At 61.8% G+C, this 57,347-nt stretch carries 53 protein-coding genes; 17 read left to right on the forward strand and 36 right to left on the reverse strand.

The window, feature by feature from the left end:
- From T281_RS01245 to modA, 7 genes are all read right to left on the reverse strand, one after another.
- Window positions 1-664, reverse strand: a 664-nt coding sequence (locus T281_RS01245; protein WP_037232901.1) for a UDP-N-acetylglucosamine 2-epimerase, incomplete at its 3' end; no start/stop codon positions are given.
- 21 nt (window positions 665-685) lie between these two features.
- Window positions 686-2,041 carry a glycosyl transferase family protein gene (locus T281_RS01250; RefSeq protein WP_037232905.1) on the reverse strand — a complete coding sequence of 452 codons (1,356 nt, stop codon included), beginning with the start codon at window positions 2,039-2,041 and terminating at the stop codon, window positions 686-688.
- Window positions 2,042-2,269: 228 nt separating this feature from the next.
- Window positions 2,270-2,785, reverse strand: a complete 516-nt coding sequence (locus T281_RS01255; RefSeq protein ID WP_037232907.1) for a hypothetical protein — start codon at window positions 2,783-2,785, stop codon at window positions 2,270-2,272.
- Window positions 2,786-3,195: 410 nt separating this feature from the next.
- Complete coding sequence (locus tag T281_RS01260; RefSeq protein ID WP_037232912.1) at window positions 3,196-4,707, reverse strand: phosphomannomutase/phosphoglucomutase; 1,512 nt, start codon at window positions 4,705-4,707, stop codon at window positions 3,196-3,198.
- A gap of 129 nt (window positions 4,708-4,836) precedes the next feature.
- Window positions 4,837-5,973 carry a molybdenum ABC transporter ATP-binding protein gene (gene modC, locus T281_RS01265; RefSeq protein WP_037232915.1) on the reverse strand — a complete coding sequence of 379 codons (1,137 nt, stop codon included), beginning with the start codon at window positions 5,971-5,973 and terminating at the stop codon, window positions 4,837-4,839.
- Window positions 5,970-6,677, reverse strand: a complete 708-nt coding sequence (modB, locus tag T281_RS01270; RefSeq protein ID WP_037232918.1) for a molybdate ABC transporter permease subunit — start codon at window positions 6,675-6,677, stop codon at window positions 5,970-5,972. The genes modC and modB overlap by 4 nt, the downstream gene beginning before the upstream one ends.
- Window positions 6,674-7,468 carry a molybdate ABC transporter substrate-binding protein gene (gene modA / locus T281_RS01275; protein ID WP_037232926.1) on the reverse strand — a complete coding sequence of 265 codons (795 nt, stop codon included), beginning with the start codon at window positions 7,466-7,468 and terminating at the stop codon, window positions 6,674-6,676. Before modA ends, modB begins: the two co-directional genes overlap by 4 nt.
- Before the next feature lie 417 nt (window positions 7,469-7,885).
- Between modA and ppc the strand changes: the two genes are divergently transcribed.
- Both ppc and T281_RS01285 read left to right on the forward strand, forming a co-directional pair.
- A complete protein-coding gene (gene ppc, locus T281_RS01280; protein ID WP_037232928.1) occupies window positions 7,886-10,645 on the forward strand; it encodes a phosphoenolpyruvate carboxylase in 2,760 nt (919 codons plus the stop codon).
- A 192-nt stretch (window positions 10,646-10,837) separates the two neighbouring features.
- Window positions 10,838-11,044 (forward strand): TOBE domain-containing protein, encoded by a 207-nt coding sequence (locus tag T281_RS01285; protein ID WP_013417816.1) that lies wholly within the window; start codon window positions 10,838-10,840, stop codon window positions 11,042-11,044.
- A 114-nt stretch (window positions 11,045-11,158) separates the two neighbouring features.
- On the opposite strand, the gene T281_RS01290 is transcribed toward T281_RS01285, so the two are convergent.
- Window positions 11,159-11,740: a tyrosine phosphatase family protein gene (locus T281_RS01290; RefSeq protein ID WP_037232930.1), complete on the reverse strand. Its 582-nt coding sequence runs from the start codon at window positions 11,738-11,740 to the stop codon at window positions 11,159-11,161.
- Between the two features lie 255 nt (window positions 11,741-11,995).
- Between T281_RS01290 and T281_RS01295 the strand changes: the two genes are divergently transcribed.
- Window positions 11,996-13,936, forward strand: a complete 1,941-nt coding sequence (locus tag T281_RS01295) for a propionyl-CoA synthetase (RefSeq protein WP_037232932.1) — start codon at window positions 11,996-11,998, stop codon at window positions 13,934-13,936.
- 172 nt (window positions 13,937-14,108) lie between these two features.
- Here T281_RS01295 and T281_RS18070 read toward each other — a convergent pair whose 3' ends face one another.
- The 4 genes from T281_RS18070 to T281_RS01305 all read right to left on the reverse strand — a co-directional run bounded on the left by T281_RS18070 (window position 14,109) and on the right by T281_RS01305 (window position 16,938).
- Window positions 14,109-14,348: a light-harvesting protein gene (locus T281_RS18070; protein ID WP_081796516.1), complete on the reverse strand. Its 240-nt coding sequence runs from the start codon at window positions 14,346-14,348 to the stop codon at window positions 14,109-14,111.
- Between the two features lie 22 nt (window positions 14,349-14,370).
- Window positions 14,371-14,523, reverse strand: coding sequence for a light-harvesting protein (locus T281_RS18075; RefSeq protein WP_081796517.1), 153 nt, complete (start codon window positions 14,521-14,523; stop codon window positions 14,371-14,373).
- Window positions 14,524-14,902: 379 nt separating this feature from the next.
- The gene (locus T281_RS01300) at window positions 14,903-15,667 is read right to left on the reverse strand and encodes an ABC transporter ATP-binding protein (RefSeq protein WP_052036896.1); all 765 of its coding nucleotides are present in this window, start codon (window positions 15,665-15,667) and stop codon (window positions 14,903-14,905) included.
- Window positions 15,664-16,938: a lipoprotein-releasing ABC transporter permease subunit gene (locus T281_RS01305; RefSeq protein ID WP_037232934.1), complete on the reverse strand. Its 1,275-nt coding sequence runs from the start codon at window positions 16,936-16,938 to the stop codon at window positions 15,664-15,666. The genes T281_RS01300 and T281_RS01305 overlap by 4 nt, the downstream gene beginning before the upstream one ends.
- A 269-nt stretch (window positions 16,939-17,207) precedes the next feature.
- Here T281_RS01305 and T281_RS01310 point away from each other — a divergent pair, with 269 nt between their 5' ends.
- Complete coding sequence (locus T281_RS01310; RefSeq protein ID WP_037232936.1) at window positions 17,208-17,681, forward strand: low molecular weight protein-tyrosine-phosphatase; 474 nt, start codon at window positions 17,208-17,210, stop codon at window positions 17,679-17,681.
- Window positions 17,682-17,757: 76 nt separating this feature from the next.
- The gene (locus T281_RS01315; protein ID WP_037232938.1) at window positions 17,758-18,573 is read left to right on the forward strand and encodes a fructosamine kinase family protein; all 816 of its coding nucleotides are present in this window, start codon (window positions 17,758-17,760) and stop codon (window positions 18,571-18,573) included.
- 26 nt (window positions 18,574-18,599) lie between these two features.
- On the opposite strand, the gene proS is transcribed toward T281_RS01315, so the two are convergent.
- From proS to T281_RS01330, 3 genes are all read right to left on the reverse strand, one after another.
- Entirely contained in the window at window positions 18,600-20,144 is a 1,545-nt protein-coding gene (gene proS, locus T281_RS01320; RefSeq protein WP_037232941.1) for a proline--tRNA ligase, read from the reverse strand.
- A gap of 78 nt (window positions 20,145-20,222) precedes the next feature.
- Complete coding sequence (locus T281_RS01325) at window positions 20,223-20,654, reverse strand: CBS domain-containing protein (protein ID WP_013421078.1); 432 nt, start codon at window positions 20,652-20,654, stop codon at window positions 20,223-20,225.
- A 102-nt stretch (window positions 20,655-20,756) separates the two neighbouring features.
- Window positions 20,757-21,920 carry an NAD(P)/FAD-dependent oxidoreductase gene (locus T281_RS01330; RefSeq protein ID WP_037232944.1) on the reverse strand — a complete coding sequence of 388 codons (1,164 nt, stop codon included), beginning with the start codon at window positions 21,918-21,920 and terminating at the stop codon, window positions 20,757-20,759.
- A gap of 189 nt (window positions 21,921-22,109) precedes the next feature.
- On the opposite strand from T281_RS01330, the gene ubiE reads away from it, so the two are divergent.
- Complete coding sequence (ubiE, locus tag T281_RS01335; RefSeq protein WP_037232947.1) at window positions 22,110-22,841, forward strand: bifunctional demethylmenaquinone methyltransferase/2-methoxy-6-polyprenyl-1,4-benzoquinol methylase UbiE; 732 nt, start codon at window positions 22,110-22,112, stop codon at window positions 22,839-22,841.
- Window positions 22,842-23,100: 259 nt separating this feature from the next.
- Here the strand turns inward: ubiE and T281_RS01340 are convergent, their stop codons facing one another.
- The gene (locus tag T281_RS01340) at window positions 23,101-23,484 is read right to left on the reverse strand and encodes an arsenate reductase ArsC (protein WP_245269120.1); all 384 of its coding nucleotides are present in this window, start codon (window positions 23,482-23,484) and stop codon (window positions 23,101-23,103) included.
- Window positions 23,485-23,814: 330 nt separating this feature from the next.
- Between T281_RS01340 and T281_RS01345 the strand changes: the two genes are divergently transcribed.
- The gene (locus tag T281_RS01345; protein ID WP_155954976.1) at window positions 23,815-24,153 is read left to right on the forward strand and encodes a hypothetical protein; all 339 of its coding nucleotides are present in this window, start codon (window positions 23,815-23,817) and stop codon (window positions 24,151-24,153) included.
- A gap of 91 nt (window positions 24,154-24,244) precedes the next feature.
- On the opposite strand, the gene T281_RS01350 is transcribed toward T281_RS01345, so the two are convergent.
- On the reverse strand, window positions 24,245-25,153 hold the full coding sequence (locus T281_RS01350) for a lysophospholipid acyltransferase family protein (protein ID WP_037232953.1): 909 nt from the start codon (window positions 25,151-25,153) through the stop codon (window positions 24,245-24,247).
- A 200-nt stretch (window positions 25,154-25,353) separates the two neighbouring features.
- On the reverse strand, window positions 25,354-26,550 hold the full coding sequence (locus T281_RS01355; protein WP_037232954.1) for an FAD-dependent monooxygenase: 1,197 nt from the start codon (window positions 26,548-26,550) through the stop codon (window positions 25,354-25,356).
- A gap of 663 nt (window positions 26,551-27,213) precedes the next feature.
- Between T281_RS01355 and T281_RS01360 the strand changes: the two genes are divergently transcribed.
- Window positions 27,214-28,821: a porin family protein gene (locus tag T281_RS01360; protein WP_037232955.1), complete on the forward strand. Its 1,608-nt coding sequence runs from the start codon at window positions 27,214-27,216 to the stop codon at window positions 28,819-28,821.
- A 354-nt stretch (window positions 28,822-29,175) separates the two neighbouring features.
- Here the strand turns inward: T281_RS01360 and T281_RS01365 are convergent, their stop codons facing one another.
- On the reverse strand, window positions 29,176-29,814 hold the full coding sequence (locus T281_RS01365; RefSeq protein ID WP_155954978.1) for a hypothetical protein: 639 nt from the start codon (window positions 29,812-29,814) through the stop codon (window positions 29,176-29,178).
- A 246-nt stretch (window positions 29,815-30,060) separates the two neighbouring features.
- On the opposite strand from T281_RS01365, the gene ispH reads away from it, so the two are divergent.
- From ispH to rnhA, 3 genes are read left to right on the forward strand one after another with little or no spacing between them, the layout of a single operon-like run.
- Window positions 30,061-31,032 (forward strand): 4-hydroxy-3-methylbut-2-enyl diphosphate reductase, encoded by a 972-nt coding sequence (gene ispH, locus T281_RS01370; protein WP_199502390.1) that lies wholly within the window; start codon window positions 30,061-30,063, stop codon window positions 31,030-31,032.
- A gap of 21 nt (window positions 31,033-31,053) precedes the next feature.
- A complete protein-coding gene (locus T281_RS01375) occupies window positions 31,054-32,013 on the forward strand; it encodes a homoserine kinase (RefSeq protein WP_037232956.1) in 960 nt (319 codons plus the stop codon).
- A complete protein-coding gene (gene rnhA / locus T281_RS01380) occupies window positions 32,003-32,545 on the forward strand; it encodes a ribonuclease HI (RefSeq protein ID WP_037232958.1) in 543 nt (180 codons plus the stop codon). The genes T281_RS01375 and rnhA overlap by 11 nt, the downstream gene beginning before the upstream one ends.
- A 516-nt stretch (window positions 32,546-33,061) precedes the next feature.
- On the opposite strand, the gene T281_RS01385 is transcribed toward rnhA, so the two are convergent.
- The 9 genes from T281_RS01385 to T281_RS01425 form a co-directional block, all read right to left on the reverse strand.
- Window positions 33,062-33,463: a F0F1 ATP synthase subunit epsilon gene (locus T281_RS01385; protein ID WP_037232960.1), complete on the reverse strand. Its 402-nt coding sequence runs from the start codon at window positions 33,461-33,463 to the stop codon at window positions 33,062-33,064.
- A gap of 98 nt (window positions 33,464-33,561) precedes the next feature.
- A complete protein-coding gene (gene atpD / locus T281_RS01390; protein WP_013420820.1) occupies window positions 33,562-34,995 on the reverse strand; it encodes a F0F1 ATP synthase subunit beta in 1,434 nt (477 codons plus the stop codon).
- A gap of 319 nt (window positions 34,996-35,314) precedes the next feature.
- Window positions 35,315-36,175 (reverse strand): F0F1 ATP synthase subunit gamma, encoded by an 861-nt coding sequence (locus T281_RS01395; protein ID WP_013420819.1) that lies wholly within the window; start codon window positions 36,173-36,175, stop codon window positions 35,315-35,317.
- Window positions 36,176-36,196: 21 nt separating this feature from the next.
- Window positions 36,197-37,738, reverse strand: a complete 1,542-nt coding sequence (gene atpA, locus T281_RS01400) for a F0F1 ATP synthase subunit alpha (protein WP_013420818.1) — start codon at window positions 37,736-37,738, stop codon at window positions 36,197-36,199.
- On the reverse strand, window positions 37,738-38,295 hold the full coding sequence (locus tag T281_RS01405) for a F0F1 ATP synthase subunit delta (protein WP_037232965.1): 558 nt from the start codon (window positions 38,293-38,295) through the stop codon (window positions 37,738-37,740). Before T281_RS01405 ends, atpA begins: the two co-directional genes overlap by 1 nt.
- Window positions 38,296-38,485: 190 nt before the next feature.
- Complete coding sequence (locus T281_RS01410) at window positions 38,486-38,986, reverse strand: RNA pyrophosphohydrolase (RefSeq protein WP_013420816.1); 501 nt, start codon at window positions 38,984-38,986, stop codon at window positions 38,486-38,488.
- Between the two features lie 212 nt (window positions 38,987-39,198).
- Window positions 39,199-39,498, reverse strand: coding sequence for a hypothetical protein (locus T281_RS01415; protein ID WP_037232970.1), 300 nt, complete (start codon window positions 39,496-39,498; stop codon window positions 39,199-39,201).
- Between the two features lie 91 nt (window positions 39,499-39,589).
- Window positions 39,590-40,948 (reverse strand): S41 family peptidase, encoded by a 1,359-nt coding sequence (locus tag T281_RS01420; protein WP_037232972.1) that lies wholly within the window; start codon window positions 40,946-40,948, stop codon window positions 39,590-39,592.
- A gap of 6 nt (window positions 40,949-40,954) precedes the next feature.
- Window positions 40,955-42,376: a murein hydrolase activator EnvC family protein gene (locus tag T281_RS01425; RefSeq protein WP_162173088.1), complete on the reverse strand. Its 1,422-nt coding sequence runs from the start codon at window positions 42,374-42,376 to the stop codon at window positions 40,955-40,957.
- A 369-nt stretch (window positions 42,377-42,745) separates the two neighbouring features.
- Here T281_RS01425 and T281_RS01430 point away from each other — a divergent pair, with 369 nt between their 5' ends.
- Complete coding sequence (locus T281_RS01430) at window positions 42,746-43,231, forward strand: peroxiredoxin (protein WP_037232978.1); 486 nt, start codon at window positions 42,746-42,748, stop codon at window positions 43,229-43,231.
- A 62-nt stretch (window positions 43,232-43,293) separates the two neighbouring features.
- On the opposite strand, the gene T281_RS01435 is transcribed toward T281_RS01430, so the two are convergent.
- Together T281_RS01435 and T281_RS17280 are read right to left on the reverse strand one after the other, a co-directional pair.
- Window positions 43,294-44,184 carry a response regulator gene (locus T281_RS01435; RefSeq protein WP_037232980.1) on the reverse strand — a complete coding sequence of 297 codons (891 nt, stop codon included), beginning with the start codon at window positions 44,182-44,184 and terminating at the stop codon, window positions 43,294-43,296.
- Between the two features lie 217 nt (window positions 44,185-44,401).
- Window positions 44,402-46,285: a sensor histidine kinase gene (locus T281_RS17280; protein ID WP_052036898.1), complete on the reverse strand. Its 1,884-nt coding sequence runs from the start codon at window positions 46,283-46,285 to the stop codon at window positions 44,402-44,404.
- A 373-nt stretch (window positions 46,286-46,658) separates the two neighbouring features.
- On the opposite strand from T281_RS17280, the gene T281_RS01445 reads away from it, so the two are divergent.
- Window positions 46,659-47,714 carry a 2'-deoxycytidine 5'-triphosphate deaminase gene (locus tag T281_RS01445; RefSeq protein ID WP_037233037.1) on the forward strand — a complete coding sequence of 352 codons (1,056 nt, stop codon included), beginning with the start codon at window positions 46,659-46,661 and terminating at the stop codon, window positions 47,712-47,714.
- 24 nt (window positions 47,715-47,738) lie between these two features.
- On the opposite strand, the gene T281_RS01450 is transcribed toward T281_RS01445, so the two are convergent.
- Window positions 47,739-48,884: a carbohydrate porin gene (locus T281_RS01450; RefSeq protein WP_338053289.1), complete on the reverse strand. Its 1,146-nt coding sequence runs from the start codon at window positions 48,882-48,884 to the stop codon at window positions 47,739-47,741.
- A 748-nt stretch (window positions 48,885-49,632) separates the two neighbouring features.
- Between T281_RS01450 and T281_RS01455 the strand changes: the two genes are divergently transcribed.
- The gene (locus T281_RS01455) at window positions 49,633-50,154 is read left to right on the forward strand and encodes a tetratricopeptide repeat protein (protein ID WP_081796520.1); all 522 of its coding nucleotides are present in this window, start codon (window positions 49,633-49,635) and stop codon (window positions 50,152-50,154) included.
- 28 nt (window positions 50,155-50,182) lie between these two features.
- Here T281_RS01455 and T281_RS01460 read toward each other — a convergent pair whose 3' ends face one another.
- Entirely contained in the window at window positions 50,183-50,692 is a 510-nt protein-coding gene (locus T281_RS01460) for a DedA family protein (RefSeq protein ID WP_245269121.1), read from the reverse strand.
- 6 nt (window positions 50,693-50,698) lie between these two features.
- Here T281_RS01460 and T281_RS19445 point away from each other — a divergent pair, with 6 nt between their 5' ends.
- The gene (locus T281_RS19445; RefSeq protein ID WP_210336156.1) at window positions 50,699-51,145 is read left to right on the forward strand and encodes a hypothetical protein; all 447 of its coding nucleotides are present in this window, start codon (window positions 50,699-50,701) and stop codon (window positions 51,143-51,145) included.
- Between the two features lie 32 nt (window positions 51,146-51,177).
- On the opposite strand, the gene recO is transcribed toward T281_RS19445, so the two are convergent.
- From recO to lepB, 4 genes are all read right to left on the reverse strand, one after another.
- A complete protein-coding gene (recO, locus tag T281_RS01465) occupies window positions 51,178-51,903 on the reverse strand; it encodes a DNA repair protein RecO (RefSeq protein WP_037232986.1) in 726 nt (241 codons plus the stop codon).
- Between the two features lie 111 nt (window positions 51,904-52,014).
- Entirely contained in the window at window positions 52,015-53,109 is a 1,095-nt protein-coding gene (gene era / locus T281_RS01470; RefSeq protein WP_037232990.1) for a GTPase Era, read from the reverse strand.
- Window positions 53,102-53,812, reverse strand: coding sequence for a ribonuclease III (rnc, locus tag T281_RS01475; protein ID WP_081796521.1), 711 nt, complete (start codon window positions 53,810-53,812; stop codon window positions 53,102-53,104). The genes era and rnc overlap by 8 nt, the downstream gene beginning before the upstream one ends.
- A gap of 1 nt (window position 53,813) precedes the next feature.
- Complete coding sequence (gene lepB / locus T281_RS01480; RefSeq protein ID WP_037232993.1) at window positions 53,814-54,608, reverse strand: signal peptidase I; 795 nt, start codon at window positions 54,606-54,608, stop codon at window positions 53,814-53,816.
- 470 nt (window positions 54,609-55,078) lie between these two features.
- Here lepB and T281_RS01485 point away from each other — a divergent pair, with 470 nt between their 5' ends.
- Entirely contained in the window at window positions 55,079-55,957 is an 879-nt protein-coding gene (locus T281_RS01485; protein WP_037232995.1) for an outer membrane protein, read from the forward strand.
- Between the two features lie 298 nt (window positions 55,958-56,255).
- A complete protein-coding gene (locus T281_RS01490; protein ID WP_081796522.1) occupies window positions 56,256-57,131 on the forward strand; it encodes an outer membrane protein in 876 nt (291 codons plus the stop codon).
- Window positions 57,132-57,347 lie beyond the last annotated feature (216 nt).

Here is a 57,347-nt window from a genome sequence, read left to right on the forward strand (position 1 = left end):
GCACCTCATCCATATGATCGCCGATGTTCTCGCGGCGATGGAGCGTGGCGAGCACGATCTTTCTGTTATCGGGCAGCGAGGCGAGCGCGGGATTGATCGGGGTATAGCCGTTCGCCACTCTGGCCCGTGCGAATTGAAGGGCGTCGACCACGGTATTTCCCACCATGCGCACGGCTTCTGCGCGGATGTCCTCGGCGAGCAGGTTCGCCCGCGCGCCCGGCGTCGGCGCAAAGTGGAGCGTGGTGCAGAGGCTGATGACGCGCCGGTTGAACTCCTCCGGCCATGGGGATTGCATGTCGCCCGTGCGAAGTCCGGCCTCGACATGCGCGACCGGCACGGCATTGAGGAAGCCCGCTGTCGCCGCCGCGAGCGCGGTGCCGGTGTCGCCTTGCACAACGATCCAGTCGTAATGACTGGCGCGGATCACGCTCTCGATGCGCTTCGTCATGATGCCGACCTTCGCCGCGAGACCTGCCTCGGCGACGATCCCGCTGTGATTGAAGGCGATGTCGATGCCGAAGAAATCGATGAGGCCAGCGGCGAGATCGGTGTGCTGACCCGTCCACAGAACGTCGACGTCGATCTGGCGGCTCCGCAAGGCGCGGTAAACGGGCGCGAGTTTGATAATTTCGGGACGTGTCCCGAAAGCCAGGAGGATACGCATATTGAAATTTTTCCTTGAGTGTTATCGTCGCGCCGACATGAGATCGTCGGGAAGTTCGTGCTCGGTCTTCGACCAGACGATGGGTTTGGTGGCGTATTCGCTTTCGCCGACGTAGGTTTTCCAGGCGCGCCAGACCGCCAGCATGTTGACGGTGAGCGACACCGGCCATCGCACTGCCACGCCGATGAAATCGTTGATGCCGTAGACGTCGCGGCAGCAGATGACGCGCATCAGGTAGCGAAGTCCCAGCGCGAGCATGTTGAGGAAGATCGACACCTGGAATATCGGCACGAGGTCCAGCGGCATCTGCTCGATATCGACGACTTCGAACGCGAGTAAAATCCAGAAGACGAGCGAAATCGGCGGCAGGAAGTTCGTGATCGCGCCTTTGCGATCGCGCATGAAGAAGTATTTGTCCCAGAAATCGCCGCCCCAGCCGAGCTTGTGTGTCGCCTCGAAATTGATGCCGTAGACCCAGCGCGTCTTCTGCTTCACCGACGCGGAGAACGACTTCGGGAAATATTCGCGCGTGGCGACGAAATCGAGTCCGCGCAATTCATCCGCCGATATGGCCGCAAAGGCCGAGCGGAAGCCCGCGCGTTTCGCTTCCACGCCGAGGATATAATCTTCGGTGACGCAGCCATTCGCGAGCACGAAGCCGCGTTCCTTTACGAAATGCTCAAGGAGCCGCCGCGTCATGCAGGTGCCAACGCCCGCCGACGGGATCATCGCGCCGACCGCATGCCGCACGACCATCTCGCGCGTGTGGCGCTCGGCGAACTCGTCCATGTAGGTGGCGGCGACCTTCGAGCGCTTGATGGAGTTCAGCGAGAACACCGGCACCTGAATGAAGTCGTAGCCATCCCGCGCATAGGCCGCATAAACGCCGAAGGTGCGGGGATCGATGATGTCCTCGCTATCGTGCAGGACGGCCATCTCCGGCGCTCCGGGGCGCGCGTAGACCTGACGGAACATCTCGTTCAGCATCTGGCCCTTGGAGGTCGGCCCCTCCATGGAGTTCACGATGACCCGCACGCGGTCCGGATATTGGGCCGCCATGGCCTCGGCAACGGCGAGCGTGCCGGTATCGTTCGGGTAGACGCCGAGATAAAGCTTTACGGACGAAATCGGGATGCGCGCGAGGTTTCCCTCCACCATCCGACCGAGCACGTCTTCCTCCTGCCAGTTGGCGACGAAGACGCCAATATCGGGGATTTCGGACGAGGTCGGCTTTTCCGTGGACGGCTCTTCTTGGGCGTGGCCAAAATTTCGCCGACTTATTCCAATGGAAAGAAGGTCTATGAACGCGTCGTCAAAAGAAGAGATGTTGATTAAAATGCTGATAAATAGCATCAGCGATAGAATAAGAGCGTCCATTTCCCGGTCCACATCGTCTTGACTTAGATCAAGGAGCGGATCATAGAGTTAAGACTGAAGTAACCATATTCGTTTGTGAGGAAATGGTAAATATATCTAATTGTATTTATTAAGGTGGCTGAATTTTAGGCCGGAACAACGTGCAAGGGATGGAATGGCCTTATGGCATCCCGGAAATGTGATCGCCGGAAGCGCCATAAGGCTGTGTGGACGCGGTCAATAGACCGCTCAGCTATCCGAATCGTCGTCGCGGGCATAGCGCACATAGTAGCGCTTTTGCCCTCGCGACTTCACGCTTCGCACGCCCGGGTTGCGGTGTTTTCTGGCCGCGTAGCGGACCGAGCCGCCATCATCCACATGTCCGCAGTCGTTGAAACTGCACCCGTCGCGGAAGCCGTGTTTCGCGATGATCGCGCGGGCGCGGTACATGAAGGAGGTCGTCAGCCCCCAGCCGCGTTGGTCGAAATCGCAGGCCGCGCCCGAATAGTGGCGCGAGTTGGGGACGTGCCCGCCGTGAGCATGGCAATGCACGGAGCGCGGCTTGTAGCCGTGCGAGATGAAGTCGGCGATCAGGGCCTGAAAACGCCCCGCGAGATGGGCGGCGACGCGGATCGGACCCGCTGCCGTGGTGATTGTAACGAGGCCGTTGCTGCTGCCCCTGCCGAGACTAGCCTCGCTTGTGCCGAATTGCTTGGCGTGATGGCGGTGCCGATGTGCGGCGTTGGCCGGGATTGCGAAAAGCATAACAATGGCTGCTGTGAGAAGCAGTCGCATACTCACCTACCTGTTGGAGGTCACTAACGGAGGTGCTCGCAAAGGCCGATGCGCGTTTTCCGCGCGGAGGTGGCGACGAGACCCTCGCCGGCTTATCTGGCTCAGCTTTGGCTGGCACCGGCGGCCTTTTCGCTAAAGTTTAATTAAGGCCGCTCTGCGGCTTGAAGTTGCGGCCCATGAGGGGAGGGCGGCCAACGCGAGCGCTATGGATTAAAATTCGTTAATAGCTCAGATGCTTATCGCGTGAAATGCCTGCGACAATATGTTGTATGCCAGCACTCGGCTTTGGCGCTTCTGCGAGTGCGGCGAGAGCGCGAAAATCGCCGCGACGGACGCGCGGATGTCGGACCGCACCGGCGGTCGTCGCTTGGATCAGGTCGTCAGATCTTCTGGTTGTATTCGCCGATCTCGGGATAGGTGGCGAGATGCTGGTCGATCTCGGCGAAGATCGCGCGCATGTTGGCCTCCGAAGTCGGGCTTTCCACGACGACGACGAGTTCCGGCTTGTTCGATGACGCGCGCACGAGGCCCCACGTGCCATCTTCGAGCACGAGGCGGATGCCGTTCACCGTGATGACATCGCGGATCTTCTGGCCCGCGATCTCGCCGCCCTGGTCGGCAATCGCCTTGAAATGCGCGATCACGCGATCGACCGCCTCATATTTCTTCTCGTCGTCGCAATGGGGCGACATGGTGGGCGATTGCCACGTCTTCGGCAGTTCGCGGTGCAGCTCGGCCATGGTCTTGCCGGGGTTGCGGGAAAGCATGTCGCAAATTGCGATGCCCGACACGATGCCGTCGTCATAGCCGCGCCCAAGCGGCGGGTTGAAGAAGTAGTGGCCCGACTTCTCGAAGCCGACGAGCGCGCCCGTCTGGTGGCTGTAGCGCTTGATGTAGGAATGGCCCGTCTTCCAATAGGCGGTGTGAGCGCCATTCTTGACGAGCACCGGGTCCGTGGTGAACAGGCCGGTGGACTTCACGTCCACCACGAATTTCGCGTCCTTGTACAGGCCCGAAATATCGCGCGCGAGCATGACACCAACCTTGTCGGCGAAAATCTCCGTGCCTTCGTTGTCGACCACGCCGCAGCGGTCGCCGTCGCCGTCGAAGGCGAGGCCGACATCCGCGCCCGACAGCCGCACCGCGTTCGACACCGCGTGCAGCATCTTCAGCGATTCCGGATTGGGGTTGTGGTTCGGGAAATTGTAGTCGAGATCGGTGTTCAGCGGGATCACATCGACGCCGAGCTTCGCCAGCACTTCAGGCGCGAAAACGCCGGCCGTGCCGTTGCCGCACGCGACGACGGCCTTGATCTTGCGCGCGAACGGTTCGCGGTCGGTGAGGTCCGCGATATAGCGGTCGGCGATGTCGCCGTGGAAACGATACGTGCCGCCTTCATGCGGGGCGAAGCGGCCTTCGAGCACGATCGCCTTGAGTTCGCTCATGTCTTCCGGGCCGAAGGTAAGCGGCCGCGCCATGCCGAGCTTGATGCCCGTCCAGCCATTGTCATTGTGGCTCGCCGTGACCATCGCCACGCCTTCAACCTCAAGCGCGAACTGCCCGAAATAGGCCATCGGCGAGAGCGCAAGCCCGATGTCGTGCACCTCCGCGCCGCCCGCGAGCATGCCGGAAATGAGCGCGCATTTGATGCTCGACGAATAGGAGCGGTAATCGTGGCCGGTCACGATGCGCACCGGCACGCCCCGCTCGCGCATCAACGTCGCAAGCCCGATGCCGAGCGCCTGCATCCCCATCAGGTTGATCTCCTGCGGGAACAGCCAGCGCGCGTCGTATTCGCGAAAACCCGTCGGCTTCACATAGGGAAGACGCTCGAATTCCGCCGTGTTCGGCTTGAGGTCCGTGCGCGGCTTGGGAAATGCGGCGGCTGTCATGACGACTCCGGGTCTTTCTTTGGTTTGACACTGGCATAACGGCGTTGCCAGAGTCTGCCAAGCGTTCGGTGCAACGCGTGGTCGCGTCCCCTGTTTCGGCACGTTTGCAGCCGACGCTACTCCGCCCGGCTATTCCGCGCCCGCGCTCGCATCCGACGCGCGAAGATCCTGCCAGCCGGAGCCAAGCGTGCGCCGATCGAACGAGACCGACTTCACGATGGCAAACACGGGTTCGCCGACCGCTAGCTGAAGTCGCTCCACCGAGAAGCGTGTGAGCCTGGCGATGAGTGTCTCGCCCTTGCAGTCGACGCGAAGCTCTACGCTCGCCCCATCCAACGCGCCGATCTCTTCCACCACCCCGCGAAACACGTTCAGCGCGCTCATGTTGTCCGGCTTTTCGCGCGAGATCATGACATCGCGCGCCTTGATCTGCATGCGCACGTCCTTGCCTTCGGCGACGTCGAGGCGCGGCATCCGCCATTCCCCCGCCCGCGAAACAAGCGTGGTGAGATCGTAATCGGGATCGTGCTTCTCCACCCTGGCGAGGATGACCGCGCCCGCATCGTCGCCGCCCTCCGCCGCCGGAAACAGGTCCACGCGCCGCATCAGGTCGAGCGTTGGGCCGCACGCGCGCATCTTGCCTGCCGAGAGCACGACGAGCGTATCCGACAGCCGCGCCACCTCCCCAACCGAGTGGCTGACATAGATGATGGGAATGCCAGCCTCGTCGCGTAGCCGCTCCAGATACGGCATGATTTCGAGCTTGCGCGCATCGTCGAGCGAGGCAAGCGGCTCGTCCATCAGGAGAAGCTTCGGCGAGGCGAGCAGCGCCCGACCGATGGCGACGCGCTGCTTTTCGCCGCCGGACAGGCGGTTCGGGTAGCGCTTGAGAAGGTGATCGATGCCGAGAAGTTCGGCGACGCGCGCGAGTTCGGCGCCGCTCTTGTCCACCGTGCCTGCGAACCACGCGCCGTAAAGCAGGTTCTGCTTCACCGACAGATGAGGGAACAGGCGACCTTCCTGAAACACCATGCCGAGCCTGCGCTTGCAGGCGGGCACGAAAATGCCGCGCGCCGTATCGACGAGCGTCTCGCCGTCGATAACGATGCGGCCGCGAGCAGGCCGCGTCAGCCCGGCGATCAGGTTGATGAGCGTGGTCTTGCCCGACCCCGAATGGCCGAACAGCGCGACGAAACGACCGTCGGTCTTGAAATCCACATCGAGCGCGAACGCGCCGAGACTTTGCGCAACAGCGACCTCGATCATGAGGCAATGCTCCCCGCGCCGCCCGCGCGCCGGGCCAGCCACTCGGATGCGATCAGCGCCGCCATCGAAATCACGAGCGAAACGAGCGTCAGCCGAAGCGCGCCCTCGTCGCCGCCCGGCACCTGCGTAAAGGTGTAGATCGCCGAAGGCAGGGTTTGCGTCTCGCCGGGGATGTTGGACACGAAGGTGATCGTCGCGCCGAATTCGCCCATGGCGCGCGCGAAGCAAAGGATCATGCCGGCGATGACGCCGGAAGCGATGAGCGGCAGCGTGACGGTGAGGAACACCCAGGGAGGGCTCGCGCCGAGCGTACCCGCCGCGTCTTCGAGCCGACGGTCTACGGATTCGAGCGAAAGGCGGATGGCGCGCACCATGAGCGGAAAGCCCATGACCGCGCAGGCGAGCGCAGCGCCCGTCCATCGGAACGAGAAGACGAGTCCGCAGCACTGCTCGAAGAATTGCCCGGCGGGGCCTTTTCTGCCGAAGGAGATAAGAAGCAGATAGCCGGTGACGACGGGAGGCAGCACGAGCGGAAGATGAACGATACCGTTGACGAGGGACTTACCCCAGAATTCGCGTCTCGCCAGCACCCAGGCTATGGCGAGCCCGAAAGGCAGGCTCGCCACCACTGCGACGGTCGCGACCAGGAGGCTCAGCCGGATGGCGGTCCACTCATCCGGGCTGAGCGTCCAGAAGTCGTTCAGGACTTCTTGTCCGCGAGAACGGTGAAGCCCTGCTTCTCGAAGTGAGGCGCGGCCTTCGGCGACTTTACGTAGGTGTAGAAGGACTTCGCGTCTTCGCCCGCCTTCGTGGTCAGCGCGATTGGATAGATGATCGGGGGATGCGAAGCGGCCGGGAAGGTGGCGATGACCTTCACGTTGGCGTCGGAAACCGCGTCGCTCGCATAGACGATGCCGAGCGGTGCTTCGCCGCGGCTGACGAGCAAGAGCGCGGCGCGCACGCTCTCGGCCTGCGCAAGCTTGTTCTCGACCTGCGACCAGAGGCCAAGCTTTTCGAGCGCGGCCTTGCCGTATTTGCCGGCGGGCACGGACGTGACCTGGCCGACCGCGAGGCGGCCGTCGCCGACGAGCTTGCCGAGATCGGCGCCTTCCTTCAGCTCGATCGTCGCCGTGCTGTCCTTCGGCGCGACGAGCACGATGGCGTTGCCGAGCAGGTTCTCGCGGCTCGCCGTATCGATTACCGCCTTCTTCTCGACGTAGTTCATCCAGTCAAGGTCGGCGGAAATGAAGATGTCGGCGGGTGCATCCTGCTCGAGCTGCTTCGCGAGGGCGGAGCTTGCGGCGTAGCTGGTCTTCACGGATTTGCCGGTCTCCTTTTGCCAGTCGGCGGAGATGGCATCGAGCGCGTTCTTCAGGCTCGCGGCGGCGAAGACGATGACAGGTTTCGTTTCCTGGGCGATGGCCTGCGGCACAAGGAGCGCCGCGGAGAGAAGCGCGGCGGAGACCGTCGCCACGAAGCGTGATCTGAAGCTCATTCGTTTCCTCGTTCGATCGGAGTCGGATCGGTGGTGAGATGTATCTGCGTCTATATATGCGTTGTATCGGTGTCTATATAGTTGGGGGGAAAAACTGTCGACATCAAACGAGCGCCCGTCCGTTCACGGAAACGCCAGTGGAGCGAAATTGGCCCGTGATTTACGGACGCCGCGCGCTCTCGCCCGAATGTCAAATGCAAAAGCTCCGCGAGGCTCATTTGGGGCAACGGATGCCCATGTCGGAATCGGACCACTAGGCAATCCGCCCGCCTTCGCGCAAAATGACGCAGCGCGGTTCAGAAATGCTTTGCTCCTCGGGCGCAATCGAGGAAAGGCGTTGTGCGAAGCTGGCGCCGTCAGGGTTTCTCCTGCTGAAACTGGCGTTCAAGAAACGAGTTCGGCTCATTAGAGAGTGCCATGATCGACACGCTTAGCCCCACCCTCGGCGGTCTTCCCGATCTCGAGTCCCGCCTTCAGGACGACATTCGCCTTCTCGGCGCGCTCCTCGGCGACACGATCCGCGAGCAGGAGGGCGACGAAGCCTTCCGCATCATCGAAACGATCCGGCGGCTGAGCGTCGCCTTCGAGCGCGAGGCCGATAACGACGCCGCCCGCGCCATGGATGACATCATGGCCCGCGTCACGCCGGAACAGGCCGTGATCATCGCGCGCGCCTTCAGCTACTTCTCACACCTCGCCAATATCGCCGAAGACCGGCACCGCATCCGCGCTGCGCGCGTCGCGCTGGAGCGGCGCCCCGACGAGCAGGAAGGCAGCCTCGACCTCACCTTCGACCGGCTGGCGAAAGCGGGGATTGCGACCGAAACCGTGTTCGACATGCTGGGGACGAGCCTTGTCTCGCCGGTGCTGACCGCGCATCCGACCGAAGTCCAGCGGCGCAGCATCCTCGACGCGACAAGCTCCATCGAGCGGCTTCTCGAAGAACGCGACCGCCTCACCGGCCTCGAACTGAAGCGCAACGAGGCGCTGCTGCGCGGGCGCGTGCTTCAATTGTGGCAGACGCGGCTTCTGCGCTCCAGCCATCTCACGGTCGCCGACGAGATCGAGAACGCGCTGCGGTTCTACAAGTCGAGTTTTCTCTCGGAGATCCCGCGTCTTTACGAAACGCTGGAGCAGCGCATCGGCAAGCCGCATGCGGGCTCCTTCTTCCAGATGGGATCGTGGATCGGCGGCGACCGGGACGGCAACCCGAACGTAAACGCCGACACGCTCAGGCTCGCGCTACGTCGGCAAAGCGAAATCGCGCTGCGCAATTATCTGACCGAGGTCAACGAACTCGGCATCGAGATGCCGCTGTCCACGCGCCTCACTCAATGTACGCCCGAGCTTCAGACGCTGGCCGAACGCTCGAACGACAACGATCCTCACCGGGCCGACGAGCCTTATCGCCGCGCGCTGACGGGCATCTATGCGCGGCTCGCCATGACCCTGCGGAAGCTCGCCGACAAGTCCGCGCTCAGGCCGCCGCTCACCTCCGCCGAACCTTATGCGAAGGCCGAGGATTTTCTCGCCGACCTCGTTGTGATCGAGGAGTCGCTGCTGGCGAACAAGGGCGGCGCGCTGATCGAGACGCGGCTCGGCCCCTTGCGACGCGCGGTCGAGGTGTTCGGCTTCCATCTCGCCACCGTCGATCTGCGCCAGAACTCCGACAAGCATGAGGAGGTCGTGGCCGAGCTTCTGGCCACGGCGCGCGTCTCGCCCGACTACAAGAGCTTGAGCGAGGAAGAGAAGCAGGCCGTGCTGCTTTCGGTGCTGGGCGATCCGCGTCAGCTTCGCATTCCGACCGCCGCGTATTCCGATCTCGCCGCCTCGGAACTCGGCATCCTCGACGCCGCGCGGGCCATGCGAGCCACCTATGGCGAACGCGCCATCCGCCAGTACATCATCAGCCATACGGAGACCGTGAGCGATCTCCTCGAAGTGATCGTGCTCCAGAAGGAGGCGGGGCTGATGAAGGGCGCGCTCGGCGACCCCGAGGCGCGCGTGGCGCTGATCGTGGTGCCGCTGTTCGAGACGATCCCCGACCTTCGCCGCGCCGAGCACATTATGCGCGACTTCTTCGCGCTGCCCGGCATCCATCGACTCGCGGCGGCGGGCGACGGCATTCAGGAAGTGATGCTCGGCTATTCCGACAGCAACAAGGATGGCGGCTTCTTCACCAGCAACTGGGAAGTCTGCCGCGCGTCGGTCGCGCTCGAAGGGCTATGCTCGGAGGAGGGACTTCGCTTGCGCCTCTTCCACGGGCGTGGCGGCACGGTGGGGCGCGGCGGCGGCCCAACCTATCAGGCTGTGCTGGCCCAGCCTGCGGGCACGGTGAACGGCCAGATCCGCATCACGGAACAGGGCGAAGTGATCGCGTCGAAATATGCGCATGCGGAAATCGCGCGCCGCAATCTCGAATCGCTCGCCGCCGCCTCCATCGAGGCGACTTTGCTGTCGCCCCGCCAGCCGGTCCCGCCCGAGTTCCTCGAAGCGGCCGAGCAGCTTTCGGCGCTGAGCATGAAATCCTATCGCGCGCTCGTCTACGACATGGAAGGCTTCGACGCCTTCTTCTTCGCGGCTACGCCCATCGCCGAAATCGCGGAACTCAACATCGGCTCGCGCCCCGCCTCCAGAAAGGCGAACCAGCGTATCGAAGATCTGCGCGCGATCCCGTGGAGCTTCTCCTGGGGGCAGGCCCGCGCCGCGCTTCCCGGCTGGTACGGCTTCGGCACGGCGGTGCGCGCCTACGCAAAGGAAGCCCCGTTCGAGCGAACCGCCCTCCTGCGGCGCATGCGACGGGAATGGCCATTCTTCCGCACGCTGCTTTCCAACATGGACATGGTGCTCGCCAAGGCGGATATGCGGATCGCGCGGCGCTATGCCGATCTCGTGCCGGACAGACAGCTTGCTCGACGCGTCACGGGCGCGCTGCTTGTGGAGTGGAACGCGACCGTCGAGGCGCTGAACATCATCACCGGCTCGCCGCATCGCCTCGCCGACAATCCGCCGCTTGCGCGCGTGATCTCGCGGCGCATTCCCTATATCGCGCCGCTGAACCATCTTCAGATCGAGTTGCTGAGACGCTGGCGGCGCGGCGATCACGCGGAGAAAATCCGGCTCGCGATCCAGATTTCCATCAACGGCGTGGCTGCCGGGATCAGAAATACGGGATAGGCCATCTATTCGTAGCTGTAACCTTCTGGATATATGTTCTGGAGCTATAGCTTGACGTATATAGCTCCGCCGACTTCTTGTGATATGTGTAATCGATTATACAACATTGCCTCGAATCCGCACTTGCGGTTTCGTGAAAACGCCATATTTTATGCACCACTTTAGGCTTATATACGAAAAAGGAGTCACCCGATGAAAGTCAGCGCCCGGAATGTATTCACCGGAAAAATAACGAAGGTTATCAAGGGGACGACAACGGCTCACGTGCTTCTCGATGTCGGCGGTACGACGATCACTGCGTCGATCACGAACGAATCCGTCGAAGATCTGGGCTTGAAGGACGGCATGGAAGCGTCGGCGATCATCAAGTCTTCGGACGTCATCATCGCCGTGAAATAAGTTTGGTGACTCGCCAAGCCAAGCAACGCAGTCGTCATTATTCGCGTTCTACATGGATGGCGTCAGCCCTGAATATGATGCAGCGCGGCATTGCACGCGCTGCTTTTTTTCTGTCTAGGCGCGATCCGCCGCTTCGATTTCCCGGCCACGCCCCACGTTGACGAAAAACTCGCGGATCTCCGGCCGTCGTTCGAGCTGTATCCGGTAGATCGCCCCCGCCGCGCGCGTGAACTCGTCGCCCCGGCCCAGCATCGCCTCGCCATATTCCAGAATGCGCAGGTTCGGCCACGCCCTCTCCCGCATCGCGAGGATATGCTGCATGATCGCATCTGCGGAGAGCAGCGGCTGCGACTGGCCGAGCAGCAGCGCCATCGTCGCCGTCGAGCGCGAAATTCCCATGTGGCAATGAACGAGCAAGTGCCTCAGGCTTCCGGCCTCGGCTTCCGATTCGCGACCGAACGCGAGCATCTTTGCCACGTCGTCGGGCGTTGGCACGATGTGTCCCGCAGTCTCCTCGATGATGTCGTGAAACCGCATCTCAAGCCGCGCGTGCTCACCATAGGCACCGAATGCCGGCGGTTCGGGTTCGTCAGGATCGAGGATCGACAGAACATGGCTCACCTCGCGCGACGCATGCCCGGCCAGTTCCTCCAGCCCGCAAACGGTGGTGAGGAACGGCGTTTCGATTAGCGGCATCGTGGAATTCCCTTCGACAGATCGGCTCCCGCGGGGCCTCTTATAACCCAAAATCGGAGCGAAACGGATCGAAACAAGCCAAGTTTCGAATATTGCGCGAGAATGCCAAGACGCGTTATCTTCGTACAAAATGGCGTCGAGCTTATACCAAAGAAGCAAGCTTCTGCTTCTCCGTCTGGCCGTTTTGCCGCAGTTCGCACCTTGCGGAAGAGGCGCCACTTTGAGCACTATGCGGGCAATCCTGGAGGACTTGCCATGACTTCGCCAAACCCGGCTCAAAGCCGCTATTTCGACGTATACGAGAGCTGGAAACGCGACCCGGAGGGTTTCTGGGCAGAAGCCGCGCGCGAGATCGACTGGTTCGAGCAGCCGAAGAAGATCTTCGACGCCAACGAAGGCGTCTACGGGCGCTGGTTCACCGGCGGCGTCACGAACACGGCCTATAATTGCATCGATCGCCATGTGAAGAACGGCCGCGCCGATCAGCCTGCGATCATCTATGACAGCCCCGTCACGGGCCAAGTGCGCGTCCTGACCTATGCCGATCTTCTGACGGAAGTCGCCACCTTCGCGGGCGTGCTGAAGGAGAAGGGCATCGGCAAGGGCGACCGCGTCATCGTCTACATGCCGATGATCGCCGAAGCGCTTATCGCGATGCTCGCCTGCGCCCGCATCGGCGCAATCCACTCCGTGGTGTTCGGCGGCTTCGCGGCGAACGAGCTTGCCATCCGCATCGAGGACACGCAGGCGAAGGCGGTCATCACTGCGTCCTGCGGCATCGAAGTGACGCGCGTCATCCACTACAAGCCGCTCCTCGACCACGCCATCGAGCTTTCCTCGGTGAAGCCAGAGGTTTGCATCATCGTGCAGCGCCCGCAGGAAATCGCGACGCTCATCGAAGGCCGCGATTACGATTACGCCGCGCTTCTCGACGACGCGAAGGCGCGCGGCGTCAGCGCGCCGTGCGAGCCGATGGCTGCGACGGATCCGGCCTACATCCTCTACACGTCGGGCACGACCGGCCGCCCGAAGGGCGTCGTTCGCGACATCGGCGGCCACATGGTGGCGCTGAAATGGACGATGAAGAACCATTACGACATCGATCCGGGCGAAGTGTTCTGGGCGTCGTCGGATGTAGGGTGGGTCGTCGGCCACTCTTACATCGTCTATGGCCCGCTGCTGCACGGCGCGACCACGATCGTCTACGAGGGAAAGCCTGTCGGCACGCCGGACGCGGGTGCGTTCTGGCGCGTGATCTCACAGCACAAGGTGAAGGCGCTGTTTACCGCGCCGACCGCCTTCCGCGCGATCAAGAAGGAAGATCCGCAAGGCTCGTTCCTCGCCCATTACGATATTTCGAGCCTGAAATATCTCTTCCTCGCGGGCGAACGCGCCGATCCGAACACGGTGCAATGGGCCGAAGACCTGCTGAAGGTTCCGGTCATCGACCACTGGTGGCAGACGGAAACGGGTTGGGCCATCGCGGGCAATTGCGCGGGGCTCGGCGCGATGCCGATCAAGCTCGGCTCGCCCACCTTCGCGCTGCCGGGCTACGAGCTTCACGTGCTGAACGAGTCGAACGAGGAAGTCGCGCGCGGCCAGACGGGCGCGCTGTCGATCCGCCTGCCGATGCCTCCCGGCTGTCTGCCGACGCTGTGGAACAACGACCAGGGTTTCATCGAGGGCTACCTCATCGAATATCCGGGCTACTACAAGACCGCCGACGCGGGCTTCATCGATGAAGACGGCTATGTCTTCGTCATGGCGCGCACCGACGACATCATCAACGTCGCGGGCCATCGCCTCTCGACGGGCGCGATCGAGGAAGTGGTGGCGAACCATCCCGACGTAGCCGAATGCGCGGTGATCGGCATCGCGGACGGTCTCAAGGGACAGGTGGCCGCTGGCTTCGTGCTCCTGAAGGCGGGTGTTGTCCGCGAGATCGCCGTGATCGAGAAAGAGATCGTCGCGATGGTGCGCGATCAGATCGGCCCGGTGGCAGCGTTCAAGACCGTGCTGACGGTGAACCGCCTGCCGAAGACGCGCTCGGGCAAGATCCTTCGCGGCACGATGCGCAAGATCGCCGATGGCGAGGCGTACAAGATGCCCGCCACCATCGACGATCCGGCGACGCTTGAGGAAATCACCGCCGCGCTCAAGGCCAAGGGCTTCGGGACTTCGGTCGAAGCCGCGTAGGCGCTGCAACCGCAGGCTTCGGCCTCCGATGCAAGATACAGCCCCCGTTCGGTCGTCCGGGCGGGGGCTTTTTTTCGGCGAAAGAAGAGCGGCGGCGTTAGATGGATTCAGAGCGACACAGAGCAAAAGGACTCCGCCGTAAAGCAGGGTCTTTTTTGCGCAAATCTGAACGTTATTTCGCTCCGTTGGACGACGCCGAAGATGCTATAGGCGCCGCAGTCGGTGCCTCTATCGCGGCGCTTGGCCCCTTGGCCTTGCCACCCTGCCAGTAAGCGGGGAACCAAGTCGTGTTACTCATAAGGGCGGCATGCACGAGCAGCGCGATCAAAGTTACCGTGCCGAGCAACAGAGGAAGGCCAATCTTTGGGGGAACGACCAACCAAATGCCATGTTGTCCATCCGTATAAGCCATTATTCGTTCTCCTGGTGGATGGTTAATGAAGCCAAGGGGTAAAGAGATAGGCAAGGATATGCGCTACCACCGCGATCGCAGCGAAAACCCGTGCGCCGAATATGACATGACCATGTAATTCTTCAGCTTCCGCCAAGGTCAAGCCTGTCGGATAGACTTTGTTTGGATCTGCCATAGCTTACCTTCCAGAAAAGGTTAAGAGTTCTTCGTCTGCCCTGCGCGACGCTAAACAGCGTTGGGCTATACCTTAGAAATATCCGCATGCGCTTACTCGGTGGTAAACTCGAAAGCGGAGTGGTAAGTCGCAGGCGTCATTTTAACACGCCGGGTTATCGGCCGCGCCCTGATTACGAGGTCCAGAGAGTCCAAAGCTGGCCTGAAGTGGACCAATAAAATAAAAATGCGGAACCGGGCAGGAATGAGAGTTCAACACCAACAGCGCGGCCTCCAGGAAATTAGCGCTTTGGTCCGCAACGGCTTAACCCGCTTCAATTCAACGGAAGCCATTGCGGCGAACCGCTGAAATACTCGAAGCCGCCCGGCATAGCCAAAGCTTACTTCGCCAACTGTTCCGCCCGCTCGGCCTCCGCCTCGCCCCCGGCCGCACGCCGCGAAACTTCGACCAGCACGCCGTCATTGAGCTGAAGCACGCGATCCATCCGCCCCGCCAGCTCGAAATTATGCGTGGCGATGAGCGCGGCGACGCCCGAATTGCGGATGAAGAACACGAGCTCGTCGAACACGCGGTCGGCGGTGTGCGGGTCGAGGTTGCCAGTCGGCTCGTCGGCGAGCAGCACGCACGGGCTGTTCGCGACCGCGCGCGCGATGGCGACGCGCTGCTGTTCGCCGCCGGACAATTCGGCCGGGCGATGCGACGCGCGCTCGTAAAGGCCGAAGGTCGAGAGCAATTCCAGCGCGCGCTCCTTCGCATCCTTCCGGCGGACGCCCGCGAGGAGCTGCGGCATCATCACGTTCTCCAGCGCCGAAAACTCCGGCAGGAGGTTGTGAGACTGATAGACGAAGCCGATCTCGTTGCGTCGTACGCGCGTGCGGTCCTTGTCGTTGAGCGCGGTGCAATCGACACCGTTCAGCAGCACCGCGCCGCCGCCCGGCTTTTCGAGCAGGCCCGCCATATGCAGAAGCGACGACTTGCCCGACCCGGAAGGGCCGACAAGCGCAACCGCCTCGCCGTCGCAGATTTCGGCGGAAGCGCGGCGCAGCACATCCAGCGTGCGGTTGCCCTGCACATAGGTGCGCTCAAGCTCGACGAGTTGCAGAACGGGCCTCGTGCCCGCGAAATCGCGCGTGACGGTTTTCATTCGTAGCGCAGAGCCTCCACGGGATCGAGACGCGCCGCCTGAAGCGCGGGATAGATCGTTGCGCCCATCGAAAGCAGCAGCGCGATCACGACGACCACGATCACTTCGGACGGATCGAGCTGGGACGGCAGGCTCGACAGAAAATAGACGCTCGGATCGAACAGGTGCGTGTTCGTGAGCCAGGACACCAGCTGGCGAATGTCTTCGAGGTGCAGGCTGATGAGCACGCCGAGGATCACGCCGACAAGCGTCCCGATCAGCCCGATGCTCGTGCCTGATATGAAGAACACGCGCATCACCGCACCGCGCGTCGCGCCCATGGTTCGCAACACAGCGATGTCGCGTCCCTTGTTCTTCACGAGCATGGTGAGGCCGGAGATGATATTGAGCGTCGCCACCAGCACGATGAGCATCACGATGATGAACATCACGTTCCGCTCGACCTTCAGCGTATTGTAGAAGGTGGCGTTGCGCTGTCGCCAGTCGGTGAGCAGCATGTCGGGGCCGCCCGCGTCCTGCAACACGCCGCGCATCGCCTCCACATTGTCCGGGTTGTCGATCACGACTTCCAGAACGTGCACCGCCTCGCCGAGATTGAAAAAGCCCTGCGCCTCCTTCATCGGCATGAAGGCGATGGAGCCGTCATATTCGGACATGCCCATCTCGAACACGGCGGCGATGCGATAGCGCTTCACGCGTGGCGCGGTGCCGAACGGCGTCGACGCGCCCTTCGGTGCAAGCAGCGTCACCTCGCTGCCGACAAAGACATTGAGCGTGTTAGCGAGGCGCGTTCCGATGGCGATGCCGCCCGAATCATCGAAGCCGTCGAGCGTGCCGAAGCGGATGTTGCCCGAGATCGACTTCAAGGCTTCGAGGTCGCGCCCCTTGAGCCCGCGCACGATCACGCCGGACGAACCGTTCTGCGAGGAGATCATCACCTGTCCCTCGACGACGGCGAGCGCATGGTCGACGCCCTTGACGGCGTTGAGCCGTTTCGCAACTTCGTCATAGTCGGTGAACGGGCGCGCGAGAGGCCGCACAATGACATGGCCGTTAAGTCCGAGGATCTTGTCGAACAGTTCCTTGCGGAAGCCGTTCATTACCGAAAGCACGATGATGAGCGTGGCCACGCCGAGCGCGATGCCCAGCACGCAGAAGAACGCGATGACGGACACGGAACCCTTCTTGCGGCGCGCGCGCAGATAGCGGAAAGCGAGCAGCCATTCGAACGGCGCGAACGCGCCCGGTTCTTTCACGGCTTTTTCTGTCATGCCTCGTCCCGCGTGTTGATTTTCGACAGGCGTCCGCGCGCACGCGATTTCGCGACCGCAACGCCGGGCTGTGTGTTGCAACGGATTTATGGCCGCATCAAGGGCGAATATGCCTCCTTGCCGCGCCGCCACGCGCGGGCAATATCGAAGGGTGTTGCGCGAACTGCGAAAACGCGCCTCGACCGCGTGCAATTCCCTGTCTCAAAGTATGGGTTGCGCAAAAGGAACGGACGCGGCCAGATTGTGCTTTTTACCAGCGGGAAAACGATATGGCGGCAAAAACGTCGGTTTTGTTCGTATGCCTTGGCAATATCTGCCGGTCGCCGCTTGCTGAAGCGGCCTTCCGGGCCGAGGCGAGGAAGCTCGGTCTCGACGTTGAAGTCGATTCGGCTGGGACGGGAGACTGGCATGTGGGCGAGCCGCCCGACCGGCGCGCTCAGGCGGTGGCGCGGAAGAACGGCGAGGAGATTGGCGGCTTTCGCGCGCGCCTCGTGACGCCGGACGACTTCCGCCGCTTCACGCATATCGTCGCGCTCGACGGATCGAACCTGTCCGTGCTGCGCTCGATGCGCCCGTCTGATGGCACGGCGAAGCTTGCGATGCTGCTCGACTATGTGGACGAGCGCAGGGGCGAGGCGGTCGCCGACCCGTATTACGGCGAAGAGGCGGGTTTCGACACCACTTGGGCGGATGTAACGGAAGGCGCGCAGGCGCTCGCGCGGGCTATCGCAGCCGGGCAGTGAGTGCGCGAGGTGCTCCGGCGCCCTGACTTGGCTGCACATTCGCATTTGATCGCGCGTTCAGGCAGGAGTGAATCCAATGTCGAAATTCACTGCGCTCGGCGAGGCGGGAGCCGCGCTTCTCGGCGGTACGCTCGCGACCGAAACGACGCTCGGCGGCGGCTCGCTATCGGAGATCGTGCGCATTCGTCTCGCGGATGGACGCGATGCAGTCGTGAAGGGCGGCGGTCGGCCGGAGGTGGAAGCGCGGATGCTACGGGCCATCGCCGACACAGGCGCGCCCGCGCCGGCTGTGCTCGCTGTGGGCGATGGCGCGCTCGTGATTGAGGCCGTCGACGCGGGCGGATCGATCAGCCAGGCGTGGCCGCAAATCGGCGCGGCGCTGGCCACCTTGCACGCGGCTAAGGGCGACTGCTGCGGCTGGGACGACGACTACGCTTTCGCGCGCGTCGCCATCGAGAACCGCTGGACGCAAAGCTGGCCCGCCTTCTGGGGCGAGCGCCGTCTTCTGGTGAATGTCCCGCATGTTGGCGCGGACCTGGCGCGCCGCCTCGAAGCGCTGGCGCAATCGCTCCCCGACCGGCTGCCGGAGCTTGCCGCACCGAGCCTTCTCCACGGCGACCTCTGGGGCGGCAATGTGCTCGTCTCGCGCAGCGGCGCGGTGTCCTTCATCGATCCCGCCTGCTACTACGGCCACGGCGAGGTCGATATCGCGATGCTGAACATGTTCGACACGCCGCCGCCCGCCTTCTACGACGCCTACGGCACGCTCGAACCGGGCTTCGATGAGCGCCAGCCGATCTACAGGCTGTGGCCCGCGCTTGTGCACTTACGCCTTTTCGACTCGGGCTATCGCGGCCTTGTGGAGCGGCTGCTTTCAGACGCGGGCGTTTGAGCGGCGACGCGGCCCCGCGCGCTCGCCTAGTAAGCCCGCGAAATGATGATGTCTTCGACGGCCGCGCCGCCGGAGAAGAAGCACGTCGCTGCGCTCGTCTTGCTGTCGAGCGGCGTGTTGCGGATGGTGAGCTTCAGCGCCTTGAGCCTGTCCGCGATTTCTTCGAGCGCCGCGCCGGTCGGCCGCGACCACGACACGCGCACCCAGCCCTTGAACGCGCCGCCCTCGTCTTCCTCGGCCGGGCCGAAATAGGCGGCCAGCTCGTCGAAGTTCTTGATGTCGGTGCGGATATTGCCGTCAAGGCGCGTCTTTGCGTCGGCGTAAAGCGCGCCCTGAATTTCGCGCAGCAGCCCTTCGGCGCCCGCTACGAACTCGGCGCGCGGCTGCGAATGCGACTTGACCTTGGGGCCGTCGCGCAGGGCATCGCGGCGCGTGAACGTGACATTGCCGCCGCTCGCGTCGCGCGGACCTATTTCGAGGATGAGCGGTGCGCCGCGGCGCACCCAGTCCCAGCGCTTGTCGGCGGACTTGATCTTGCGGTTGTCGATATGCGCACGGATCGGCTCGCCGAACGCGGTCTTGGCGTTAAGCTCCGCCGCGAGGCTCGTACAGAATTCGACAACGGCCGCGTCTTCCGGCTTGTCGCGCAGCATCGGCACAATGACGATCTGCTTCGGCGCGATGGCGGGCGGCAGGCGCAAGCCGTCGTCGTCGCCATGTGTCATGATTACGCCGCCGATGAGCCGCGTGGACACGCCCCAGCTCGTCGTGTGGCAAAGCGCAAGTTCGCCTGCCTCGTTCTGGAAGCGGATGTTCTGCGCCTCCGCGAAATGCGTGCCGAGATAATGCGACGTACCGGCCTGAAGCGCCTTGCCGTCCTGCATCATGGCTTCGATCGAATAGGTGTTGTCGGCGCCGGGGAAGCGCTCGTTCTCCGGCTTTTCGCCCGCCACGACCGGCATCGCGAGTACATCCTCGGCGAAGCTACGGTAGACTTCCAGCATCCGCAGCGTCTCGGCCATGGCGTCGGTCTTGTCGGCGTGCGCGGTGTGGCCCTCCTGCCAGAGAAATTCCGTCGTGCGCAGGAACATGCGCGTGCGCATCTCCCATCGCACCACATTCGCCCACTGGTTGATGAGGATGGGAAGGTCGCGGTAGCTCTTGACCCAGCGTTGGAAGGCGTCGCCGATGATCGTTTCGGACGTCGGCCGCACGATCAGCGGTTCCTGAAGCTCGGCTTCGGGATCGGGCACGAGCTTGCCGTCGATGTTCTTAAGGCGATGATGGGTGACAACCGCCATCTCCTTCGCGAAGCCTTCGACGTGCTCCGCTTCCTTGGCGATGAAGCTCATCGGGATGAAGATCGGGAAATAGCAGTTTTCGTGCCCCGTCTCCTTGATGCGCGCGTCGAGGCCCTTCTGCACGCGCTCCCAGATGCCATAGCCCCACGGCTTTATGATCATGCAGCCGCGCACGGGCGATGTTTCCGCGAGGTCGGCGTCGCGGACGACGGCCTGATACCACTCGGGAAAATTCTGCTCGCGCGTTACGGAAAGGGCGTGCTGCGACATGGCTGAACCTGGCGAAAACCTGTTTATGGGGCGGCGCTACGCTGCGACCGCCCGGATGAGTCGATGCGTGGGCGCGCGCTATTCGTCGCGGGTGGCGAGCGTCAGCGCGTGGGTGAGGTCGGTGCGCGAGATAAAGCCGACGAGTTTACCCTCTTCGAGCACCGGAAAGCCGCGCGTGCGAAGCTTCACCATCAGCTCCAGAACCTTTGTGAGCGGCGTTTCAAGCTCGACGTGAACGATGTCCTTCATCATCACCTCGCCCACCGTCTTCGACATGACCTCGCCGTAGTGCGGCATGAGGTGGCTGGTGTCGAAGATGAACGCCTTCAGGAAGTCGAGCTTCGTCACGAGGCCGACGAGCACGTCGTTGTCCACGACCGGGAAGGAATTGTAGTCGTTGTGATCGAACAGCGCGCCGAGTTCGCGGAGCGTCAGCGACGAGGGAACGGATTCGACGTCCTTCGTCATGAACTGACTGGCATGCCACTCAAGAAAGCGATGCATCGGCATGGAAAGTCTCCGTGTGTCAATAAAAGCGGTTCGAAAAGGCGTCATCCGGCGCGGGCCGCATCGCGCCGTCCGACATTTCGTAAAACAGGCGTCTTCCCAGGTCTACGGGATATTTCGCGGCGCGGCGCTATTCGCGCGCAGCGGCGGACTTTCGAGCCCGTTCAGTCGCGCCTGGAAGTCGGCGAAGCTGATGCCTCGGCCGCCGCGTTCGCGGAAATAGACGTGCTGCGCGAACTTGCGCATGGGGGCGGTCCCGAGCGCGGCCGACAGAAGCGCGTTCGGCGGCGCGAGATTGAGCGCAAGGCGCGTCAGGTGGCTGAGGCCGAAACGCGGCAACTCCTTTGCGAGCGCCACCTCCGGCGATGGCCCGAGATGCAGAAGGTGATCGGCGACCACCTGCGCCGCGCGGCGTCCATACTGGAAGGCAAAGCCGACGCCGCCGCCGGTTGTCGGCGAAACCATGCCCGCCGCATCGCCGATCAGCGTCACGCCATCGGTGGCGAAGGGCCGGACCAAGCCGCCGCATGGAATGCGCCCCGTCCGCCGCTCCACGAGCCTCGCATCCTCGAAGCCGAAGATCGGCGCGGTCTTGGCGAGGAAGGCGGCGAGATGCGGCCGCCGTCCCGGACGGGCGGCAAGCCCCGCATGAAACAGCGACGGCCCGGGCGCAACCCAGGCAATATGACCCGGCGCAAGCTGCGAATCGAGGAAGCAATGCAGGAAGCGCGGGTCGGCGTCGAGCCCGTCATATTCGTGCTCGGTGGCGAGCATGAACCGAGTGTTGAGGCCAAGCCCGAAGGCGCGCGCGACCGCCGATTGCGCGCCGTCCGCGCCGATGATGTGCCGCGCCGAAATGTTGACGCCCTTGAAAAGGAATATGCCGTCCTTGCGTTCGGCGCCCTGAAACGGCGTGCGCCACAGGATCTGCGCGCCCACCCGCTGCGCTTCCTGCGCAAGCCAGCCAAGGACGCGCCCCGTATCCGTCGTCACGAAGAAGCTGTCCGGCGCGAACAGATCGACGTGGCGGAGGTTGGGAGCGTAAAGCCGCACGCCGTAAACGCGCCGCGTGAGATTGTACGGGAGGTCGATTTCCTGCGCGGCCTCCTTCGTGAGGATGCCCGTCGACGACACGTGCTGTCCCGCGGCCGCTTTCGGTTCGAGAACGGCGACTTTCAGCCCGCGAATCGCCGCGGTCTTGGCGGCTACCAACCCGGCGAAGCTTGCACCGGCAATGACCAGATCATAGGGGTGAGGGGTGCGTGCCATGGCTTAAAAATTTTCTCGTGGGTGTAAAAACTCTATCCTCGCGGAGAATTGTGGCGGTTGTACAGCCCCTTCGCATTGCAGCACAAAGCGCCCGGATAATGCCTCCAAGCATAATGACGCGTTTACATTGTGCCGCTCGTGCGCCACATATCGCATCAAATTTTCTCACTCGCCCCCGGAGCGAACGGAATGACTGCTTACGATCACAAAATCCAGAACCTCGGTTTTCAGGGGTTCGTCAACACCGTCTTCGACCGTGTCGCCACACGCTACGACCTGATGAACGACCTGATGTCGGGCGGCGTCCATCGGATCTGGAAGGATGCGGCGATCAACTGGCTCGCGCCGTCCAAGTCGAGCGCATCTCTGCTGATCGACGTGGCCGGCGGCACCGGCGACATCACGAAGCGCTTTCTCAAGGCCGCCGGACGCGGCTCGCGCTCGATCATCACCGACATCAACCATTCGATGATGGACGAAGGCCGCGACAAGCATCCCGAATTCGCGGGCAATGTGATGTACGTTCAGGCGAACGCGGAGAGCCTGCCCTATCGCGATAACACGTCGGACTTCTACACGATTTCCTTCGGCATCCGTAACGTGGACAACAAGCAGAACGCGCTGAACGAGGCGTTCCGCGTGCTGAAGCCGGGCGGCCGCTTCCTCTGCCTTGAGTTTTCGCGCGTGCAGGTGCCGCTGTTCGACAAGGTCTACGAGGTCTATTCCGATAATGTGGTGCCGCCGCTTGGCCGCGTCGTGGCGGGCGATGCGGAGCCCTATCGCTACCTCGTGGACAGCATCCGCGCCTTCCCGGATCAGAAGAAGTTCGCCGGAATGATCGAAAAGGCAGGCTTCAGCCGCGTGCAGTATCGCAATTTGTCGGGCGGTATCGCGGCCATTCACTCCGGCCTAAAGCTTTAGCCGAAGCATGATAAGACGCGTCCCGCCGCTCAGGCGGGGCGGCGTCGCTTGGACAGCGCCTTCGGAGGCATGCCCGTTGAATGACGCCCGCTCTGGCGCGACCGTCGGCAACCTCAGCGCGCCCGCGCCTTCAGCACCACGCCGTTTCGACCTCGCAGGGCGGGAAAAGTAACTCGCGTTTCGATTTTTGCGGAAGAACCGAAACATCGACGCAGCCGACCGGGCGGACGCGCCTGCCCGGGGTCGGCGGTGCCGTTGCTCAGGCCTGCGGCATGCCGGAGATGTCGAAGCGCTTCTTGATGCGGTCGAAAAGCTGGTCGCGCACAGCGCGGTAGCCTTCGAGGATCTGCTCGCGGTTGCCGGTGGCGGCGGAGGGGTCGATCGTCGGCCAGTATTCGACGTCGACAGCCATGGTGCGCGTGAATTCCAGCGCCTTGTGATGCGCTTCCGGCGCGAGCGTCACGATGAGGTCGAAGGACGTGTCCTCAAGATCCTCGATGGTGCGCGGCTGGTGATGGGTGATGTCGATGCCGATTTCGTCCATCACAGCGATCACGAAAGGGTCGATTTCGCCCTCGCGCACGCCTGCCGAGCGCACATAGATCCTCCTTCCCGCGAGAAAACGCAGGATCGCGGCCGCCATGGGCGACCTTATCGAATTGTAGTTACAAGCAAAAAGTACGGCCTGGGGCAAATCTTCCTGTCGCTGCGCAAAAGGATCCATCCGGGAGAAGGTATTCTGACCGACTGGCGATCCTCAAGCAAAGCCAAAGGCAAGCCTGCGCGCTGCGATCCTCATGGTTATAGCTTTCGGGCCGCCGATAGAAAAGCAGACAGACGTTGCGGCATGGCTGGCCTTTCGTCGACGAATGCGCCCTAAGTCTCCTTGATGGCGCGGGCGGTCATTCGTATGAGAGGTTAACCGGGGAACGCCTTGCAAGAGGCGTTGCGCCAAACAAAAGGGGAGGGGACGTTGCGTAAAATCGGCGTCATCATGATTGCATCCGCGCTTGGCGCATGCGCTACCAGCGGCGACACACGCCTTTCGACAGGTGCGGCGAGCGGCCCTTCCGAGCCGGTTTCCGCCGAAAGGGTCGCCACCATCGAACCGGCGAAGGTCAATCACGCGCCCTATATGGGCTTCAGTTGCGAGGAGCTCGCGGGTGACAAGGCGCGCATCGCCGACGATCTTGCCGCCGTTTCAGCCGGGAAGGCCGGATCGCAGGCCGCCGATGTCAAGGGCCAGATCGGACGCCTCAAGGGCGAGGAACTCGCCGTCGCAACCGCGATGCGGTCAAAGAACTGCAAGTGATCCTCGCGCGTCGGGATGCGTGCCGCCGCCTCGGAAAGCTCTTTAGTGATTACTGACTGGGCGCAGGGGCGGTCAGCGCCGCCTCACCAGCTCAATGGCGCACGCCCTCGAATTCGCGCTCGGGCCAGCGCTTGTTCGACCACATCCATTGAGAGGGATGCTCGCGAATCCATGCCTCGAACTCGCGCTGAATGGTGGCCGTCAACACCTTGATGTCTTCGTTCACATCGCCGGTGCGCGGCACTTCCAGTTCCTTGAACGCGATGGAGAAGCGCGACTCCTTGCCAATGCGGATGCAGCGGCCCACCGCAAGGCGCGTGCCCGCGCGTCGAGCGAGCCATGCGGGTGCGACGGTCGCCCACATCGGATGACCGAAGAACGGCACCTGCACGCCATGCCAGTCGGCGAGGTCGGCCAGCATGCCGAGCGCGCCGCCGCTTCGCACATGCGTGGCGATGCGCATGATCGTGGCGAGCCCCTCGTTGCTCTTGCTGGCGAACAGGCCGCCCGGATAAAGCTGCGCGCGCTTGTTGCGGATGTAGCGGTCCACATAGGGGTTCTCGACAAGCCGGTACACGCCCGCGGTGTTCGCGCCGATGGTGAGCAGCGGCAGGATCGCGATCTCCCAATTGCCCATATGCGGCGCGGCGACGACGAGCGGCCCCATCTCGCTGCGGTAACGGTCGAGCAACTCCGGGTTTTCGATGGTGAAACGCGACGGATCTTTCAGAAGGCGGTCGAGCTGGAATGTCTCCGCCATCACGCGCCCGAGATTGTCCCACATCGCATCGACGATGGCCTCGCGTTCGGCGTGCGTCGTCTCCGGCATGGCCTTGGCGAGATTGCGCAGCGCCCGGGCCTGACGATGGGTCTTCGGCGCAAGGAACCGCCAGGCGCGCGCGGAAAACGCCGTGGCCATGTCAAGCGGCATCGCGCGGACGATCGCCGCGATGGCCAGAACGGCGCCGTATTCCAGCCTTTGGCGGAGATCGAGAAACATTATCGGGGACGCGCGGTGAGAGCCTCACGCCTGTCTTGCAAGCGCAACCTTCGGCGTCAAGCCTAAACGCGTGCTCTGGCGCATACGTTTGGCTCACCTCCCCGCGCGCTTCAGAGCACACGTGTGCGCCTCAAGAGCACGCGCAACTTTTTGAATCTGGGGCAGTTTTCGAATTTTACATTCGATTGTCGAACTCGCAATCACTGCACCGGGCCGGCGGGAGCCATCCCGCGCCGCATGAAAGCCCTGCGTAGCGGCCCGATCGCGCCGAGCGCATAGAGGCCAAGCCCGCGCGCCGCCTGCATCGGGAGGAAGCTGGACAGGAGGCTGCGATTCAGGAGATCGACGCCGAGCGTCCGGCTGACGATGTCGCCGCGCCGGGCGGCCGAATAGTCACGCAGCAGGTCTTCGCCGCCGAGGTCCGCATTCGCGGCCTTGGCATCGACGAGAAGGCCGAGCAGCGCCTCCACGTCGCGGAAGCCGAGGTTCAGCCCCTGCGCGCCGATGGGCGGCACCGCATGCGCCGCTTCGCCCACGAGCGCCACGCGGGCGCGGCCAAACTCGCGCGCCATGAGCGCCGAGAGCGGGAATGCCCCGCGTTGGCTGAGGTCGAAGATGCGGCCGAGCGCGAAATGCGACGCCTTTTCCATCTCGTGCGCGAAGGCTTCGTCGTCGAGCCCCATCAGACGCGCCGCGTCGGCCTTGCGCTCCGTCCAAACGAAGCTCGACCGGTTGCCGGGCAGCGGTATGAGCGTGAACGGACCGCCGCTTCGGTGAAATTCGATGCACAGCCCGTTATGCGGCCGGGAGTGGCTGAAACTCGCCGCCATGGCGGTTTGCTCGTACGGCCATGTCAGCGCGCGAATGCCCGCCGCCTCGCGGGTGGCGGAGTTTCGACCGTCGGCGGCGACGGCCAGCGGCGCGTAAAGCTCGATGCCGTTCTCGAAGGTGAGGATCGCCCGCGTGGCGGACTCGTGGAACGTGCGCAGCGGACCCGGCGTGAGAATCGCGATGCCCTTTTCCGCCGCGATCTCTTTCAGCGCCCGCGCGAGATCGGCATTGGCGATGTTGCAGCCGAAAGCCTCCTCGCCGATTTCGGCGGCCTTGAACAGCGCGTCGGGCGCGCGAAGGCGGCGTCCGGTGTCGTCGATGAACTGGAGCGCGCGAAGCGGTTCCGCATGCGGCGCGCATCGATCCCAGACGCCGAGCCGCGCAAGGAAGGCGATGGTCGTGCTGAAAAGCGCCGCGCTGCGCCCGGTCGCGGCATGAGCGGACGCGGCGGGGGAAGTGTCGACGACGGTCGCGATAAGGCCCGCGTCGTGGCAGCCGATTGCCGCCGCGAGTCCCGCAGGCCCCGCGCCGATCACTATGACTCCGGACCTCTGGGTGAAGCTCATTTCCGTGCTCCCACGCTCTTGTTGCGGCGCAGCTTATCGTGACGAACCGAAACCGGGAACGCCTTCTCGATCATCTTTGCGCGAGGCGCCCGGCGGCTCCCCGCAGCGAGACAACCCATCGAGACCAGCCGGGTTTCGAGTCGGCGACGAGAAGGAATTTCGACGGTCCGAAGCGGCGGAAAAAGGGAACGAGGCTGTGTTCAGTGCAACGCACGCCAAAAGGCTATGCAAGTAAAATGCTGATTAAGTTGTGACACCGCCAAATCCAGTGCCCGCTGGCAAAAGCCAGCACAAGTAAACTTGACATCAGGTTGTGATGTGGCGAGTTCCGTTGCGCACACGCCACAAATTTCTACAAGTTAAATTCAATTTTAAGTTGCGATGTTTACGAAACAATAAGACTCACTTAGCAACCAGAGATGGTAGAGGCCGCTGAAAAATCGTCGGCTACCGAGTTTGTCTCAGCACCGAGTGGAGCCTCGCGGCTCGAAAGGAGGCGGTGGCACACAGCTCTCCCGCCAGTCAGAACACATCCAAACCCGTGTTTGCCCAGCACATTTGGGTTGAAGGGAGATTCAGATGATCGGCGGACTCGTGATTAGGACGAGCCTTGCGTGTGCGGCAACTCTAGGTTTTGTGCTGAGTTTCGGGCAGGTCCCAGCATTGGCGGCCGACACTGGTTCGAAGTCGGCGAAATATTCGGCCCTTGGCGGCGATTGCTGCGCCGATCTTGAAGAGCGCGTGGCCGAACTCGAGGTCACAACTGTTCGAAAGGGCAACCGCAAGGTCTCGCTCGAACTGTCGGGCTGGGTCGACAAGATCTTGCTCTTCTGGAACGATGGCAAGCAGAGCGACATCTACGTTGAGGACAACAATTTTGCCTCTACCCGCTTCCGAATGAAAGGTGTCGGCCAGATGGCGCCCGACTGGAAAGCCGGGTTCTTCCTAGAATACGAGTTTCGCGACGCGTCGTCCAATCTGGTCGATCAGGTCACGGAGCAGAACCGCAACATCGAGACGGCGCTCCGCATCCGGCAAGAGAATTTCTTCATTGAAAACGAGACGTTCGGCCGCGTGACGCTCGGCTTCCAGAACACCGCGACAAAAGATCTGACGCTCATCAACTTGGGCGGCGGCTTCAGCAACGTCGAGAACTACCACGCCGCCAGCTTCTTCATCCGCGACAACACGCTGCCGACGAGTTCGTGGTTCAACACGACGACCAACACTTTCGTGACGACCGCTCCCACGTCCGGGGCGCTTCCCAACTCGACGCGCACGGTGGCTCCCGCCCTCACAAACACCAGCAATAATATCACTGTAATCGGCGGGGGAACGACCTCGACGGGCACGAACACGATAAGCACCGTCGTTGCCTACTCGCCGGGCGGCCTGATCTGGAACAACCTTTCGAACGCGCTCGATAGCCAGCGCATGGAGGCGATTCGTTACGACTCGCCGGAAATCTGCGGCTTCATTGCCTCTTTCGCTTGGGGGCAGAACGACTTCTGGGACGCCGCGCTCCGCTATCAGAAGGAGTGGAATTCCATCCGTATCGCGGGCGGCGTCGGCTATCAATGGTGGGGCGAGCGCTCGCTGACTCTTGGCGCGCCCTGGGCGGCAAATTCGATCTATCAGGGTAGCGATCAGTCCAACCAGCCAAGCATGACGGCGGGGCCGAGCGGTGGCGTGGCCGCGTCGCAGCTCATCTCCAACGCTAACAACATATATGGCGGCGCTCGTTATCGCGTGAACTCGAAGATCGAAGTTGTGGAAGGCAACCTCTCGGCAATCCATCTGCCGACCGGCCTTTACGGCTCCATCGTTGCAGGCACGCGGCACATCGAAAACTCGCCTGTCGAGTCTCTCAACAAGGACGCGACCTACTGGTACACGCAGGTTGGCATCACGAAACGTGTCTTTGAAGTTGGCGCGTCGACAATCTATGCGGAATACGGCAATTACGACAATTTCGCTGCGGCGGCGGTCTATTTCCAGGTGTGGAATTCCGCGAATGGCAACACCCTCAGCACGACTCGCGTGCGGGACTCGAACGTGGACCGCTTCGGCATTGGCGTGACGCAGGCCTTCGACGGCGCGGCGATGGAAATCTACGGCAATTATCTTCACTATAATGCGAACATAACAACATCCACGTCTTACGTCGGCAGCGCGACCGGCGGGGCCGCAACCACCGGCTTCAACAACACCGAAAGCCGTTCGCCGGAAGACTGGGACGCGTTCTACACCGGCGCTCGTCTGAAGTTCTGACGGTTACATGCCGGAAAACACGACGCGGCATGACGCTGTAAGTTTTGATTGTCGATCAGCTTTCCTGAGTCAAATCCGGTTTAACGCTGGCTGATTTCATCCCTATCGAAAGCCGCCTCCACGGGCGGTTTTTGTGTGCGCGACGCGCGCCAAGAGAGGGGGACGCGGTGTGTATTCTAAGCCGTGGTATCGCCGGGCGGCAAAGCGCGCCTTGTGCGTTGCTCTTCGTGCACGAAATGTACGCCGATTTTTCGTCGGGGCGATACTTAAAGACAAAGTTACGGCCCTTCGCGATGGCGAACGACCGCAGAGTGACGGCAGGCGTTGAGCTGACGCCGCAGAAGATACTCGTTCTTACGCCGCGCCGGGGCCCTTCTTCTCAAAGGCGAACGAGACCGTGTAATCCTGCGGGGTCGTGCCGTCGCGCACCGGGATTGCAACATCGCGAACCAGCGCGAAATAGGAAATCGGGTTCTGTGTGGTGATGTTTACGGAGACGTTGAAGGTCTCGGACTTGACCTTGTTCTTCGCCTTGTCGAGCACCTGCATCACGATGGACAGCGTTACCGCTCCCGGCTTACCCTTGGGGCCGAGGAGCACCCGGCCCGCGAGGCCGTATTTGACCTGCACCACGCCCATCGTGGCTTGGCATTCGCGCGCCGTCTTCGTGATTTCCGCGCGATGGATGACCGCGGACGCGTCGCCGATTCGGTTGCTTTCATAGATCGTCACGTAGCGCTGGCCACCCTCGACCTGAAGGGGAGGGCATCCCGCAGCCGCCGCCATTTCCACCGGGCCATCCGAGTTCGTGCGAGCGGCCGTAATCATGCTGTCTTCGGTGATGATCGGGGTCCACGAAGGCTCTGCCTTTTTGCTCGAGAAGATGCCGCCATCGCCGACGGACGGCATTTGCGACAGCCCGCAGGCGCTGACCGACACGGCGATGCAACCGCAACCAAGCAGCCGCAACACAGTCGTTAAAGACCCCCTCATGTGCCCCATCGTTCCTTCTTTACCAAAGATTTAAACACTTCCCTCAAAGCCCGCGACTTTGAGTAGCGTTGCTTTTTTATGGTTTGTCGCGCTCATTATTGCTACAACATGGCACCGGATTTCGAGCGCGCTCCGCGAGCCTAACGAGCCGGAGAGAGGGCCGCAAGCTTCGACGCTCCCCTTCCCTGCCAAATTTGACCTTTTTGCGGAGTTCCGCACGCCTTTTGCGATCGCTCAGTTCTGGAGATGGACCTGATGACGGAAAAACCACGCCTTGAAGTTCTCCTCGCCGCGCCCAGAGGGTTTTGCGCTGGTGTGGACCGCGCGATCCAGATCGTGGAAATGGCGATTGAGAAGTTCGGCGCGCCGGTCTATGTCCGCCATGAAATCGTCCATAATCGCACCGTCGTGGAGAGCCTCGAAGCGAAGGGCGCGATCTTCGTCGAGGAACTGAACGAGATTCCCAACACCGACGCACCGGTTATTTTCTCGGCTCACGGCGTGCCGAAATCGGTGCCCGTCGAGGCCGCGAAGCGCAATTTTTTCTATCTCGACGCGACGTGCCCGCTCGTCTCCAAGGTGCATTTCGAAGCGGAACGCCATTACAAGGCGGGCCTCGAAATCATCCTCATCGGACATTCGGGCCATCCGGAGGTGATCGGCACGCTCGGCCAGCTCCCGGAAGGGGCGGTGACATTGATCGAGCAGGTCAAGGACGTCGAAGACTTCGAAGCGCGCGACCCCGCGAAGCTCGCTTATATCACGCAGACAACGCTTTCCATCGACGACACCATCGAGATGATCTCCGCTCTCAAGGCGCGTTTTCCGCTCATCCAGGGCCCCGCCAAGGAAGACATCTGCTACGCCACGACGAACCGGCAGCGCGCGGTGAAAGCCATCGCGAGCGACTGTGACGCCATCCTCGTCGTCGGCGCGCCCAATAGCTCCAATTCCAAGCGGCTCGTCGAAGTGGCGGTGCGCGCGGGATGTCCGAAGGCGATGCTCGTGCAGAAGGCGTCGGAAATTCCGTGGGAGAGCCTCGAAGGCATCGGGGTGCTCGGCCTGACTGCCGGTGCTTCCGCACCCGAAGTGCTCGTCGACGAAATCATCGAAAAATTCAAGGCGCGCTACGACGTTACCGTCGAAATCGTTCGTACGGCAACCGAGGATGTCATCTTCAAGATCCCGCGCGCGCTCCAGCAGGCCGCTGCGCAGTGAGCGCAGCGCGACACGCGTGACATGGCTGTTTACACCGAAGTTTCGGTCGAAGATCTCGACGCGTTGCTGGCGAAATACGACATCGGGCAGGTCTTGGCCTTCAAGGGCATTGCCGAGGGCGTAGAGAACAGCAATTTCTATCTCGGGACGGACAAGGCTCAGTATATCCTCACGCTTTATGAAAAGCGCGTGGCGGCCGGCGACCTTCCGTTCTTTCTCGGCCTCATGGAGCATCTTGCCCAGAAGGGCGTGAATTGCCCCTTGCCGGTGCACGATCTTGACGGCCGCATTCTCCAGACGCTGGCGGGAAGACCCGCCGCGTTCGTAACTTTCCTGTCGGGATATTCGCTCAAGCGACCGCAACCGGTCCATTGCCATTCGCTAGGGGAAGCTATCGCGCGCCTGCATCTGGCCGGGCGCGATTTTACGCTTCACCGCGACAACGCCTTGTCGGTGGCGGGCTGGCAGGAGCTTTTTGCGAGCATCGAAGGGCTTGCCGACAGGCTTGTGCCGAAGATCTCCCTGTCGCTCGTCCGCCATCTCGACGACATCGCCGCGCACTGGCCGAGCAAACTCCCGCAAGGCGTCATCCACGCGGACCTGTTTCCCGACAATGTGTTCTTCCTCGACAACCGCGTTTCGGGGCTGATCGACTTCTACTTCGCCTGCAACGACCTGTTCGCCTATGATCTCGCGATCTGCATGAATGCGTGGTGTTTTGAACTGGACGGCGCGTTCAATGTCACGAAGGCGCGCGCGTTGTTCGCCGGCTATAATTCGGTGCGCGCGCTGGACGATGCCGAGGTGGCGGCGCTACCGCTGCTTGCCAAGGGGGCGGCGATCCGCTTTTTCCTCACCCGCGCTTACGACTGGTTCAACACGCCGGACAACGCCTTCGTGAAACGGAAAGACCCGATGGAATATTGGCGCAAGCTCGCCTTCCACGACGGCGTGAAGCACGCTGGCGCTTATGGCCTCTGAGGCCGAAGGCCCGCGTGAGGGCGCGGTCGTCGTCTATACGGACGGGGGCTGCCACGGAAATCCCGGCCCCGGCGGCTGGGGCGCGGTCCTGATCTACAAGGGCCGCGAGAAGGATTTGTGGGGCGGCGAGCCCATGACCACCAACAACCGTATGGAACTCATGGGCGCGATCAAGGCGCTCGAAGAATTAACGCGCCCGTGCGAAGTCGATCTCTTCACCGACTCGCAATATGTGCGCAACGGCATCACGCAATGGATCGGCGGCTGGAAGGCGAATGGCTGGAAAACAGCCGCGCGCAAGCCTGTGAAGAACGCCGAACTCTGGCAGCGGCTCGACGCGGCACGCAAACACCATGACGTGCGCTGGCACTGGGTCAAAGGCCACGCGGGCAACGCGCTGAACGAGCGCGCGGACAAACTCACGCAGAAGGCGATCGCCGAGCAGAAAGAAATCATCAGGCACGGGGGTGCGCCGGTCTCGCTGCCGGACGACGCGCTCCAGGCCGAATCCGATCAGCCTAAATCCGCCTGATCTGAATCAGTCCCTGAACTTTATGACAGACACGTTCCCTCGACCGGATTGCGATGCAGATGATTGGAACGGGACTCGGAGGATGATTTGCAAAAGTTTGGTGTTGGCTTGCTGCTTCAGGCTTGGCGGTTGCGCCTGAGCCGAGAGAAAGTAGCTCGAAGACCCAGCGTCGCCGGATGAGTTTGAACACGCCCTCCTTTCGCCGACCGATTCGCTTGACAGCACGGAATCACAGGCGAAGTCTCAGGATTCAAGGACTTTCCGGTCAGGGTCATAAGGCGCTTTGATTCCACCGACAGGAATAAGCGCTGGGCGTCGTTCAAGCGCGATCAGAACACGATCCGAGTGTACGGCACCCGGAGTTGCGGGCGTCGCGGGCCCTGCAAGCTGTTGAGATTTGGAGTTCGGAAGGAGCAAAAGTACAACAGAACGCGCGCGTAGGTCTCCCTCCACGCGCGCATCAAACCGCCGTCAGGACCAGCCGACACTCATAGGCTCCGGCGGTTCCCCGACCCGTTAAAGTGCAAGCCGAGCTTTCAGGGTCTGCAAGCGCTCCAGCCGATCCCACGACGAGATCTTGCGAGCGTCGTCTTTCGCTTCGTCCAGAGATTGCTCCGCCTGCGCGATTTCATCCGCCAGGATAGCGCCCGTCAGGTCTTCGAGCGGGATGGCGAATTCAGCCAGCACCGTCGCCTTGTCCGGTCCTACATCGGCGAAGCCGCCGCGCAGGAAGAACTGCTTCTCGCCGTCCTTCGCTCGGGTTGTCAGGATGCCCGGGCGCAACTTTAGAATAAGAAGACCACGTCCGGCCTGGGCGGAAAGATCGCCTTCCTGCCCCGGAAGCACGGCCTCCGCGACGTCGCCGGACAAAAGCCGCTTATCCGGCGCAATAAGTTCGAAGTAAATTGTATCGGCCATCTCGGGTCCGTTCTCCGGCGCTGAACCGTGAAAATCCGAAGGCCGCTCTCACCCGGCGCACAGGCTAGAGCGCGAGCGAAAGCGGCCGATATCGTTTCCTAGGCTGCCGCCGCCATCTCTTCGGCCTTTGCAATGGCCTCGTCAATGGTGCCGACCATGTAGAACGCCTGCTCAGGCAGGTGATCGTAATCGCCTTCGCAGAGCCCCTTGAAGCCCTTGACCGTGTCCTTCACGTCGACGAGTACACCGGGCTTGCCGGTGAAGGCTTCGGCGACGTGGAACGGTTGCGACAGGAAGCGCTCGATCTTGCGGGCGCGAGCGACCGTGCGCTTGTCCTCTTCGGACAGCTCGTCCATGCCGAGGATCGCGATGATGTCCTGAAGCGCCTTGTAGCGCTGGAGGATGACCTGCACCTGCCGGGCAACCTTGTAGTGCTCTTCGCCGACGATGCGCGGCTCAAGCGCGCGGCTCGTCGAGTCGAGCGGATCCACCGCCGGGTAGATACCCTTTTCCGCGATGGAACGCGAAAGCACGGTCGTCGCGTCCAAGTGAGCGAAGGAAGCCGCAGGCGCCGGGTCGGTCAAGTCGTCGGCGGGCACATAAATGGCCTGCACGGACGTGATCGAGCCCTTCGACGTGGATGTGATGCGCTCCTGAAGGGCGCCCATGTCGGTGGCGAGCGTCGGCTGATAGCCCACCGCTGAAGGGATACGGCCGAGAAGCGCGGACACTTCCGAGCCCGCCTGCGTGAAGCGGAAAATGTTGTCCACGAAGAACAGCACGTCCTGGCCCTGATCGCGGAAATATTCAGCGACCGTCAGACCGGTCAGCGCAACGCGGGCGCGCGCTCCGGGGGGCTCGTTCATCTGGCCGAAAACCAGCGAGCACTTCGAGCCCTGCGAGGATCCGCTCTCATGCGGGTCGACGTTCACCTTGGACTCGATCATTTCCCAGTAAAGGTCGTTGCCTTCGCGCGTACGCTCGCCAACGCCCGCGAACACGGAGTAACCACCGTGACCCTTCGCGATGTTGTTGATGAGTTCCTGAATGAGCACCGTCTTGCCGACGCCCGCGCCGCCGAACAGGCCGACCTTACCGCCCTTGGAATAAGGCGCCAGCAGGTCGACAACCTTGATGCCGGTGACAAGCACTTCGACTTCGGTCGACTGATCGACAAAGGACGGCGCCTGCGCATGGATCGGGCGGCGCTGGTTCGACTTGATCGGGCCGGCTTCGTCGATCGGCTCGCCGATGACGTTCATGATGCGGCCGAGTGTCTCTTCGCCGACCGGGACGGATATCGCTTCGCCGGTGTCGGTGACTTCCTGACCGCGAACCAGACCTTCGGTCGAGTCCATGGCGATGGTGCGGACCGTGCTCTCACCGAGATGCTGGGCGACCTCAAGCACAAGGCGGCTGCCGTGGTTCTGTGTCTCAAGCGCGTTCAGGATCGACGGCAGCGGCCCATCGAACTGCACGTCCACCACGGCGCCCGTGACCTGCCTGATACGGCCAACTCGTCTATCGCTCATCTTGTCTTCCCCAAAACCGGTCCATCTTTGTCCGATACGACGACCATCTCCGACTCGTCCGATGTCGCCGTACTCAATTCATTTAACCGCCGCGCAATCCTTGCGGGTTGCCTTGCTTCGGCTGCGTCTCTCGTCGGTCGCGCGACCGGCCTGAAGAGCACCCCTCGCGACGGACGCCGCGCCGGGGGCCGAAATTCTGCGTTGCGACAGGCGATCCCATCTGAATAAGACGGAAACCGCCCAAAAACAACAGCCGAAACAAACACGTTGCCCGGCAGAGCGGCGCGAGCGTATCCGCACGCGCCTTCGGAACCGAAGGCTAGACTGCCTCCGCTCCCGAGATGATTTCGATCAGTTCCTTTGTGATCATCGCCTGACGCGCGCGGTTATACTCAAGCGTGTAGCGGCTCACCATATCGCCTGCGTTGCGCGTTGCATTGTCCATAGCGGTCATCTGCGACGCGTAGAAGCCTGCGTTGTTCTCCAGAAGCGCGCTGAAGATCTTGGTTGCAAGCGCACGCGGCACGAGATCGAGCAGGATTTCGGCTTCGTCCGGCTCGAACTCGTAGTCGCCTTCGGAGGCGGGGAGTTCCACCGGAAGAAGTTGGCCCGCTGTGGGCTTCTGGGTGATGATATTTTGGAACTTCGAGAAGAAGAGAGTGGCGACGTCGAATTCGCCCGCCTCGAACCGCTTGACGACGCGCTGCGCGATATCGATCGCATGAACGTAGCCGAGCTGTCGCACGCCGCGCAGGTCGACATGGTCGATCATCAGCTTGCCGAAATCGCGCCGGAGCACGTCAGCGCCCTTTCGGCCGATGGTGATGATTTTGACCGACTTGCCTTCGGCGAGAAGCACGCGCACGTGATCGCGCGCGAGTCGCGCGATGTTCGAGTTGAACGCGCCCGCGAGCCCGCGCTCGCCAGTGGCGACCACGAGCAGATGCGTTTGCGTCTTGCCTGTACCCTGCAACAGCAGCTGAAGCGGGCCGGTGGGCATTGCCTTGCCCGCGAACTTTCCGAGGATCTTGTCCAGACCCTCGGCGTAGGGGCGAGCCGCTTCGGCCTGGTCCTGCGCACGGCGCAATTTCGCGGCGGCCACCATTTGCATGGCCTTCGTGATCTTGCGTGTGGCCTTAACCGACGCGATGCGGCCTCTTAGGTCTTTCAGGCTCGCCATTGGTGTCTCCGCTAAGCCCGATTACGCTGAAAAGCGCTTCGAGAAATCGGTAAGGATGCCCTTCAGCTTCTGCTCCGACTCCGGAGAAAGAGCTTTGGAGTCGCGGATCGCATCCAGCAGATCCCTGTGCTCGTTGCGGAGCAGCGTCAGGAACTCGCGCTCGAACTCGCCGACCGACGAAACCGGGATCGGATCGAGGAAGCCGCGCGTGCCAGCATAGATTACGACAACCTGCTCTTCCACCTTGAGCGGCGAGAACTGGGGCTGCTTCAGAAGTTCAGTGAGACGCGAGCCGCGAGCGAGAAGCCGCTGCGTCGCGGCGTCGAGGTCCGAGCCGAACTGCGCGAACGCCGCCATTTCGCGGTACTGCGCAAGCTCACCCTTGATGGCGCCCGCAACCTGCTTCATGGCCTTGATCTGCGCTGCCGAACCCACGCGCGACACCGAGATGCCGACGTTCACGGCCGGACGGATGCCCTGATAGAACAAATCCGTCTCAAGGAAGATCTGGCCGTCCGTGATCGAAATCACGTTCGTCGGAATGTAGGCGGACACGTCGTTCGCCTGCGTCTCGACGACGGGAAGGGCGGTCAGAGAGCCCGAGCCGTGATCGGGGTTGAGCTTCGCCGCGCGTTCCAGAAGACGAGAATGCAGATAGAACACGTCGCCGGGATAGGCTTCACGTCCGGGCGGACGACGGAGCAGCAGCGACATCTGGCGGTAGGCCACGGCCTGCTTCGACAGATCATCATAGATGATGAGCGCATGCATGCCGTTGTCGCGGAAGTACTCGCCCATCGTGCAGCCCGTGTAAGGCGCGATGAACTGCATCGGAGCCGGGTCTGACGCGGTAGCGGCGACGACGATGGAGTATTCCAGCGCGCCTTGCTCTTCCAGAACCTTGACGAATTGCGCAACCGTCGAGCGCTTCTGGCCGACCGCCACGTATATACAATAAAGCTTCTGGCTTTCGTCGCCCGTAGCGTTCACGGACTTCTGGTTCAGGATCGCGTCGAGCGCCACAGCGGTCTTGCCGGTCTGGCGGTCGCCGATGATCAGCTCGCGCTGGCCGCGGCCGATCGGGATCAGCGCGTCGATGGCCTTGATGCCCGTCTGCATCGGCTCTTTCACGCTTTGACGCGGAAGAATGCCGGGCGCCTTGACGTCCACGCGGCGCTTTTCAGTGTACTGGATCGGACCCTTGCCGTCGATCGGGTTACCGAGACCGTCCACCACACGGCCGAGCAGCCCCTTGCCGACCGGCGTTTCCACGATGGCGCCCGTACGCTTGACGGTGTCGCCTTCCTTGATGTTCGTGTCGAGGCCGAAAATAACCACACCGACGTTATCGGCTTCGAGGTTCAGCGCCATCCCACGGACGCCACCCGGAAACTCGACCATTTCGCCGGCTTGGACGTTATCGAGACCGTAAACGCGAGCGATACCATCGCCCACGGAGAGCACTTGCCCAATCTCGGAGACTTCTGCTTCCTGACCGAAATTCTTGATCTGTTCCTTCAGGATCGAAGAAATCTCGGACGGGCGGATTTCCGTTAGCTCCATCAGCTGGCCTCTTTCATCACCTTTTCGAGGTTTTTCAATTTCGTACGTAAGGACGTATCGATCATCTGGCTGCCGACGCGGACGACAAGCCCGCCGAGCAGCTTCGAATCCACAATCGCCGTAAGCTTCGGCGTCTTGCCGAGCTTCTGCCGAAGCGTGTCGACCAGATCCTGAGTCTGAGCTTCGCTAAGCGGCACGGCGGAAATGACTTCTGCCTCGACCTCGCCGCGCTCCTTGGCGGCAAGCGAGCGGAAAGCCGCGATCACGTTCTCGACGGCGAAAAGCCGCCGGTTCTTTGCGAGAACGATAAGAAAATCGCGCGCGAGGCCTTCGATCCCGGCCGCCTTCAGGACGGCCGAGAGGCCCTTTTCCTGCTCGGCGATGGAGAAAGTCGGGTTCAGCACGAGGCGACGAAGATCGTCGCTTTCGCGCAGCGATTTCTGGAAGATTTCGAGAGAAGCTTCGACGCTGCCTACCGCGTTGTCCGCGCGTGCCAGATCGAAAAGCGCTCCAGCGTAACGTTCAGCTACCGTCGATCCTGCGATGGTCCGCGCCAAGACGTGCTCTCCAACAGTCAAAGAGCCGCCAAACGCGTGGAGCGTCGAAGCGTGCTCTGAAATCGGTGATAAATGTCCGGATTTGAAGCCCGGCTTATGCCTGAGGCGCTTCTAGCATAGACCCTTCACGCATTGCAACCCGGTGCAGCGAATTGAATGATCGTTTTTCGCCTTTGCGAAAGATCGTTCCTCATGGAACGAGAAGGTCAGCAAATTCAGCGAAAACGGCCTCGTAGGCAGCGCGCTTGAAGCCCACGATCTCATCCACGACCTCTGCCGGAGTGGCCCAACGCCAGGAGTCGAACTCCGGCTTATGGCCGTCGAGCTTGAGGTTCATCTCGGACTCGTCGCCAGTGAACTGCATCGCGTACCATTTCTGCTGTTGCCCCCGATACTTACCCTTCAAGGCGCGGCCAACGGATTCGGGCGGCAGGTCATAGTAGATCCAGGCCCGTGCCTCCGCGAGAATCGACACGCTCGTCACGCCTGTCTCCTCGTGAAGTTCGCGCAGAGCCGCTGCCCTCGGGTCTTCGCCCTTGTCGATCCCGCCCTGCGGCATTTGCCAGCGCCGATTCGCCTCACCTGAAGCGAAGTCTTTCGTGCGGTGCCCGATCCAGATGCGGCGTTCGGCGTTCAGAAGCACGATCCCGGCGCAGAGCCGGTAAGGGAGAGTGGATGGTTGGATGAGCATCGCGGTTTTTCCTTATGATGCTGCGAGACTTTTTGCGTTGGCTCGAATTGCTAGCCGGGCTCCTGTTTCGGCACGCGAGCGATTCCGGTTCGCTCCATAGCGCTTAAGGCGAGCGATCGACAACGCATCACGCGGCGGCGATGGGATCGATATCCGCGCTTCAAACGAGTTCATTTTTAGCTGGATGCGGCGGCTTTCGACATTGGAAGCGCTTATCGAGGGGCTTCCGATGCAGCGCCGGTCGCATAGTTGAGTTGGACAGGAGGACGATCGGGCAATACGGGTGCGTTTCCCGCTTCCGCGCGCCCGTCCACAGCGGGCGGCGAATCAACTTCCGCGCTCGACGTGGACTCGACCTTAGGCAAATTGACCGCGCGCGGCATGTGACGCGTATCGATCGGAATCACCAGCGTGAGATCGTATTCATGGCCGGGATCGGATGAGGCGAACCAGGCGATGGCCCCTCCGAAAAGCGTAAAGAACAGCCCGGCGACGATCAAAAGCGTTTTCATTGAGCACCCCTGTGCTTCGACAAAAAGCAAAAAGGCTCACGCTCTCGCATGAACCTTTTCACTATAGGATCGCAATTGCAGATGCGAAAGTTTAATTCGGCACTTCCGCAGCCGCGGCCGCTGCGGGGGCCGCCGCGTTTTCGACCTTCTTCGCGACTTCGATCTTCTTGCCGTGCAGAAGGTCGATAGCCGCCTTCAACTGCACGTCCTTTTCTTTCTCCTTGGGAACATAGGAGATGCTGCCGGAAGCCTCCTGCGCGCCCTCGTTCTTCAGATGACCGCGCAGGCTCGCTTCGCCCTTCGGCGTAAACGATGCCATCTGCTGCTTGAGGTCGTCGGGAAGCTCGGGCTCCACCTGATAGTTCGGCGAGATGCCAGTCGCCTGGATCGAGCGCCCGGACGGCGTGTAGTAGCGTGCCGTCGTCAGACGGAGGCCGCCATTCGCGCCGAGCGGTATCATGGTCTGAACGGAGCCTTTTCCGAACGAGCGCGTACCGATTACCTCGGCGCGCTTGTGATCCTGCAAAGCGCCCGCAACGATTTCCGAAGCCGAGGCCGAACCGCCGTTGATCAGAACGACAACGGGCTTACCCTCGGTGACGTCGCCGGATTTTGCACTCGCGCGGCTCGACTCGCTGGCGTTACGACCCTTGGTGAGCACGATCGCGCCCTTGTCGAGGAATGCGTCGGAGACGGCGATGGCTTGATCGAGAAGGCCGCCGGGGTTGTTGCGGAGGTCAAGGACGTAGCCCTTGAGCTTCGGACCGATGGTCTTCTTCAGGTCTTCGATGCCCTGCTTCATATATTCGTAGGTGTGTTCGCTCTGGAACGTCTTGACCTTGATCCAGCCGATATCGTCCTCGGCGCTGTACTTCACCGGGTTGATACGCACGATGTCACGCACGACGCGCGTCTGGATCGGGGCGTTCGCGCCCTTGCGCATGATGGTGAGCATGATCGGCGAATCCACCGGCCCGCGCATCTTCTCCACCGCTTCGTTCAGCGAGAGGCCCTGGATCGACTCGCCATCGAGATGGGTGATGTAGTCGCCCGACATGACGCCCGCGCGATCAGCCGGCGTATTGTCGATGGGCGAAATCACCTTCACGACGCCGTCTTCCATCGTGACTTCGATGCCTAGCCCGCCGAACTCGCCGCGCGTCTGCACCTGCATGTCCTGAAATTCTTTCGCCGTGAGGTAGCTCGAATGCGGATCGAGTCCTTGCAGCATGCCGTTGATCGCGTTTTCGATCAGCTTGGTGTCGTCCGGCTTTTCCACATACTCTGCGCGGACGCGCTCGAGCACTTCTCCGAAAAGGTCAAGCTGGCGGTAAATTTCCGCGTTCGCAGCAATGGCCTGATCCCGGCGCGTGGATTGCAAAATGAAAAAGCTGGCTGTGCAAACCAGCGCAATAAGAAGAGCACCGAGCGCGAGTTCGGATTTGCGCATGTATATTCAACCTTTTCCTCCCGCAGACCACCACGGTGCGGGATCGACAGACTGTTGCTCTCTACGAAATTCGACGTAGAGTGATGGGCGTTTCGGTGTCGTTCCGTCGGCGCGGGTTTCAGACCCCATCGCCGCCAGAGGCTCACCGGCCAGAACGAATTGACCTTGGTCGACCTCGATCCGCTCCATGCCTGCTATTACAACATGATAGCCCCCACCGGCATCGATAATCAAGAGTTGACCATATGAGCGGAACGGGCCAGCGAACAAAACCTGACCGTCGCAGGGCGAGATAACCTGTGCTCCGGGTCGCGACTCTAGGTGAATACCCTTCGATGGACTGCCATCTTCGGTTGTTTGTCCAAAATTGACAAGAGCTTTTCCCTGTACTGGCATGGGCAGAAGACCCTGCGCCGCAGCGAAGGGTATCGACGGTTTCATCCGGCCGGCCTGAAGTGCAACCCGCGTGGCATCTGGCTTGAATTCGTTCGACTTGCTATCCGCTTCTGCCTTGCTTGCGCTGATTGCGGGAAGCATGTCCTCAAGGCTCTTGATGCTGGCTATGTTGATCTTCGATGCGCTGCCGAGACTTTCCAGCGTGGCCGCGTTGGCCTGTATCTGCTCCCGGTTTTCGGCGATAAGGAGGTCGAGTTGCGCCTTGATCCGAAAGTTCTGCGCCTGCTCGATCCTGCGGCGCTGCTCCTGAAGCGCGACGTCTTTCTCGATCGCCTCCAGCGCGTCAACGTCGACCGTTAACTGTGTGGCAAGTTTTTCGACATCGGCATAAAAAGTTGCGAGCACCATGCCGCTGCGGATCATCTTCAACGCGTCGCGCGTGTGCGTGATGAGAAGCGGCGGCGGCTGGCGCGAAAGCCCCTGCATGAGAGAGAACAGCGCTGAAAGCTGCTGGCTCTTGGCGTCGAGCTTCGTCTGCTGCTCCTTCATCTTTTCGCGCGTTTCGGCGAGCCGCGTTTCGAGATCCGAGAGGCGCTTCTCGGACAGCCTCAGCGAGCGCGCCGTCTCCACCAGACGCGCCTGGAGCCGCGCGCGATTATTCGCCAGCGTGCGCTTGTCCCTCGATAGCTCGCCCTGACGCGCCTTGATCTCTTCAAGCCGCGCCTTCCGCTGAATGTAAAGTTCCCGCGCCTGCTCATTATCGAGCTTCGCCTCGGCCGCGCCCTCCTTGCCGGAGCGACGGCTGGGCTTGATGCGGTTTTCGATGCCCTTGTTGAGGGGCTTAGAGGCGCGAACTCTGGGCGCGCTCTGCCTCGGCGAGCGCTGCGAAGCGGAGGGTGCGCCCGTTGCCTTCTCACCCTCGGCCGATCCGAAAATGTTACTGATGAGATCGTCGGCGGCGCGGGCAGCCTCGGGCGAAAACGCCAGAAAGACGCCCATAGAGACGAACAGAACGAAAGATCGCCGCGCCAATCGCTTCCCCCAGAAAAAATCGCACCCCATGATGGCGCGCCCGGTTCTCTCGCACCGGCATCGGAGCGAAATTATGAACCTCAACCGTACGCGGCAACATCTTTTGGACCAAAGCGAGGCTTTCACCCGCCACCCGCCAAAAGTTGGATGAAAGGCACGGATTGGCAGGCACCCAGCGCTCGCCGACGTGACGATGGCATTCAAGTCATTGTGAAAAGCCGTTCGGTGGATTGTCAGGAATTGTGCCGCTTCATAAGTGGCGAGACTTGGAGGGGCGCACGTCGACGGCGAGCGATCCTCCGGCTTCCGCGCGTGGTCCGATCCGGGCGACGCGGGGCATCGGCCAATTCAAGCGTCCAGGGAGAGAACATGACTATCGCACCCGGCACTCACCTTCCCCATGCGAAATTCAAGATCATGACCGCGACCGGCCCGGCCGATGTTTCCGCGGACGAGCTTTTCGGCGGCAAGAAAGCCGTGCTATTCGCGGTTCCCGGCGCGTTTACGCCGACATGCAGCCTCGCGCACCTGCCCGGCTTCATCGAGCATGCGGACGACTTCAAGGCGAAGGGCGTCGACGTGGTGGCCTGCACCGCCGTCAACGACGTGTTTGTGCTGGACGCTTGGGCAAAATCGACCGGAGCCGGGGAAAAGATCGTGTTTCTCGCCGATGGCAGCGGCGATTTCGCCAAGACAATCGGGCTCGATCTCGATGCGGGCGCGTTCGGCCTCGGCCTCCGCTCGAAGCGTTATGCGATGCTGCTCGAAGACGGCGTGGTGAAAGCGCTCCACGTTGAGGAAAATCCCTCCGTCGCGGAGGCGAGCAGCGCTGACCGTCTTCTCGCGGACCTCTGAGTCGTCGCCTGCGCCTCAGCGCCGATCACCGATCAGGATGGGTCAGCCTGATCGGGCACGGACTACGCTTCGTCGACGACGAATGTGCAGACCACCTCGTTGCCGCAGCCGACATAGTCCAGCGAACTGAACGACATTCTTAGCGCCGTCGCGATGCCGCGCCCATGGGGATGCATGGCCCGCTCGGGGCTGATGTCGAGAAAAGGCCGCCAGTCAAATCCATTTCCCTGGTCGCGAATGCGCGCCCGAAGCGTCTTGCCGTCCGTCTCGAAGCTCAGCCACGCCCATTTCTCGCGGTTGGCGGGCAGGGCGAGCCGACGCTCGATTTCCTCCCGCAGCCGCCCTTCGAGAATGAGGCGCGTCTTCTCCTGATAGGTGATGCCGAGATTGCCGTGCTCGATCGCGTTGGAGAGCATTTCATGCAGGCCGTAGATGGCCGCTTCCGGCTCGGGGAAACAATTGGCGATGAGGAAGGCGAGGCTGCGCGCCTCTTGCGGGGTGCGGAATCGGAAGCGAGCCTGTTCGAGAAGCCCCATGAGGCTGCGATGCTGCGCTACCTCCTCGCGGAGCCGCTGTTTCTGCGCGGCGTCCTGAAGCGCGGCGCCGACGATGGCGAGCAGCATCTGATCTTCATACGGCTTCGTGAGGTAGTAATAGACGCCCGCCTTGATGCCCTGAAGGATCTGGTCGCGGGAGGTTGCCGCCGTCTGCATGATGACGGGAATGTCGGCAAAACGCGCATCCGCCTTCACCGCTTTCAGCACCTCAATGCCGCCCATGCGCGGCATCATGCGGTCGAGGAGGATTGCATCGATGCCGGACGTGTCTTGGAGGCGCTGAAGCGCGGTGTCGCCGTCGTCGGCCTCCACCACATCGTAGCCCCCTTCGCACAGAAGCTCGCGCAGGATATCGCGGTTCAGCGCGTCGTCGTCGACATAAAGAATCTTGCGCATACGAAACCCGCGAAAACATCGGCACGGCGAAGGGGCGACAAATTGCCTCCTGACCTAAAGAACTAGAAAAACCTGAAAACGCGATGAAGGGTTCCGTCGCGGAGAGGGCGGACGATCAGGTAGGGCATTCAGGCGGCGCGGGGAAGCACGCATTTGATGACAGCGCCCCGTCCGCGTCCGTTCGCGGCCTAGATGCGCCCGCTGTGCGCGGGGGGCGTCAGGAGCAGGTCGGTTTAACCTGATCGGGTTCGGCTCTGGGAATGATGAAATGAATCGATGCCCCGTTTGAAGAAGGGGCCGCCCATATGCGGCCGCCGTGCAGTCGAACGATTTCCCGGCAGATCGTCAGGCCGAGCCCCGATCCCCCCGCTCCGGTGTCCGTCTTGCTGCTCTGAGTGAATTTGTCGAACACGCGATCGAGTTCTCCCTCCGGGATGCCGATACCGCAGTCTTCGATATGACAGTGGATGGCATCGCGGCCATCGGGCATCGCGTCATCGCTCATGGTGACGGTGATGGTTCCACCTGTCGGAGAAAACTTGATCGCGTTCGAGAACAGATTGACGAAAACCTGCATCATGCGCCGTGCGTCGAATACGGCTTCAAGGTCGCTGGTTTGTGCCTCAAATCGCAGGCGCAGAGCCTTCTCCTCGACAAGCGAGCCGAGTTCGACCCCCGCTTTCCGCGCCACGTCCATGAGGTTTCCGCGCTCAATGTCCAGATCGGACCAGGCCGACTCGAGTTTGGACAGGTCGAGCAGCGCGTTTAGCATGCCGAGAAGGCGGTCGCCCGCCGTTTGTATGTTCGTAAGGCACTTCTCCAGCCGGGCTTCGTCGCTTCGGCGCGCAGCCTTCAACCCGAACGCGGCATAGTTCAGGATCGCGTGCATCGGCGTCCTGAATTCATGGCTCATATTCATGAGAAAGGCTGTCTTCAGCCGATTGGCTTCTTCGGCCTGCTCCTTGGCGGTTTTCAGTTCCACGTTGATGTGTTGAAGCCGCCCGCGCTCTGCTGCCAGAGCCGTGCTCGTTCTGCCAAGCTGGCGGTGACGGCGGCGCAGGCTGTCGTTCGCCAGCGCGAGCCTGCGACTTCCATCGTAAAGCGCGACCTCCCGTTCCACGCGCCGGGCGATCTCACGCGCTAGAACCCAGCTCAGGCTGAGAAGAAGCGCCAGGACGCTCGCGCATAGCGCTCCCAGTTTGGCGGCGGCTCTGTTGACGGCGGCGTAAACCTCCGGCTCCGCGATCCCGGACAAGACCAGAAGCGGATAATCGCCGACCTTGCGCCAGCGGAAAAAGGTTTCGGAACCGTTCAGCGGATCATGTGCGCGCCTTTGCCCGGCGAGCAGGCCGCCGGTGAGTGCTTGCAGGTTCGGGTATGTCATTCCCACGAGTGAGACGTCGGTCTTCTGCCAGTTGGCGAAGGATGCGCGGATGACGCCATCCGTCCCCACAAGCATCAGGCTACCGCTTTTGCCGAGGTTGATCGATCGCTGAAGCGTCGTCAGCGACTCAGGCGAAAGCGAAAAGACGATGATGCCCGCTAGCTTCCCGTCCGGGCCTTCCACCCGGTCCGTGATCTGGATCGTCCATTGCCGCGAGATGCGGCCGATCACCGGCTTGCCGATATAGAGGCCGGGCCGCCCCTCCAATTGCACACGGATGTGTTCGCGATCCGAGAGGTCTATTGGCGGCGCGTTTGGGGTCAGAGACGACGCAAGCAGCTTTCCGTCCGGCCCGACGAAGGCGATCTGCACGGTTGACGAAGATGAGGCCAGGGCGGGGAGGTAAGTCTGCCAGTCGACTAGGCTAAGGCTCGTTCCGTGCGCCGCGAATTGTGGCTTGAGAAACTGTATCGCGCTCGCGACCATCTCAAGGTTTGCGCGCGCCTGCTCTTCGAACGCGGCCGAAAGGGTGGAGACATGGTTCCAGGCGCGGTTTTCGGCGTAGGAGCGCGCCTCGTTGACGACAGCGCAGAAGAAAAGAACGGTGCCTATCACCACGCCGCATGCGGAGATCGCGACCGCGAGCCTGAGTTTGGCGCCCGAACGCCGTATGCGTCCGCGCCTGTCAGGTTTGAGACCGCGCCGCTTAACCGCCATGTTGTGCAAATCGGGGCTTGAATATGCGCTTTCGCTTCCGCTCGGCAACACTCGGGAGAATGCGGACATAGACCTCCGCACCAATACGCTTAGTCAAAGCTCGGGGGATATTCCAGCGTTGAAGCGCACCTTTGCTTCCTCTCGGTAAAAGGCATTTCCACAAATTGTTGAATATTATCGTCGCGTCGAGGCAAATCCCGCGAATGTGAGTAGGCTCGCGGCGCATGGCGCTGCGGCCGTTCAGCCCACTCGCGCGGACGCAACTTTTCCGATAATGCTTGTCTTCGCGCGCCGATGGCCTCGATGCTGCTCGACATCAGAATGTCAAGCCGACGCAACAATAGAGATGATTGCACCTGAAATGACCTCTTCCCTGAGCGTGAAAACGTCCGGCATCCTCCCCTCGCAGGCCATTGCGAAGCTCGTCTCTGATGGCGCGATCGCGGCTTCCGCCTCCATCGGCGAGGGACAGATCCAGCCCGCAAGCCTCGATCTTCGGCTTGGCCGTCGCGCATTTCGCGTGCGCGCCAGCTTCATTCCGGGGCCGGGAACGAAGACGGAAGACCAGATCGAGCGCTTCAGGCTGCACACCATCGACCTCGGCCCCGGCGCGGTGCTCGAAGTCGGTTGCGTGTACGTCGCGGAGATCGACGAGTCGCTTGCGCTGCCGCTGTTCCTTTCCGGCATCGCCAACCCGAAAAGCTCGACCGGCCGCCTTGATGTGTTCACGCGCGTCATCGCCGACCACGGTCCCGGCTTCGACCAGACCGGCGCGGGCTACAAGGGGCGGCTTTGGCTCGAAATCTGCCCGCAGACCTTTCCGATCCTCGTGCGCACGGGATCGCGCCTCTCGCAGATCCGGTTCCGCGACGCGAACGGCGGCGGTGCGGGCGCGTCTGCCGAGGCAGGCGGCCAGCCGCGCGATGTCGCGTTGTCCGTCGAGCTGGGCGGCGAGCCGGGCGCGCTGATCGGCTATCGCGCCAAGCGCCACACCGGCGTCATCGACGTCGACCGCGCGGGCGCCTACGACATCGAGGAGTTCTGGGAGCCGATCGCGGCCACCCATCACCACCGCCTGATCCTCGACCCGGACGAGTTCTATATCCTCGCCTCGAAGGAGGCGGTGCGCGTGCCCGCCACCCACGCCGCCGAAATGGAGCCGTTCAATGCACTGATGGGCGAATTTCGCGTGCATTATGCGGGTTTCTTCGATCCTGGTTTCGGCATGGCTGAGGCCGGCGGCCAAGGCAGCCGCGCCGTGCTGGAGGTGCGCAGCCACAAGGTGCCGTTCATCCTGGAAGACGGTCAGCTGATTGGGCGGCTTAGCTACGAACCGCTCTCGGAGCCGCCCGCTCGTCTCTACGGGCACGACATCGGCTCGCACTATCAGGCGCAGTCGCTGAAGCTGTCGAAGCACTTTCGCGCGTGAAAGGGTGAGCGAATCGCGGCCAAGTCAGTAGGCGATGCTGACGCGAACGCCGCCATAGACCGCGTCCTTGTTTTCCGCGACGCCTCCAGCCGGATTCCACATGTATTGCAGGTCAGGCTGGATCGCGAAGCCCGGCGCGATTTGAAACTTGTAGAACACTTCCGCCACGGCTTCGAAATTGCGGACGCGGTAGGACGAGTCTTCATAATCGCGAAGGTAACGATCCGCCCTGCTTGCATCGCCAGAGACCAGCACGTAGTCAATGGCTGCGCCAAAAGTGTCGTCCGGACGATTCGGAACGTAACCTTTCAAGAACACCCCGCCATCAATGTAGAACGCGATGAGGTTGCGGTCTGACGGCGCCCCCGCGACCCGCGCAAAGGCAAAGACGCCCTTCTCGGGGTCATCCGGGAGCGCATAAATCTGCTGATCGATCATGGCATAGAAGCTGTAGTTGCCAGAGTACACGCGCCGAGCGACATTGACACCGTTGTCGATCAGCGTTGCTGAGTAGGCATCTTTGAAGTTTCCGAAGTGCTGCCATGCGCCGAATTTGATGACGCCGGGAAGGCTCAGTACATCGCTTGATGCTTTTTCCTTATCCCTGTCCTTCTTGCCCCCCCCTTTTCCGTCGCCCTTATCCCCGTCCTTCGCGCGCTGATTATACTTGTACTGTATCTCCTCGATCACGAACGGCGGGTCTTGCACACGGAAATCGGTGCCGTTGCGGTTGCAGCGTTGTCCGTCCTCGCAGCCGGCCGGATTGCCATTATAGATCGCGCCGAGAAATGTCAGGTTGTCGGTCATCTCGACTTTCACACGCGCGCCGGGAGTCGCCAGAGGATAGGCGTTGCCGCCGTTCGGCAGATTGTTAGCCCAGATAGCCGGCCAGCCGAATGAGGAGTTAAGAAACTTGCCGCCAGTGTCGGTGGTGAAGAACTCGGCGTCGACCGCGAGTTGACCGGCGCGCACCGACACGCTCTCGCCGAATTTCTGTTCGAGCCAAAGCTCAAACAGGCGCGTGGACGGCAGCGCCTCGATGGAACTTATGTAATCGAACGGGTAGCCGAGATATTTTTCGAGCCCCGCGCCGTGGATCTGATAGCCGTTTACGTGGAATGTCAGCCCCTTGGCTCCCCACAGCTTTTCGAGATCGGCGTCGACGAGGATTTCAAGGCGACCGAGGTAAGTGGTGACGTCCTCCCTGCCGCCGGAGCTACTCCACGCGCGTCCTTGTCCGGTCCGCCATCAAGGCTTGTGGCGATGGATTGTTCAGGCAGGCCGTCTTTTTCGTCTGCAAGTGCGGGGGTCGCACCAATAGCCAGCGCCAGGAATATTGCTGAGCAGCACGCGGCAAGCCTCATCGTCAAGACTCTAAAGCGCACGCCCCTGCAAGGGGCGCTCCGGCCTGATTGGAGCCACGTCACAACGCTTCTTTCCCGTCTATAGAGCTTCGGTTCCAGCTCTCTGAACGCCATATCCTAGTGCCAGTCTCGGCCCTCGATTGATATTCAAGGCTGAACGCAACCGGTAGATGCGGCGATAGCTGAGTCGGCGGGGTGCGGTCAATCGGCGAAACGCAATAAAACAGAGGTTAGAGAGTTACGTTATGGCCGTATTGGCAGAAATGCACTCGATTATAACTATTATAAATCGCATTAAACGATGTATTATTGCTGTTTCACCAATAAAATTTATGGTGGTCATGTATCGCTTCAAATAATCACGACATCTATTGCGCCGATGCAACCCAGGAGCCTCAAGAAGTGTATCCATTGGACATGTTGCGCAAGCTCGCGGCAAGTCAATCTTCTTAAGTTGACTGGAGGCTCAAGCCAAGGCCCCGGCTACGCTCCTTGCCATAAAGCGAGCGCGGTTCGCGATTGGCGTGCGCCGCCAACAAAAAGGGAGCCGCTCGATGCGTTTTACTGCGGTGGTCTGCGGCGCTCTTGCGCTCGCCGGAACTGTTGCGCATGCTGACGGAGGCACGGCTTCAGACCTGTGCCAAAGCGCTCTGCGGAAAGCCGCGTTGCCGGAGGCCGTCGCGCTCTGCTCGCGGGCTGTGGACGCGAACCCGGCCGATGCACGGGCCCTGACGCACCGGGGCGGCGCATTTCTCGCTCTGGCGCAATTCGAGCGCGCTTATGAGGATCTGGTCCGATCAGCGGCGCTGGACGACGGAAATCCGCTGACTTTCTACAACCTCGGCGTTTATTTCGACAAGACCAAAAACCCCGAAAAAGCGGTGGAAGCCTATTCGACCGCCATCCGGCTTAGCCCCGGCAATCCCGTAGGGTACTACAATCGCGCCAAGGCGTACGAGCGCCTTTGCAGAAGCGGCGAGGCCCTGCGCGATTATCAGAAGATCCGGGAAATTGCCCCGGGGATGGCGAGCGCGCGTGCGATCCCGACTTCGGTGGAGGCGTGCTCGTCTAATTGAGTTCGACAGGGATTGGCGCCAGCGCGCCCTACTCGGCCGGGACGCTTGTTTCGTCGGGTGATGGGCGCCGCTTGCGACGATCCTTCGCGCTCGTCCCCTGAACCTTGACCGCGATGATCGTGAACAGCGCCGTAAGCGCAAGCACGATAGCGGCGATGACGACCCAGCCTCCGGTGCTCACCTCGCTGAAGTCCCCGACCTCCCGAGCGAAGAAGTAGCCCGGCAGCAGCATGAACGGCACCCACGCGATGGCGGACGTGACATTCGCGATCTGGAAGGTGAGGTGACGCATCCGCATGATGCCCGCCACCAGCGGAATCGTGGACCGGACCGGGCCGAGAAAACGGCCGATGAAGATCGAAAGGAACCCATATTTGCGGAAGAAAAGCCGCGCCCGCGCGACGCCTTCCTTTTCGCGGTTGAGCGGCCATCGATGCACCACGCTGGGGCCGATCCAGCGGCCGAACCAGTAAGTGACGGCATCGCCGAGGCACGCGCCCGCAATGGACCACAAGATGACCGTCGTGGGATCTAGCATGCCCTTTTGGATAAGACCGCCGGTGAAAAGCATGATCGCCGTGGCGGGAAAGAAAAGACCGACCAGGATCAGGGATTCGCCGAACGCGATGACGGCGAGGATGGGCCCAGCCAGATCCTTATTCACGAGGATGAATTCCTGGATACTTCCGAGGACGTCCACGAAAAACCTTTCTATGCGGCTGACCGGGCGGCTTTAGTTTTGGTCTGGTGGCGCAGGATACGCCGTTTCTTTGAGCGGCGCCTGGAAACCGGTGCGGCCAACACCCGCTACCCACGAATAGGCCAGCGTTGCGACGTGTGCCAAACACTAAATGGCGAAACGCATCCCTTTCCGCAATTCAAAATGGTTGTACACCGCCACTATAACAGGACGGAACAGTTAAGGTTGTGCTTCGAAGGTCCAAGCGTCGCTGCGCGGCTGCCGACCGACCGTCCTGCGATGGCCGCATAGGCGCGCCGGCGGTTGCGTGGAGTTGCGGGGCCTCATGTCCTGCGCCGCAGCGCGCGCGCGAATTCATCCCGCGCCGTGGGCAGCGGCTTGCCACTTTCAGCGAAGACATGCACCGCGAGAAAATGGCCGGTGAGTAGCAGTCCCGCTTCGATCTCCGCGTCGGACGGCGCGGCCGCGCTGGCCGCGTTCGCAAGAAAGGCGGGCAATGGAAGCAGGCGGTCGGCATAAGGTTCGCCCGCCTCGCGGCAGACCGCCTGACCGGATTTCGGCGAGACGTAGATGAGGTCGTCCGCGCGCCCCGTCGCGGCGCATGTCGTGAGATTGAGGCCGAAGCCGAGTTCGTTCAGAAAGCGCAGTTCGAAGCGGATGAAGGCGGCGGAGAAACTTGCGTCGGATGCATGCGCGAGGCAGTCCTGCGCGGCGTCGTACAGAGCGGGGTGCGGATCGCGTTCCGCCAGAACCTGCAAGAGCGCGGCCAAAGCCGTCATGCCCGCGAGCGCTGACGGATCGTCGAGCGCGTTCGCGGCCGTGGCTCGCGCGAGTTCGACGGTATAGACGCCGAGCTGGTCGTCGAGACGGGCGCGCCATTCGACGCCGAGCGTGTTTCCCGTTTGCAGGAGCGGGCGGAGACGGCGGGACCGGCCCCCCTTCACGAGCCCCTTGGCGCGGCCGTTGGAGCGCGTGAAAATGTCGGCGATGACGCTCGTTTCGCCGTGCGGGCGACCTGCGAGGAAGATGCCGTCGTCAACCCATCTCATGGCCTACCTATTTCCTGGCCATGCGCGTCGCGAATGTCGACGTCAGCCGCTCGCAAAGCAGCGGATCGCCGGGGAGGCGTTCGCGAGCGTCCGTCGAAGGCGCGCGGCGCGTCATTTCTTGGGGAAATCGAGGCCCATCTCGCGATAGCGTTCGGGATCGTCGGCCCAGTTTTCCCGCACCTTCACGAACAGGAAGAGATGCACCGGCGTCTCGATGGCCTCTTCGATCTCCTTGCGCGCTTCCATGGAGATATGCTTGATCGCCTGCCCTTTGGCGCCGAGCACGATCTTGCGCTGGCTTTCACGTTCCACGAAAATCGTCTGCTCGATGCGCACCGCGCCCTTGCGAACGGTTTTCCAACTCGTCGTTTCGACGGTGGAGGAATAGGGGATTTCCTCGTGCAGCCGGATGAACATTTTCTCGCGTGTGATCTCGGCCGCCCATTGGCGCAGCGGCGCATCCGCGATCTGGTCCTCCGGGAAGAGCCACGGACCATAGGGCATGCGCGCGGCGAGAAAGCCTCGCAGATCTTCCACGCCGTCGCCCGAAAGCGCCGAGATCATGAACAGACTCTCAAGCTTGAGCCGCTCGGACGCCTCGCCCGCGAGCGCCAGCAGCTTCTCCTTGTGGATCTTGTCCACCTTGTTCAGCGCCAGGATGAGCGGGATCTTGAGGTTCGCCGCCTCGTTCACGATGGGATCGACCGTGTCGTCGAAGCCGCGCGCCGCATCCACCACGAGCACGGCGACATCCGCCTCGCGCGCCTCGGTCCAGGCGGTTTCCACCATCGCGCGATCGAGCCGACGCTTCGGCGCGAAGATGCCCGGCGTGTCGACGAGCACGATCTGCGCCTCGCCATCGAGCGCGATGCCACGAACGCGCGTGCGCGTCGTCTGCGCCTTGTGCGTGACGATGGAGACTTTCGCGCCGACCAGCGCATTGACGAGCGTCGATTTACCCGCGTTCGGCGCGCCGATCACGGCCGCGAAGCCGCAGCGGCTTCCAGCGCCCGCTGAGGGCCGTTCCCCGCTCTCCGCTACCGGCGCGGGAACCGGCCCACCATCCTCTTCAGACAGGCGCCGACGCTCATACACGGGCACTTGCGGGCGATCCTGCTCTGTGGCGCCAGTGGTTTCGGCGGCTTCGTCCTCGACATGCTCGTTGTCTTCGAGAGCGTCAGTCTTGTTCTTCTTGTTCTCAGGCATGTTCTCGTTCCGGTTGGCCGACGCCTTCGCGCTTTAACAGCGCTTCCGCTGCGGCCTGCTGTGCCTTCTTGAGCGACGAGCCCGTGCCGCGCTCCGGCTTCAATCCCTGCACCCTGACCTCGACCGTAAAGTTCGGCGCGTGATCGGCTCCGGAACGCTCGACCTCATGATAATCAGGCAAGCCGCGCTTCTGGCTTTGCGCGAATTCCTGAAGCGCCGTCTTGGCATCGGGGGCGGGCGGCTCGCCTGACGCGATGAACGGCTCCCAGTGGCGATGCACGACTGTTTCCGCCGCAGCAAAACCGCCGTCGACCGAAATTGCTCCCAGCAGCGCTTCCACGGCGTCGGCGAGAATGACGTCCTTCTTCCGCCCGCCGGACCGCGCCTCGCTCGGCGCCATGACGAGATGGGGGCCAAGCTCAAGCTTCAACGCCACCTCGGCGCACGTCGTCTTGCAGACGAGCGCGTTGAAATGTCGGGCAAGCTCCACCTCGCGCGCTTTGGGGAAGCGCTCGAAGAGCAGCGCTGCGATCGAAAGGCCGAGCACCCGGTCGCCCAGAAACTCCAGCCGCTCGTTGTCGCGGCCGCCCTTTTCGCTGCGCGCACTCGAATGGGTAAGGGCCTCCGCGAGAAGGCCCCGTTCCTGAAATTGATAGCCGAGCGAAGCTTCGAGCTCCTCGACGCGTGGTTTCTTGATAGGCAACTCAGTGAATCACGGTTCCGATCCGCGACCAGCGGATCTCCAGGGGCCAACGCCAAGGGGCGAGCCAGGTCGCGGACTCGTCAAGGGAGAAGAACAGCACGCGGGCGCGGCCCACGAGGTTTTCCGAAGGAACGTAGCCGATGCCGTTTCCATCGAAGAAGCGGCTGTCGGCGGAATCGTCGCGGTTGTCGCCGAGGAAAAAGTAGTGCTGCGGCGGCACGACAAACACTTCCGTATCGTCAGCCGCGCCGAACCGGCCGAGACGGCAGGTTTCCGAAAGCTTTTGCGTCAGATAGCTGCGACCGCTCGGCAGCGTCTCGCGATACTGGTGCACCGTCTGATTCGGCCCGCATTTCGTATCCATCACCGCGTCGGGCGCGCGCTCGCGCTTCACGCCCTCGCCGTTGACATAGAGTTGCCCGCCAATCAACTGGATGCGGTCGCCGGGCAACCCGACAAGGCGCTTGATGTAATCGGTGGAATTGTCGCGAGGAGTCTTGAAGACGATGACATCGCCGCGGTCGGGATCGGATGCGAGAATCCGCCCGTTGAACATCCCCGCTCCGAAGGGGAAGGAGTATTTGCTGTAGCCGTAGCTGTATTTCGAGACGAACAGATAATCGCCGACGAGCAGCGTCGGGATCATGGAGCCGGATGGAATATTGAACGGCTGAAAAAGGAAGATGCGGATCACGATCGCGATGGCGATGGCCTGAAGAAGGACGACCGCGAGATCGTACGCACTGCTCTCCTTCTTATCCTTCTCTTGGGTCACTTCGGTTTTCACGCTCATCATTCCGATCCGGTTCAAGTCTGACGTGCTCGCGGCTTATGCGCGAGAACAAAAAGGGATGAGCGCGTTTCAACGCCAGATCGCCGCTGATTATGGGTGAGCCCGCTCAGCGCCTGATATAGCCGATGTCGCGCCGAAAGCAAGAACGAGGCGCGAATGCGCGCCCGACGAGACGCGCCCCTCCAACCTCTCCTGCACTGTCCGCAAACCAACCCAAGTATAAGATAAGTTGTAATTTGGGTCATTCATGCTTTCGTACACGTCAAGATTGTTGCAAACACGCAATAGTGGATAAAATTCATCAATACAATCTTGAGTTACATCGGATTATAAGCCCTAACTACGAGGCGCAGCATGAGATTCGCTGACTGTGAGTTGGATGCATCTGTCTCGTTGTTTGGAGTGCGCGTGTCATGAGGCTTCAAGGGCCATCATCGCGCGGAGCTGAAACCTGAACAAGACGGGGATTCATAATGAGAAAATTGAGCGCTCCGCTTCTGGGCCTTACGCTCACGAGCGCACTGGCCCTTTCGGCGCAAGCGGCGGACGTCTATCGTGGCGGCGGTCTGAAGGACGTTCCCGAGGTCATCCCGGTGCAAACCTGGACGGGCTTCTATATCGGCGGCAACGTCGGCGGCGCCTTCGTCGACAACAACAACAAGAACCGCTGGTACGACGGCGACGGCCCTTGGCATACCGAGAAGGTGAAGGTCGACCACGAATGGACCAGAGTCACTGTTTACGACGGGAACGACTTCTGGGCCAACCGCAACGGCGATGATTCCTATTTCATCGGCGGTGTGCAGGCCGGTTTCAACTGGCAGCGCGTGGGTTCGCCGCTGGTTGTGGGTTTCGAAGTTGACGCCGATTTCTCGGATAACGTCGATTATCTCGTGTCGGCACGCGGCAAGCTCGGCTTCGGCTTCCAGAACGTGCTGCTCTATGCAACGGGCGGCGGCGCATGGATCGGCCTGAACAACGATAACAAGTTCGACTATGGCGGCGAGGGCTGGACGAGCGGCTGGGGCGATAATGTGGTGGATCACACCTACACCGTCTCCCGCCGCGACAACGACAAGAACTTCGCGGGTTGGGTCGTCGGTGGCGGTATCGACTTCAAGCCGGGCACGTTCGGCCTCTTCAACTTCCTCGGCTCGAATGTGAGCTTCGGCGTCCTCGGCCTGTATTACAACTTCGAGAACGCAAACAACCGTTCCTGGGACGTTTATAACGACAACGGTCAATACTGGCGCTATGGCAATAAGGACGATCTCGACTTCTGGACCGTCACGGCGCGTCTCAACTGGAACTTCGGTGGCGACTACGCCGTGGCAGCTGTTCCCCTGAAGTAGTTTCCGCGCAACGCAAATGGAAAGACCGGCACAAACGCCGGTCTTTTTTTATGTGCTAAGGAAGCGTTTCGTTGGCAAATCAGGTTGGAGCTGTTGCAGGGAATCAACAGGCAGTAGGCCCAACTAATTCATAAGCCATTGAATTCAAAGGAGTTCAATCTATCCCGGCGCGCGCGAGTACCCGTAAAACGTGTTGCGATAGCATTCGCTATCTTGAGTTTAGCGGGCAGCCGTGTAAACACTTATTGAGTGTAGCGTTATCATGTCATGCAATCTAGGCGGGATAGGAGTGAGGGTTATGTCTGTTTGTGTTGTGCGGGCGAGTGCGTTGGCAGCCGGTGCGTTTGCAATCATCGGTTCTGCGAGTGCTGCGGATATTTATGGCGGCGGCGGTTATGGCGGTTATAAGGACGCGCCCATCATTGTGGCAGCGCCCACATGGACCGGGTTCTATGTCGGTGGCCATCTCGGCGCGGCGTGGACGAATCTCGAAACCCGGCGGAATACCTATCATGACGGCGACCCGCTTCCCACCGGCGTCACGGTCGCTCCATACGATTACAGCACATTCGGTGGAAACGGTCTGAACACAACCGGCGCGTTCGGCGGTGGTCAGTTCGGCTACAACTGGCAGACAGGCGGCAATTTCGTGCTCGGCATCGAAGTGGATGTCGGCGGCCTTCAGGGCGACAACGAGCGCACGTTCGCCGCCGCGACTTATGACAGTGCTGCTCTGGATGAGATTGACCACATCGCGGTCGTGAACGTCAAATCGCAAGGCGGCATCTACGGCGACGTGACGGGCCGCCTTGGCTACGCCTGGGGCAACACGTTGCTCTATCTGAAAGGTGGCTTTGCGTGGCTTGCCACCGACCTGAAGGTGCGTGCGGCCATCACAGATATCGACGGCGGCACGGCCTACTACAGCCGGAGCTTTGACAACACGCTCACCGGTTGGACGGCTGGCGGCGGCTTGGAATACCAGTTCAACCCGAATTGGACCATGAAAGTCGAGTATCTTCACTTCGACTTCAGCCTCGACGACAACAACTGGCGTTGGGATGAAGGCAACAATTGGAAGATATTCAAGGACAACGTGACGGCCGACACCGTGAAGCTCGGCTTCAACTATCGCTTCGTGTCGTCGCCCGCCGCATACGTTCCGCTGAAGTAGCACCGGCGTGCCGGTCTCCGACGACTAGGAGCAAGGTGCTCTGTACATGCATAAAGCGGAGACCGACGGGTCTCCGCTTGTGGTCATGCCGGATGCGAACGTCATACGTGCATCATGAATGTGCCGGGAGCCTAGCAAAAGACCGAAAGGAATAGCAACGCGAGAGTCGTCCCTTTCAGATTTGTGCGGCGACAGCTTCAAAGGCGATTCGCGTCG

The organism is Rhodomicrobium udaipurense JA643 (assembly GCF_000636015.1).
In the GTDB taxonomy this organism is placed as follows: Bacteria; Pseudomonadota; Alphaproteobacteria; order Rhizobiales; family Rhodomicrobiaceae; genus Rhodomicrobium; species Rhodomicrobium udaipurense.

Coding starts and splice junctions, on each gene's coding strand:
- T281_RS01250 (WP_037232905.1), bottom strand. CDS start 2,041: ATGGACGCTCTTATTCTATCGCTGATGCTATTTATCAGCATTTTAATC.
- T281_RS01255 (WP_037232907.1), bottom strand. CDS start 2,785: ATGCTTTTCGCAATCCCGGCCAACGCCGCACATCGGCACCGCCATCAC.
- T281_RS01260 (WP_037232912.1), bottom strand. CDS start 4,707: ATGACAGCCGCCGCATTTCCCAAGCCGCGCACGGACCTCAAGCCGAAC.
- modC (WP_037232915.1), bottom strand. CDS start 5,973: ATGATCGAGGTCGCTGTTGCGCAAAGTCTCGGCGCGTTCGCGCTCGAT.
- modA (WP_037232926.1), bottom strand. CDS start 7,468: ATGAGCTTCAGATCACGCTTCGTGGCGACGGTCTCCGCCGCGCTTCTC.
- ppc (WP_037232928.1), top strand. CDS start 7,886: ATGATCGACACGCTTAGCCCCACCCTCGGCGGTCTTCCCGATCTCGAG.
- T281_RS01285 (WP_013417816.1), top strand. CDS start 10,838: ATGAAAGTCAGCGCCCGGAATGTATTCACCGGAAAAATAACGAAGGTT.
- T281_RS01290 (WP_037232930.1), bottom strand. CDS start 11,740: ATGCCGCTAATCGAAACGCCGTTCCTCACCACCGTTTGCGGGCTGGAG.
- T281_RS01295 (WP_037232932.1), top strand. CDS start 11,996: ATGACTTCGCCAAACCCGGCTCAAAGCCGCTATTTCGACGTATACGAG.
- T281_RS18070 (WP_081796516.1), bottom strand. CDS start 14,348: ATGGCTTATACGGATGGACAACATGGCATTTGGTTGGTCGTTCCCCCA.
- T281_RS18075 (WP_081796517.1), bottom strand. CDS start 14,523: ATGGCAGATCCAAACAAAGTCTATCCGACAGGCTTGACCTTGGCGGAA.
- T281_RS01300 (WP_052036896.1), bottom strand. CDS start 15,667: ATGAAAACCGTCACGCGCGATTTCGCGGGCACGAGGCCCGTTCTGCAA.
- T281_RS01305 (WP_037232934.1), bottom strand. CDS start 16,938: ATGACAGAAAAAGCCGTGAAAGAACCGGGCGCGTTCGCGCCGTTCGAA.
- T281_RS01310 (WP_037232936.1), top strand. CDS start 17,208: ATGGCGGCAAAAACGTCGGTTTTGTTCGTATGCCTTGGCAATATCTGC.
- T281_RS01315 (WP_037232938.1), top strand. CDS start 17,758: ATGTCGAAATTCACTGCGCTCGGCGAGGCGGGAGCCGCGCTTCTCGGC.
- proS (WP_037232941.1), bottom strand. CDS start 20,144: ATGTCGCAGCACGCCCTTTCCGTAACGCGCGAGCAGAATTTTCCCGAG.
- T281_RS01325 (WP_013421078.1), bottom strand. CDS start 20,654: ATGCCGATGCATCGCTTTCTTGAGTGGCATGCCAGTCAGTTCATGACG.
- T281_RS01330 (WP_037232944.1), bottom strand. CDS start 21,920: ATGGCACGCACCCCTCACCCCTATGATCTGGTCATTGCCGGTGCAAGC.
- ubiE (WP_037232947.1), top strand. CDS start 22,110: ATGACTGCTTACGATCACAAAATCCAGAACCTCGGTTTTCAGGGGTTC.
- T281_RS01340 (WP_245269120.1), bottom strand. CDS start 23,484: ATGGCGGCCGCGATCCTGCGTTTTCTCGCGGGAAGGAGGATCTATGTG.
- T281_RS01350 (WP_037232953.1), bottom strand. CDS start 25,153: ATGTTTCTCGATCTCCGCCAAAGGCTGGAATACGGCGCCGTTCTGGCC.
- T281_RS01355 (WP_037232954.1), bottom strand. CDS start 26,550: ATGAGCTTCACCCAGAGGTCCGGAGTCATAGTGATCGGCGCGGGGCCT.
- T281_RS01365 (WP_155954978.1), bottom strand. CDS start 29,814: ATGAGGGGGTCTTTAACGACTGTGTTGCGGCTGCTTGGTTGCGGTTGC.
- ispH (WP_199502390.1), top strand. CDS start 30,061: ATGGACCTGATGACGGAAAAACCACGCCTTGAAGTTCTCCTCGCCGCG.
- T281_RS01375 (WP_037232956.1), top strand. CDS start 31,054: ATGGCTGTTTACACCGAAGTTTCGGTCGAAGATCTCGACGCGTTGCTG.
- rnhA (WP_037232958.1), top strand. CDS start 32,003: ATGGCCTCTGAGGCCGAAGGCCCGCGTGAGGGCGCGGTCGTCGTCTAT.
- T281_RS01385 (WP_037232960.1), bottom strand. CDS start 33,463: ATGGCCGATACAATTTACTTCGAACTTATTGCGCCGGATAAGCGGCTT.
- atpD (WP_013420820.1), bottom strand. CDS start 34,995: ATGAGCGATAGACGAGTTGGCCGTATCAGGCAGGTCACGGGCGCCGTG.
- T281_RS01395 (WP_013420819.1), bottom strand. CDS start 36,175: ATGGCGAGCCTGAAAGACCTAAGAGGCCGCATCGCGTCGGTTAAGGCC.
- atpA (WP_013420818.1), bottom strand. CDS start 37,738: ATGGAGCTAACGGAAATCCGCCCGTCCGAGATTTCTTCGATCCTGAAG.
- T281_RS01410 (WP_013420816.1), bottom strand. CDS start 38,986: ATGCTCATCCAACCATCCACTCTCCCTTACCGGCTCTGCGCCGGGATC.
- T281_RS01415 (WP_037232970.1), bottom strand. CDS start 39,498: ATGAAAACGCTTTTGATCGTCGCCGGGCTGTTCTTTACGCTTTTCGGA.
- T281_RS01420 (WP_037232972.1), bottom strand. CDS start 40,948: ATGCGCAAATCCGAACTCGCGCTCGGTGCTCTTCTTATTGCGCTGGTT.
- T281_RS01430 (WP_037232978.1), top strand. CDS start 42,746: ATGACTATCGCACCCGGCACTCACCTTCCCCATGCGAAATTCAAGATC.
- T281_RS01435 (WP_037232980.1), bottom strand. CDS start 44,184: ATGCGCAAGATTCTTTATGTCGACGACGACGCGCTGAACCGCGATATC.
- T281_RS17280 (WP_052036898.1), bottom strand. CDS start 46,285: ATGGCGGTTAAGCGGCGCGGTCTCAAACCTGACAGGCGCGGACGCATA.
- T281_RS01455 (WP_081796520.1), top strand. CDS start 49,633: ATGCGTTTTACTGCGGTGGTCTGCGGCGCTCTTGCGCTCGCCGGAACT.
- T281_RS01460 (WP_245269121.1), bottom strand. CDS start 50,692: ATGCTAGATCCCACGACGGTCATCTTGTGGTCCATTGCGGGCGCGTGC.
- recO (WP_037232986.1), bottom strand. CDS start 51,903: ATGAGATGGGTTGACGACGGCATCTTCCTCGCAGGTCGCCCGCACGGC.
- era (WP_037232990.1), bottom strand. CDS start 53,109: ATGCCTGAGAACAAGAAGAACAAGACTGACGCTCTCGAAGACAACGAG.
- lepB (WP_037232993.1), bottom strand. CDS start 54,608: ATGATGAGCGTGAAAACCGAAGTGACCCAAGAGAAGGATAAGAAGGAG.
- T281_RS01485 (WP_037232995.1), top strand. CDS start 55,079: ATGAGAAAATTGAGCGCTCCGCTTCTGGGCCTTACGCTCACGAGCGCA.
- T281_RS01490 (WP_081796522.1), top strand. CDS start 56,256: ATGTCTGTTTGTGTTGTGCGGGCGAGTGCGTTGGCAGCCGGTGCGTTT.